At 72.2% G+C, this 56201-nt stretch carries 47 protein-coding genes, 1 tRNA gene and 5 pseudogenes (1 of these 53 running past the window's edge); 21 read left to right on the top strand and 32 right to left on the bottom strand.

Going from position 1 to position 56201, the window contains the following annotated elements:
- Positions 1-605 carry the 3' portion of a TetR/AcrR family transcriptional regulator gene (locus ACZ5CW_RS17270; RefSeq protein ID WP_468602000.1) on the top strand. It extends 61 nt beyond the left edge of the window, so only the last 605 of its 666 coding nucleotides appear in the window; its start codon lies off the left edge, out of view; it ends in the stop codon at positions 603-605.
- Between the two features lie 43 nt (positions 606-648).
- Here ACZ5CW_RS17270 and ACZ5CW_RS17265 read toward each other — a convergent pair whose 3' ends face one another.
- Entirely contained in the window at positions 649-1245 is a 597-nt protein-coding gene (locus ACZ5CW_RS17265) for a TetR/AcrR family transcriptional regulator (protein WP_468602086.1), read from the bottom strand.
- 99 nt (positions 1246-1344) lie between these two features.
- On the opposite strand from ACZ5CW_RS17265, the gene ACZ5CW_RS17260 reads away from it, so the two are divergent.
- Positions 1345-2223 (top strand): NAD(P)-dependent oxidoreductase, encoded by an 879-nt coding sequence (locus ACZ5CW_RS17260; protein ID WP_468602084.1) that lies wholly within the window; start codon positions 1345-1347, stop codon positions 2221-2223.
- A 19-nt stretch (positions 2224-2242) separates the two neighbouring features.
- On the opposite strand, the gene ACZ5CW_RS17255 is transcribed toward ACZ5CW_RS17260, so the two are convergent.
- Positions 2243-2680 (bottom strand): PPOX class F420-dependent oxidoreductase, encoded by a 438-nt coding sequence (locus ACZ5CW_RS17255; protein ID WP_468601998.1) that lies wholly within the window; start codon positions 2678-2680, stop codon positions 2243-2245.
- 90 nt (positions 2681-2770) lie between these two features.
- On the opposite strand from ACZ5CW_RS17255, the gene ACZ5CW_RS17250 reads away from it, so the two are divergent.
- The 3 genes from ACZ5CW_RS17250 to ACZ5CW_RS17240 all read left to right on the top strand — a co-directional run bounded on the left by ACZ5CW_RS17250 (position 2771) and on the right by ACZ5CW_RS17240 (position 5987).
- Complete coding sequence (locus ACZ5CW_RS17250; RefSeq protein WP_468601996.1) at positions 2771-3352, top strand: TetR/AcrR family transcriptional regulator; 582 nt, start codon at positions 2771-2773, stop codon at positions 3350-3352.
- A complete protein-coding gene (locus tag ACZ5CW_RS17245) occupies positions 3349-4698 on the top strand; it encodes an MFS transporter (RefSeq protein WP_468601994.1) in 1350 nt (449 codons plus the stop codon). The genes ACZ5CW_RS17250 and ACZ5CW_RS17245 overlap by 4 nt, the downstream gene beginning before the upstream one ends.
- A gap of 65 nt (positions 4699-4763) precedes the next feature.
- Positions 4764-5987, top strand: a complete 1224-nt coding sequence (locus ACZ5CW_RS17240; protein ID WP_468601992.1) for a serine hydrolase domain-containing protein — start codon at positions 4764-4766, stop codon at positions 5985-5987.
- Positions 5988-6412: 425 nt separating this feature from the next.
- Here the strand turns inward: ACZ5CW_RS17240 and ribA are convergent, their stop codons facing one another.
- On the bottom strand, positions 6413-7072 hold the full coding sequence (ribA, locus tag ACZ5CW_RS17235; protein WP_468601990.1) for a GTP cyclohydrolase II: 660 nt from the start codon (positions 7070-7072) through the stop codon (positions 6413-6415).
- A gap of 38 nt (positions 7073-7110) precedes the next feature.
- On the opposite strand from ribA, the pseudogene ACZ5CW_RS17230 reads away from it, so the two are divergent.
- Positions 7111-7857, top strand: a pseudogene (locus tag ACZ5CW_RS17230) (creatininase family protein); the annotation flags it as partial.
- On the opposite strand, the gene ACZ5CW_RS17225 reads toward ACZ5CW_RS17230, so the two are convergent.
- The 5 genes from ACZ5CW_RS17225 to ACZ5CW_RS17205 all read right to left on the bottom strand — a co-directional run bounded on the left by ACZ5CW_RS17225 (position 7743) and on the right by ACZ5CW_RS17205 (position 13149).
- A complete protein-coding gene (locus ACZ5CW_RS17225) occupies positions 7743-9080 on the bottom strand; it encodes a lysylphosphatidylglycerol synthase transmembrane domain-containing protein (RefSeq protein WP_468601988.1) in 1338 nt (445 codons plus the stop codon). The pseudogene ACZ5CW_RS17230 and the gene ACZ5CW_RS17225 overlap by 115 nt on opposite strands.
- 254 nt (positions 9081-9334) lie before the next feature.
- Positions 9335-10306 (bottom strand): class I SAM-dependent methyltransferase, encoded by a 972-nt coding sequence (locus ACZ5CW_RS17220; protein ID WP_468602082.1) that lies wholly within the window; start codon positions 10304-10306, stop codon positions 9335-9337.
- 143 nt (positions 10307-10449) lie between these two features.
- Complete coding sequence (locus ACZ5CW_RS17215) at positions 10450-11652, bottom strand: glycosyltransferase family 4 protein (protein ID WP_468601986.1); 1203 nt, start codon at positions 11650-11652, stop codon at positions 10450-10452.
- On the bottom strand, positions 11649-12047 hold the full coding sequence (locus tag ACZ5CW_RS17210) for a 6-pyruvoyl trahydropterin synthase family protein (protein ID WP_468601984.1): 399 nt from the start codon (positions 12045-12047) through the stop codon (positions 11649-11651). Before ACZ5CW_RS17210 ends, ACZ5CW_RS17215 begins: the two co-directional genes overlap by 4 nt.
- 112 nt (positions 12048-12159) lie before the next feature.
- Positions 12160-13149: a zinc-dependent alcohol dehydrogenase gene (locus ACZ5CW_RS17205; protein WP_468601982.1), complete on the bottom strand. Its 990-nt coding sequence runs from the start codon at positions 13147-13149 to the stop codon at positions 12160-12162.
- Positions 13150-13256: 107 nt separating this feature from the next.
- On the opposite strand from ACZ5CW_RS17205, the gene ACZ5CW_RS17200 reads away from it, so the two are divergent.
- The gene (locus tag ACZ5CW_RS17200; RefSeq protein WP_468601980.1) at positions 13257-14021 is read left to right on the top strand and encodes a CDP-alcohol phosphatidyltransferase family protein; all 765 of its coding nucleotides are present in this window, start codon (positions 13257-13259) and stop codon (positions 14019-14021) included.
- A gap of 76 nt (positions 14022-14097) precedes the next feature.
- Here the strand turns inward: ACZ5CW_RS17200 and ACZ5CW_RS17195 are convergent, their stop codons facing one another.
- On the bottom strand, positions 14098-14799 hold the full coding sequence (locus ACZ5CW_RS17195) for a YcnI family protein (RefSeq protein ID WP_468601978.1): 702 nt from the start codon (positions 14797-14799) through the stop codon (positions 14098-14100).
- A 40-nt stretch (positions 14800-14839) separates the two neighbouring features.
- Complete coding sequence (locus ACZ5CW_RS17190; protein ID WP_468601976.1) at positions 14840-15580, bottom strand: hypothetical protein; 741 nt, start codon at positions 15578-15580, stop codon at positions 14840-14842.
- A 264-nt stretch (positions 15581-15844) separates the two neighbouring features.
- Here ACZ5CW_RS17190 and ACZ5CW_RS17185 point away from each other — a divergent pair, with 264 nt between their 5' ends.
- Positions 15845-17428, top strand: coding sequence for an alpha/beta fold hydrolase (locus ACZ5CW_RS17185; protein ID WP_468601974.1), 1584 nt, complete (start codon positions 15845-15847; stop codon positions 17426-17428).
- Positions 17429-17697: 269 nt separating this feature from the next.
- On the opposite strand, the gene ACZ5CW_RS17180 is transcribed toward ACZ5CW_RS17185, so the two are convergent.
- From ACZ5CW_RS17180 to ACZ5CW_RS17145, 8 genes are all read right to left on the bottom strand, one after another.
- On the bottom strand, positions 17698-18255 hold the full coding sequence (locus ACZ5CW_RS17180; protein WP_468601972.1) for a hypothetical protein: 558 nt from the start codon (positions 18253-18255) through the stop codon (positions 17698-17700).
- 78 nt (positions 18256-18333) lie between these two features.
- Entirely contained in the window at positions 18334-20595 is a 2262-nt protein-coding gene (locus ACZ5CW_RS17175; RefSeq protein WP_468601970.1) for a hypothetical protein, read from the bottom strand.
- 11 nt (positions 20596-20606) lie between these two features.
- The gene (locus tag ACZ5CW_RS17170) at positions 20607-21083 is read right to left on the bottom strand and encodes a hypothetical protein (RefSeq protein ID WP_468601968.1); all 477 of its coding nucleotides are present in this window, start codon (positions 21081-21083) and stop codon (positions 20607-20609) included.
- Between the two features lie 228 nt (positions 21084-21311).
- Complete coding sequence (locus ACZ5CW_RS17165) at positions 21312-23192, bottom strand: discoidin domain-containing protein (RefSeq protein ID WP_468601966.1); 1881 nt, start codon at positions 23190-23192, stop codon at positions 21312-21314.
- A gap of 222 nt (positions 23193-23414) precedes the next feature.
- A complete protein-coding gene (locus ACZ5CW_RS17160; protein ID WP_468601964.1) occupies positions 23415-24779 on the bottom strand; it encodes a GH1 family beta-glucosidase in 1365 nt (454 codons plus the stop codon).
- 29 nt (positions 24780-24808) lie between these two features.
- A complete protein-coding gene (locus ACZ5CW_RS17155; RefSeq protein ID WP_468602080.1) occupies positions 24809-25648 on the bottom strand; it encodes a carbohydrate ABC transporter permease in 840 nt (279 codons plus the stop codon).
- Between the two features lie 13 nt (positions 25649-25661).
- The gene (locus tag ACZ5CW_RS17150) at positions 25662-26648 is read right to left on the bottom strand and encodes a carbohydrate ABC transporter permease (RefSeq protein WP_468601961.1); all 987 of its coding nucleotides are present in this window, start codon (positions 26646-26648) and stop codon (positions 25662-25664) included.
- Positions 26649-26656: 8 nt separating this feature from the next.
- A complete protein-coding gene (locus tag ACZ5CW_RS17145) occupies positions 26657-27973 on the bottom strand; it encodes an ABC transporter substrate-binding protein (RefSeq protein WP_468601959.1) in 1317 nt (438 codons plus the stop codon).
- A gap of 196 nt (positions 27974-28169) precedes the next feature.
- Here ACZ5CW_RS17145 and ACZ5CW_RS17140 point away from each other — a divergent pair, with 196 nt between their 5' ends.
- A complete protein-coding gene (locus ACZ5CW_RS17140; RefSeq protein ID WP_468601957.1) occupies positions 28170-29459 on the top strand; it encodes an ROK family transcriptional regulator in 1290 nt (429 codons plus the stop codon).
- A gap of 138 nt (positions 29460-29597) precedes the next feature.
- Positions 29598-30317: a leucine-rich repeat domain-containing protein gene (locus tag ACZ5CW_RS17135; protein ID WP_468601955.1), complete on the top strand. Its 720-nt coding sequence runs from the start codon at positions 29598-29600 to the stop codon at positions 30315-30317.
- 42 nt (positions 30318-30359) lie between these two features.
- Here the strand turns inward: ACZ5CW_RS17135 and ACZ5CW_RS17130 are convergent, their stop codons facing one another.
- From ACZ5CW_RS17130 to ACZ5CW_RS17100, 7 genes and pseudogenes are all read right to left on the bottom strand, one after another.
- Positions 30360-31004, bottom strand: a complete 645-nt coding sequence (locus ACZ5CW_RS17130) for a response regulator transcription factor (RefSeq protein WP_468601953.1) — start codon at positions 31002-31004, stop codon at positions 30360-30362.
- Complete coding sequence (locus ACZ5CW_RS17125; RefSeq protein WP_468601951.1) at positions 30956-32251, bottom strand: sensor histidine kinase; 1296 nt, start codon at positions 32249-32251, stop codon at positions 30956-30958. The genes ACZ5CW_RS17130 and ACZ5CW_RS17125 overlap by 49 nt, the downstream gene beginning before the upstream one ends.
- A gap of 101 nt (positions 32252-32352) precedes the next feature.
- Positions 32353-33126, bottom strand: a complete 774-nt coding sequence (locus ACZ5CW_RS17120; protein ID WP_468601949.1) for a CPBP family intramembrane glutamic endopeptidase — start codon at positions 33124-33126, stop codon at positions 32353-32355.
- Positions 33127-33292: 166 nt separating this feature from the next.
- Positions 33293-35359 carry an elongation factor G gene (gene fusA / locus ACZ5CW_RS17115; protein ID WP_468601947.1) on the bottom strand — a complete coding sequence of 689 codons (2067 nt, stop codon included), beginning with the start codon at positions 35357-35359 and terminating at the stop codon, positions 33293-33295.
- A gap of 419 nt (positions 35360-35778) precedes the next feature.
- Positions 35779-36801, bottom strand: coding sequence for a nucleotidyl transferase AbiEii/AbiGii toxin family protein (locus tag ACZ5CW_RS17110; RefSeq protein WP_468601945.1), 1023 nt, complete (start codon positions 36799-36801; stop codon positions 35779-35781).
- 93 nt (positions 36802-36894) lie between these two features.
- Positions 36895-36982, bottom strand: a tRNA-Leu gene (locus tag ACZ5CW_RS17105).
- 189 nt (positions 36983-37171) lie between these two features.
- Positions 37172-38374: pseudogene (locus ACZ5CW_RS17100) on the bottom strand (aldehyde dehydrogenase family protein); the annotation flags it as partial.
- Here ACZ5CW_RS17100 and ACZ5CW_RS17095 point away from each other — a divergent pair.
- Positions 38267-38584, top strand: a pseudogene (locus ACZ5CW_RS17095) (MFS transporter); the annotation flags it as partial. The pseudogenes ACZ5CW_RS17100 and ACZ5CW_RS17095 overlap by 108 nt on opposite strands.
- A 65-nt stretch (positions 38585-38649) precedes the next feature.
- Here ACZ5CW_RS17095 and ACZ5CW_RS17090 read toward each other — a convergent pair.
- The 4 genes from ACZ5CW_RS17090 to ACZ5CW_RS17075 all read right to left on the bottom strand — a co-directional run bounded on the left by ACZ5CW_RS17090 (position 38650) and on the right by ACZ5CW_RS17075 (position 42028).
- Complete coding sequence (locus ACZ5CW_RS17090) at positions 38650-39327, bottom strand: GntR family transcriptional regulator (protein ID WP_468601943.1); 678 nt, start codon at positions 39325-39327, stop codon at positions 38650-38652.
- A gap of 182 nt (positions 39328-39509) precedes the next feature.
- The gene (locus ACZ5CW_RS17085) at positions 39510-40457 is read right to left on the bottom strand and encodes a beta-ketoacyl-ACP synthase III (RefSeq protein WP_468601941.1); all 948 of its coding nucleotides are present in this window, start codon (positions 40455-40457) and stop codon (positions 39510-39512) included.
- Positions 40458-40596: 139 nt separating this feature from the next.
- Complete coding sequence (locus tag ACZ5CW_RS17080) at positions 40597-40725, bottom strand: MFS transporter small subunit (protein WP_468601939.1); 129 nt, start codon at positions 40723-40725, stop codon at positions 40597-40599.
- The gene (locus tag ACZ5CW_RS17075) at positions 40700-42028 is read right to left on the bottom strand and encodes an OFA family MFS transporter (RefSeq protein ID WP_468601937.1); all 1329 of its coding nucleotides are present in this window, start codon (positions 42026-42028) and stop codon (positions 40700-40702) included. Before ACZ5CW_RS17075 ends, ACZ5CW_RS17080 begins: the two co-directional genes overlap by 26 nt.
- 68 nt (positions 42029-42096) lie before the next feature.
- Between ACZ5CW_RS17075 and ACZ5CW_RS17070 the strand changes: the two are divergent.
- The 5 genes and pseudogenes from ACZ5CW_RS17070 to fdhD all read left to right on the top strand — a co-directional run.
- Positions 42097-42558 (top strand): annotated as a pseudogene (locus ACZ5CW_RS17070) (ketopantoate reductase family protein); the annotation flags it as partial.
- Positions 42555-43130 (top strand): annotated as a pseudogene (locus tag ACZ5CW_RS17065) (molybdopterin oxidoreductase family protein); the annotation flags it as partial. The pseudogenes ACZ5CW_RS17070 and ACZ5CW_RS17065, both read left to right, overlap by 4 nt.
- A 4-nt stretch (positions 43131-43134) precedes the next feature.
- The gene (locus ACZ5CW_RS17060; protein ID WP_468601935.1) at positions 43135-44958 is read left to right on the top strand and encodes an NADH-ubiquinone oxidoreductase-F iron-sulfur binding region domain-containing protein; all 1824 of its coding nucleotides are present in this window, start codon (positions 43135-43137) and stop codon (positions 44956-44958) included.
- The gene (locus ACZ5CW_RS17055; RefSeq protein WP_468601933.1) at positions 44955-45815 is read left to right on the top strand and encodes a 2Fe-2S iron-sulfur cluster-binding protein; all 861 of its coding nucleotides are present in this window, start codon (positions 44955-44957) and stop codon (positions 45813-45815) included. The genes ACZ5CW_RS17060 and ACZ5CW_RS17055 overlap by 4 nt, the downstream gene beginning before the upstream one ends.
- A gap of 7 nt (positions 45816-45822) precedes the next feature.
- Positions 45823-46671, top strand: coding sequence for a formate dehydrogenase accessory sulfurtransferase FdhD (gene fdhD, locus ACZ5CW_RS17050; RefSeq protein WP_468601931.1), 849 nt, complete (start codon positions 45823-45825; stop codon positions 46669-46671).
- 95 nt (positions 46672-46766) lie between these two features.
- Here fdhD and ACZ5CW_RS17045 read toward each other — a convergent pair whose 3' ends face one another.
- The gene (locus ACZ5CW_RS17045) at positions 46767-47204 is read right to left on the bottom strand and encodes a MarR family winged helix-turn-helix transcriptional regulator (RefSeq protein WP_468601929.1); all 438 of its coding nucleotides are present in this window, start codon (positions 47202-47204) and stop codon (positions 46767-46769) included.
- Between the two features lie 122 nt (positions 47205-47326).
- On the opposite strand from ACZ5CW_RS17045, the gene ACZ5CW_RS17040 reads away from it, so the two are divergent.
- Complete coding sequence (locus ACZ5CW_RS17040; protein WP_468601927.1) at positions 47327-48244, top strand: quinone oxidoreductase family protein; 918 nt, start codon at positions 47327-47329, stop codon at positions 48242-48244.
- 25 nt (positions 48245-48269) lie between these two features.
- Here the strand turns inward: ACZ5CW_RS17040 and ACZ5CW_RS17035 are convergent, their stop codons facing one another.
- Complete coding sequence (locus tag ACZ5CW_RS17035) at positions 48270-49310, bottom strand: bile acid:sodium symporter family protein (protein WP_468601924.1); 1041 nt, start codon at positions 49308-49310, stop codon at positions 48270-48272.
- A gap of 187 nt (positions 49311-49497) precedes the next feature.
- On the opposite strand from ACZ5CW_RS17035, the gene ACZ5CW_RS17030 reads away from it, so the two are divergent.
- Positions 49498-50412 (top strand): LysR substrate-binding domain-containing protein, encoded by a 915-nt coding sequence (locus ACZ5CW_RS17030; RefSeq protein ID WP_468601922.1) that lies wholly within the window; start codon positions 49498-49500, stop codon positions 50410-50412.
- On the opposite strand, the gene ACZ5CW_RS17025 is transcribed toward ACZ5CW_RS17030, so the two are convergent.
- Positions 50381-51349 (bottom strand): Lrp/AsnC family transcriptional regulator, encoded by a 969-nt coding sequence (locus ACZ5CW_RS17025; RefSeq protein WP_468601920.1) that lies wholly within the window; start codon positions 51347-51349, stop codon positions 50381-50383. The two genes, ACZ5CW_RS17030 and ACZ5CW_RS17025, sit on opposite strands and share 32 nt — an antisense overlap.
- Before the next feature lie 121 nt (positions 51350-51470).
- Between ACZ5CW_RS17025 and ACZ5CW_RS17020 the strand changes: the two genes are divergently transcribed.
- From ACZ5CW_RS17020 to ACZ5CW_RS17010, 3 genes are all read left to right on the top strand, one after another.
- Positions 51471-52973 carry an MFS transporter gene (locus ACZ5CW_RS17020; RefSeq protein ID WP_468601918.1) on the top strand — a complete coding sequence of 501 codons (1503 nt, stop codon included), beginning with the start codon at positions 51471-51473 and terminating at the stop codon, positions 52971-52973.
- A 312-nt stretch (positions 52974-53285) separates the two neighbouring features.
- Positions 53286-55112 carry an AMP-dependent synthetase/ligase gene (locus tag ACZ5CW_RS17015; protein ID WP_468601916.1) on the top strand — a complete coding sequence of 609 codons (1827 nt, stop codon included), beginning with the start codon at positions 53286-53288 and terminating at the stop codon, positions 55110-55112.
- 107 nt (positions 55113-55219) lie between these two features.
- A complete protein-coding gene (locus ACZ5CW_RS17010) occupies positions 55220-56056 on the top strand; it encodes an aldo/keto reductase (RefSeq protein WP_468601914.1) in 837 nt (278 codons plus the stop codon).
- Positions 56057-56201: the final 145 nt, after the last annotated feature.

Genomic DNA, 56201 nt, shown 5'->3' with positions numbered 1-56201 from the left:
AGGGCGAGATCCTCGATGTGGCCACCCAGGAGTTCGCGCGGGCCGGCTACGACGGCGCCCGGGTCGACGAGATCGCGGCCCGCACCCGCACCACGAAGCGGATGATCTACTACTACTTCGGCGGCAAGGAGCAGCTCTTCACGGCCGTGCTGGAGCGGGCGTACGGGGAGATCCGGGAGGCCGAGCGGCAGCTGGACGTGGAACACCTGGACCCGGTCGCGGCGATCCGGCGCCTCGCCGAGCTGGCCTTCGACCACCATGAGCGGCACCCGGACTTCATCCGTCTGGTCAGCATCGAGAACATCCACGGCGCCGAGCACATCGCCGCCTCCGAGAAGCTCGGCAGGATCGGCTCCCCGGCGCTGGAGGTGATCCGCCGGATCCTGGCCGCCGGGCGGGAGTCCGGGCTCTTCACGGCCGACGTGGACGCGGTCGACCTGCACGCGATGATCAGCTCGTTCTGCTTCTTCCGGGTCGCCAACCGGCACACTTTCGGCGCCCTGTTCGGCCGGGACCTGGTGGATCCCGCCCAGCGGGAGCGGTACCGGACCATGCTCGGGGACATGGTGATCGCCTACCTCACGGCGGAGCGGTCCGCGGTCTGACGGTCTCCCGCTCGGAGGGGGTCCCGGTCACGCACGTCCGCGGTCATTCCGCCGGGGCCACCGCCGCGTCGAGCAGAGGCCCGAGTTCCCGTACGACGGTCGTCAGGGGCCGTACGTCCCGTTCGGCGCGGGCGAGGATGATCGCTCCCTCCAGGGTGCTGATCATCAGCGTGGCCAGGGACCCGGCACGGGCCCCGGGGACGCCCATGCCGGTGAGGGCCTCGGCGAGCGGGGCCCGCCAGGTCGCGAACGCGGCGGCCACCGCCTCGCGGGTCGAGGTGCCGGCCGCGGCGCAGTCGATGGTGGCGGCGGCGACCGGGCAGCCGGCGGCGAATCCGTCCGCGGCGTACTCGTCGCTCCACTGCGCGACCATCGCCGCGAACAGCCCGCCGGGGCTCGGCTCGTCCAGCCCGGCCAGGAAGCGCGCGATCCGCCGGCCCGCGTACCGCCCGGCCCAGTCGACGGCCTCGTTGACCAGTTGCTCCTTGCCGCCCGGGAAGTAGTGCTGGAGGGAGCCCCGCGGTGCCCCGGCATGCGCCGCGACCTCGCGCATACCGGTCGCGGCGACCCCGTCACGGCGGATGAGCTGCGCCGCGCTGAACACCATCCGCTCCCGCGGTCCCCGCCGTACGTCGCCCATCGCCGACCTCCGATCCTCGCCCCACTCTATGACCGGCGTCATAACACCCGCTACTATGACCGCTGTCATAGTCGGCCCGTGGAGCGAAGGGCGGTCCCCGTGAACGTCGGTTTCATCGGCCTCGGAGTGATGGGCCGGCCCATGGCGCTGCGGCTGGCCCGCGCCGGAACGCCCCTCGTGGTGTGGAACCGGACCCCGGAACGCGCCGGACCACTGCGGGCGGCCGGGGCCACGGTCGCCGCCGACGCCGGCGAGGTGTTCGCGCGGGCGGACGTGGTGCTGCTGATGCTCGCCGACGAGGCCGCGACGGACGCCGTCCTGGGCCGCGGCACCCCCGCCCTGGCCGCACGCGTCGCGGGACGCACGGTCGTCCACATGGGCACGACCTCCCCCGAGTACTCCCGCGCCCTGGAGAGCGACGTCCGCGCCGCCGGCGGCCGGTACGTCGAGGCACCCGTCTCCGGATCACGGGTCCCGGCGGAACAGGGGCGGCTGGTGGCCATGCTCGCCGGCGAGGAGGCCGTCGTGGACGCCGTACGGCCGCTGCTCACCCCGATGTGCCGGGAGTCGTTCGCGTGCGGCCCGGTGCCCGGCGCCCTGCTGATGAAGCTGTCCGTGAACCTCTTCCTGATCACCCTGGTGACCGGACTGACGGAAGCGTTCCACTTCGCCGAGCGACAGGGCCTGGACCGGCGGCTCTTCCTGGACGTCCTCGAGGCGGGACCCATGGCCAGCGGGGTCTCCCGGATGAAGGCACCCAAGCTGCGCGAGCGGGACTTCGCGGTGCAGGCTGCCGCGCTGGACGTGCTGAAGAACAACCGGCTCATCGCCGAGGCGGCCCGCAAGGCCCGTCTCGCCTCACCACTGCTCGACGTCTGCCACGCCCTGTTCGAGGAGACGGTGGCACAGGGCCACGGCGGCGAGGACATGGTCGCCGTGCTGCGGGCGATCGAGGCGCGGACCGCCGAGGCACCGTGAACCCGCCGCCGCCCGGAGGTCAGCGCTTCGGGGCCCCGTAGACCCGCTCCACGCGCAGGCGCACCACGAGGCGGCGGTCGCGGACCATCGCGGCCCGGTAGTCGTCCCAGTCCGGGTGCTCGCCGAGCACGTCCCGGTAGAGCCGGATCAGCTCCTCGACGGTCTCGTCGTGCGGGTCCCGGGCCACCGGGGACAGCTCGGCCGTGCCCTCGGCGACGGCGTACGCCCAGCGGTCGCTGCTGGTGACGTGGTACGAGGCACGCGGATCGCGGCGCAGGTTGCGGGTCTTGGCGCGGTCGTCGGTGACCGAGATCCGGATGACCCGCTCGTCGGGGTAGTAGGCGTGGCTGACGTTGGACAGCTGGGGGCGGCCGTCGCGCTTGAGGGTGACCAGCACCCCGCCGTGGCCGTCGGAGAGCAGATCGAACAGTGCGTCCTGCGCGGAGTCCTGGGTCATGACTGGGTCAACCCGCCGCACCGGGCCGCGCATTCCCGTACGCGCAAGCAGCGGTAGACACTGTCTACGCGAGGCTGGTAGACAGTGTCTATGACTGAGTCCGACACCGGCCTGCGGGCCCGCCTGGTCGACGTGGGCGTGGAGCTGCTCGCCACCGAGGGGCTGCAGGCGCTCACCCTGCGGGAGATCGCCCGGCGTGCGGGGGTCTCGCACGGGGCGCCGCGCCGCTACTTCCCCACCCATCTGGAACTGCTGTCGGCCATCGCCCGGCGGGGCTTCGCCGACCTGGCCGACCGGGCGCGCGCGGCGCTCGGGCACGGCCCCGACGCTCCCCGGGCCCAAGTGGCCGCACTGGCACGGACGTACGTGGAGTTCGCACTGGACAACCCCGGCATGTACGAGCTGATGTTCCGTCACGACCTGCTGGAGAGCGGGCACCTGGGGCTGCGGGGGACCAGCTTGCCGTTGTTCTCCCTGCTCGCGGACCTGGTCGGCCGGGTCCGCCCCGAGGCCGACGCCCGGCAGGTGGCCGGCGCGCTGTGGGCGAACCTGCACGGCATCGCCCAGCTGTGGCGCTGGCGCAGCCTCCAACTCGCCCTCGGCGAGGAGGACTTCGGGCCGCTCCTCGACACGGTCCTGATCGCACACCTCGGCCCCGGGGACGGCCGGTGAACCAGCGGTGGACCCTGGCGAGCAGCGTCGCGGGCGCGGTGATCGTCGCGCTCGACGGTACGGTCCTCACGGTCGCGCAGCCCAGCCTGCAACGGGACATGCACGCGACCTTCGCCGAGGTGCAGTGGACCAGCACCGCCTATCTGATCGCGGTGGCGAGCCTGCTGGTGTTCGCGGGGCGGCTCGGCGACCGGTACGGACAGCGGCGGGTGTTCGCGCTCGGCATGCTGGGGTTCGGGGCGGCCTCGGCGGCCCTCGGCCTCGCCCCCGGGGTGGGCTGGGTGATCGGACTGCGGGCGGTGCAGGGCGTGTTCGGGGCGCTGCTGCAGCCGGCCACGCTCGGCATGCTGCGGGCCGCGTACCCGGCGGACGGGCTCGCGACACCCCTCGCCGTGCGGACCGGCGCGATCGGGCTGGCCGCGGCAGCGGGCCCGCTGGTGGGCGGGGCGCTGGTGTCGGGCCTGGGATGGCGGGCGGTGTTCTTCGTCAACGTGCTGCCCGCACTCGCCTTCGGCCTGCCGGCCCTGCTACGGCCGGACCGCGGCCCGGCGGGCTCCCGGACCCCGCTGGACCTGCCGGGCGCGGTGCTGCTCGCGGTGACGCTGGCCTGTCTGGTGCACACCCTGGCCGTCCGGCCCGCCTCCCCGGTCGGAGCCGTCGTCGCCCTGGTCGCGGCCGTCGCCCTGGTCCGGCACGAGCGGCGGACGGCAAGCCCTCTGCTGCCGCCCCGGGTGATCGGCTCGCGGGCGGTCGGGGCGGCCCTCGGCGTCCTGGTCGCCGTGTCCGCGTCCCTGTTCGGCACCCTGTTCGTCGCCACCTACGTGCTGCAGCGCCGCCTCGGCCTCGACCCGTTCCACAGCGCGCTGCGCAGCCTGCCGCTGGCGGTGCTGATGATCGTCGCCGCGGCCCTGTGTCCCGTGCTGCTGCGCCGGTTCGGGGCGCGCACCACCACGGGAGCCGCGACGGCCGTGCTCGCGCTCGGCGTCCTCCTGCTGTCCCGGGCCGCCGCCACGCCCGCCCTGGCGTGCGGGTTCGCCCTGCTGGGTGCCGGTTTCGGCACGGTGATGGTGGCGGCCACCCACGTGGTCGTACGACGGGCGGACGTGGCGGTGGCGGGGGTGGCCGGCGGGCTGCAGCAGACCGCGCTGAACATCGGCCCCGCCATGGGTGTGGCCGCGGCCACCGCGCTGCTGGGCGCGGGCACCGGCCCGGCGCTGCTCGTCCTGGCGGCCGTGGCCGCGCTCGGTGTGCCCCTGGCCGGGGCGCTGCCCGGGCCCGCGAGCGTCGCGTCGATCACACACTCCGCTGATGAGCGGGTCCCCGGCGGTGATCCTGCGCGACGATGAGAGAGGAGTGCGCAGCCGGCGGAGTGGCCGGAGCGCACCGCGTACGACGCGGGCGGAGGAGAGCAATGGGACAGCTGCGGCGGGAAGTCGACCCGGACGAGGCGGGGCTGGACGTCAGGGCGCTGGACCGTCTGGACCGGCACTTCGCCCGCCACGTCGACGAGGGAAGGCTGCCCGGCTACCTGGTGGCCCTGGCCCGCGGCGGCCGGGTCGCCCACCTCACCACGTACGGCCGGCGCGACGTCGCGGCGGGGCTGCCGGTCGAACCGGACACGCTGTGGCGGATCTACTCGATGACCAAGCCGGTGACCGCGGTCGCGGTGCTGACCCTGGTGGAGGAGGGCACGCTGTCCCTGGACGACCCGCTCGACCGCCATCTGCCCGCGTTCGCCGAACCCCGTGTGTACGAAGGCGGTTCGGGCGCCGACGTGCGCACGCGCCCGGCCTCGGGCCCCATCCTGATCCGGCATCTGCTCACCCACACCGCGGGCCTGACCTTCGGCTTCTACTACAGGCACCCGGTCGACGCCCTCTACCGCGAGGCGGGTCTGGAGTACTCGGTGCCGCCGGGTGCCGCTCTGGCCGAGACCGTCGAACTGTACGCGCGCATGCCGCTCCAGTTCGACCCGGGTACCCAGTGGAACTACTCGGTCGCCTCGAACGTGCTGGGCCGGGTCGTCGAGGTGGTCTCCGGGCAGCCGCTGGACGCGTTCTTCGCCGAGCGGATCCTCGGCCCGCTCGGGATGACCGACACCGGCTTCCACATCGCGCCCGAACAGGCCGGCCGCCTCGCCGAGTTGTACGGCGAGACCGAGGAGGGCGGGACGGAACCGGTGCCGGGGCTGCCGGTGCACGGCAGGCCACGGTTCCTGTCCGGCAGCGGCGGCCTGGTCTCCTCGGCCCACGACTACCACCGGTTCATGGAGATGCTCCGCCGGGGCGGCGAGCTGGACGGCACCCGGCTGCTGTCCGCGGACACCGTCGCCCTGATGACCCGCAACCAGCTGCCCGGCGACGCGGTCCTGCGGGACTTCGGCGCCCCCGTCCACCGGGACCCCGGCAACGACGGCCTCGGCTTCGGCTTCAACGTCTCCGTGGTGGTGGACCCGTCCCGCACCCTGGCCCCGTCGAGCCTGGGCACCTACGGCTGGACCGGTGTGGCCACCACCGCGTTCTGGGTCGACCCGCGCCACGACCTCACCGTGCAGTTCATGACCCAGGTCCGCCCGAAGACCCTGAAGGTCTTCCCGGAGCTACGGCGGCTGGTGCGCGAGGCACTGGCGGACTGACCCCGCCACCGGGCGGAACCGATGTCCCGCGCGGCGCGTTCGGCCGGCCACCGGTCGGAGCGGCCGGGGTCCCGGCCGCCCGGTGCAGGCCTGCCGGCAGGCTGCCGTCGACGACGTGACGGACACCCGGGCCGAGCGGCGGCGGACGCAACGGCCAATCACCGACTCGTCCGGACCACCGGCCAGGACCGCAGGAGAGCGCGCTGCCGCATCGCCTGGGCGAGCCCCGGGGGGGGCCGGCGGTCGTGGGTGCCGGTGGCGAGATCCGGCCGGTCGTCCGGGTCGGCCGTGCCGAGCAGCGGGCCGGGTCCTCGCGGGGCCGGAGAACTGCGCCCGCGCCCCGCCGGCCGCCTCGGAGGTCGAGCCGGCGGCGACGACATCGCGCAGCGCGCCCGGGCCGGAACCGCGCAACGGGGGCCGGCGGGTCAGGAGCCGTGGGCCACGGCGTCCAGGTGGGGCAGGATGTGGTCCATCCGCTCCCGCTTGGTCCGCAGGTAGGTGATGTTGCTCTCGCACGGCTCGATCAGCAGCGGCACCTGCTCGGCGACCTGGATGCCGTGCCGGACCAGGGCCTCCCGCTTGCGCGGGTTGTTGGACATCAGCCGTACCGAGCGCACCCCGAGGTCGTGCAGGATCTGGGCGGCGACGCCGTAGTCGCGGGCGTCGACGGGCAGCCCGAGCGCCAGGTTCGCCTCGACCGTGTCCAGGCCCTCCGCCTGCAGGGCCATCGCGCGCAGCTTGGCGAGCAGTCCGATACCGCGGCCCTCGTGGCCCCTCAAGTAGACGACGACGCCGCTGCCTTCGGCGACCACCGCCCGCATCGCCGAGGCCAGCTGGTCACCGCACTCGCAGTGCTGCGAGCCGAACGCGTCCCCGGTCAGGCACTCCGAGTGCAACCGGACCAGGACGTTCTCGGTGCCGATCTCGCCGTGGACGAGGGCGACCTGCTCGTCACCGCGGTCGTGGTCCAGGTAGCCGATCGCCTGGAATTTCCCGTACACGGTGGGCAACGGCGTATTCACGACGCGTTCCGCGCCCGAACGCCGCGGGGACTTCTTGCCGAGTACGCCGATGTTTTCTGTCATGATCTGATTCCTAAGCAGAGACGAAAGGCCGTGAAGAGATGAGTGATTCGGGCGCGCGAACGGCGGCATACGGAGTGGTGCCGACGGACACCACGGAAGAGGTACGGACGCGGGGGGCGGACGTTTCAGCACAGGTCGCCGTCCTTCCCGTCGGAAGCTTCGAACAGCACGGTCCGTTCCTTCCGCTCGCGACCGACACGCTGATCGCCTGTGCCGTGGCCCGGGAGATCGCCGCGGCGTATCCCGTGCACCTCCTTCCTCCGGTGACGATCTCCTGCTCGCACGAGCACGCGAACTGGCCGGGGACCGTCAGCATCTCCGCCGTGACCCTGCACGCGGTGGTCCGGGACATCGCCGAATCGCTGCGCCGCTCGGGCGTGCGGGCGCTCGTCGTGGTCAACGGGCACGGCGGAAACTACGTACTGGGCAACGTCGTTCAGGAGGCCTCCGCGCGTGGGGAGCGGATGGCACTGTTCCCGGCGGCCGAGGACTGGGAGACGGCGCGGGAACGGGCCGGAGTGCTGACCTCGCTGCTCACCGACATGCACGCGGGAGAAATCGAGACCTCGATTCTGCTGCACGCTCACCCCGAATTCGTCCGCCCTGGTTACGAGTCCGCCGATTTCACCGCCGACGACCGGCGGCAGCTGCTCACCGTGGGAATGTCCGCCTATACCGAATCGGGCGTCATCGGCCGTCCTTCCCTGGGTTCCGCGGAAAAGGGGAAGGCACTGCTGGCGAGCCTCGTCGAATCCTTCGAGCCGTACCTCGCGTTGCTCACCTCGCCCGGGGGGCGCGGGTAGTCCGGCACGGGAGCGTGGCCGGGGTCCGTCGCGGGCGCGCGATCGGGGGCCGTCGCGGGCGGGCCCCCGAGGGCCGTCGCGGCGGCTTTGGGCCGCGGGCCCGCCTGGCGGCGGGAGACGAGAACGACGGCGCCGGGCAGGCTCGCCACGAAGCTGAGCACGCCGTACACGACGCCGACGGCGACCCCGGTGCTCGCGCCGAGGCCCGCGGCGCCGAACGCCCAGGCGGTGACGCCCTCGCGGGGGCCGAAGCCGCCGACGTTCAGCGGCAGGCCCATCGCGACCAGGGCGAGGACCGCGAGGGGGATCAGCACCGCGACCGGAGCGGCGCAGCCGGACACCCGAGCGGCGACCACGAACATCGCGAGGTGGCCGGCGAGGACGACGGCGGAGGAGAACGCGATGCCCGGACCGCCCTGCCGGGACAGCAGGCTCTGCCGTGTCTCCCGCAGGACGGAGCGCAGAGCGCCCTCGCCACGCGCGGGGGCGCGGTTCATGCGGACGGCGAGGACGACGGCGAGCGCGCCGGCGGCCGCGAGGGCCACCAGCGGGGCGAAGCCGCGAGCCTGCGCACGCACCGGGGACGGCAGGGTCAGCAACGCCGCCGCACCGACGACGGTCAGCGCGAGCTGTCCCGCGACCCGCTCCAGTACGACCGCCTTCACGCCGCGCCGGAGGTCGCCGGCGCTCTGTCCGTGCCGCACCGCCCGGTGCACATCGCCCAGGATCCCGCCGGGCAGCGCCGCGTTCAGGAACAGCGCCCGGTAGTAGTCGGCGACGGCGGGCCCCAGCGGCAGCCGGATGCGCAGCCCCCGGGCCACCAACTGCCAGCGCCACGCGCTGAACACGGTGGTGACCACGCCGATGCCCAGCGCGGCCAGGACCGTCACGGTGTCGATACGCCGAAGCCCGTCGAGCAGCACCCCGGTGCCGAGCCGCCACAGCAGCGCGGCGAGGATGACCACACCCACGGCGGTGCCGAAGTGGGTGCGCAGGGCACGGGAGTCGAGGCGGCGGGGGGCACGGGCCTGCGCCGGACCGGACACGTCCGCCTGCACGGCCTCGGACGACGGCGGCTCCAGGAGCGCGGTGCCGGCATCGGGGGCACGGCGGCTACGAGCGGGGTCCGCCTCGGAGGCACGACCGGTACCGGCCGGAGGTGCCTGGGGCGTACGACGCGGACCGGCGGCGGCCGCCTCGGGCAAACGCCCCGAACCGGCAGCGGCTGACCCCGCGATACGGCCCGCGCCGGCGGCGGCTGACCCCTCGACACGACCCGTACCGACAGCGGCTGACCCCTCGACACGACCCGTACCGGTGGCAGCCGCCTCGCAGGCGTGGTCCGTTCCGGCGATCGCGGTGTCGGGCGCGGGGGCGGTGGCAGCGCATTTCGCGCGCGTGCCGGGCACGGCGGAGTTGCGCGCCCCGGTCCCCGCCCTCGTTGCCACCGCCCGCGCGCTCATGACGTGCCCCCGCTCGGCCGGGGCAGCGCCAGCAGGTCGCTGTGGTGGACGACGACCCGCAGCTCGCCGGCCGCGCAGGCGGCGAGCCGGTCGCGCAGGTAGCGGTCGGCGCGGTCGCGCAGGTCAGGCCGCTGTTCCACGGCCGCGCCCACCCAGCCGCGCAGCCACTGCTCGGTGAGCGCCGCCTCGTCCGGGCCGAGCCGCCACGGGCTCGGGGACACCCGTACCGTCGCCCCGCGCTCGGAGAACACCTCGCAGGTCACGGTGACCGCGTCCGGGCCGAGCAGTCCCGTGCGCCGCTGATGGGCGTTGAACGCCTCCGCGATCTCGGCGTCCAGCGGGTCGGCCGGGGCGAGTTCGACGCGTCCGGCGACGGACAGCGTGAGCAGCGCGGGGCAGCCGGCTCCGGTACAGGCGTCGGCGAGGGTGACGACCTCCTCGTGGGTGAGTACGTCGAGCAGCGCGGACGCGGTCACCAGCGAGGCCCCGGCGAGCGCGTCGGGGGTCAGGCGGGCCACGTCGCCGCGGCGGGTCTCGACCGTGATGCGGCTGCCGTCGGCGGCGGAGCGCGGGGAGGCCACGGCGGCGAAGTGCAGCAGGTACGGGTCGCGGTCGTGGAGGATCCAGTGCTGCGCACCGTCCAGGCGGGGCGCCAGCCAACGGCCCATCGACCCGGTGCCGCAGCCCAGGTCGTGCACGACCAGGCCGCCGGTCCGGGCAACCAGGTCGGCCAGCCGGATCCGCAAGGGGTCCAGCAGCTCCTCCGCCCGGCCGGCCGCGTCGGCGCCCTCCCGCAGCTGCAGCCACTCGGGCGCGTACCGCGGCGGTTCCTCGGCGTCACCGTCCCGCAGCCGTACGGTGGCCCGCTCGCCGGGCCGGGCGACGGGACCGGCGCCGGCGATGACGGGAGCCGGGGTGGAGTCGTCGGCACCGGCGGCCCCGGCGGGAGCGGTCTCGGCCCCCCGCACCGCCTCGGATTCCTTGCCGTCCGCTGTCACGGACTCCTCCTCGGCCGGGCCGGGACGGGACGGGATCGGCCCCCTCGGTCCCGGCTGGGCCGGAATCGCTGCGGTCGACGCGGTAGCTGCGGTCGATGCGGTCTTCGGGGTGCTCATGCCGCCCTCCTCGGTGCTTCGGGGAGTCGCTGCAGGACTCCGGCCAGGCTGCGGGCGGTGGTCGCCCAGCCGTCGAGCGCGGCGCGACGGCCGCGGGCGGCGGCCTTGAGCCGGCGGCGTACGTCGGGCTCGCCGAACCAGCCGCGCAGTTCGGATGCGAGCGCCGCGGGGTCCTCCGGCGGGACGAGGATGCCGGGCACCCCTCCGTCGGGGGCGCGGCCGACCGCCTCGGGCAGGCCGCCGACGTCGGTGGCGAGGACGGGAATGCCGCGGGCGAGGGCTTCGGTGACCGCCATGCCGTAGGTCTCGGCGTAGGAGGTGAGGACCATCAGATCGGCGGCCGCGTAGGCGGCGTCGAGGTCGGCGCCGGAGCGCGGCCCGGCCAGCCGCAGCCGGTCGGCGAGGCCGTACCGGTCGATGAGGGTGCGCAGATGGGTGACGTACTCGGGGTCGTGGCCGAGGCCGCCGACGCACTCGCAGGTCCACGGCAGGTCCCGTACCGCCGCGAGCGCCTCCACGAGCCGGTGCTGCCCCTTGCGGGGGGTCACCGCGGCCACGCACAGCAGGCGGGAGACGCCGTCGGTGCCTGCCGCCAGGGGTGCGATGTCGGCGCCCGGCGCCGCCACGTGCACCCGGTCGGGGGCGAGCCCGTGGTGGGAGACGAGCCGGCGCACCGCCCAGTCACTGGTCGCGATCACCGCCGGCACGGCCCGCAGCACCGTCCGCTCACGGGTGTCGAGATCGGCCGCGACGGTCGCGTCGAGGCCGGTCTCGTCACCGAGCGGCAGATGGACGAGCACCGCGAGCCGCAGGCGTTCCGCCGCGGGCGCGATGATGTCCGGGACGCCGCAGGCGACGAGTCCGTCGAGCAGGACGACCGCGTCGTCCGGCAGGTCACGAAGGGTGCGGGCGAGCCCGTCCCGGGCGGCCCGGTCGGGGCGCGGCCAGGTGCCGTGCGCGGCGTGCCGGGTGACCTGCCAGCCGAAGCCGGGCAGGTCCAGGCAGACGCGGCGGTCGTAGGCGTTGCCGCCGCTGGGCGCGGCCGGGTCGTCGACGCCGCCCGGCATGACGAAGTGGACGGTGCGCAGGGACATGGGGATGATTCCGGCGTTCTCGGCGGCGGTGGACTGCGCGGGCACGTAGGCGAGGCGTGCCCTCTCCACGGTGCCCTGCGCGGACTCCACGGTCAGGTCGGTCACAGGCCACGCTCGTAACTCGCCCAGGCGATGTGCGACTCGTGCAGGGTGACCGTGATCCCCGCCAGGCCCTTGGCTCCCTCGCCGAGGGCGCCCTTGTGGACGCGTTCGGCGAGCCGGTCGGCGATGACCTTGGCGAGGAACTCGGTGGAGGTGTTGATGCCCGCGAAGTCGGGTTCGTCGTCGAGGTTGCGGTAGTTCAGCTCGGCGACGACGGCGCGCAGTTCCTGCGTGGCCAGGCCGATGTCGACCACGATGTTGTCCTCGTCCAGCTGCTCGCGGCGGAACGTCGCGTCCACGAGGAACGTGGCGCCGTGCAGTCGCTGCGCGGGCCCGAACACCTCGCCGTGGAAGCTGTGGGCGATCATGATGTGATCGCGGACGGTGATGCTGAACAACGGACGACCCTCCAGGTGCGGCGCGTCTGGTCCCCCCTGCCCTTGCCTGCCGGGGGATGCCGTGTAGTACGGCTCTTCGCTTCCCCGTGTTCAGCCCTCTCTCACTCTTTTCTCAGGTCAGGCCCGTCTCGGCGTACCGCACCCGGTGGCACAGGGCGGGGACCTCGCCGGAGGCGAGCTTCGGCATGACGTCGGGGAGTTCCTCGAAAGCGCTCTCCCCCGTGATGAGCGCGTCCAGCGCCGGGTCGGCGAGCAGGTCGAGGGCGAGGGCCATACGGTCGCCGTAGCCACGGCCGGCGCGGGCAGCCGGGGAGACGGTGCCGACCTGGCTGCTGCGCAGGCTGAGCCGGCGGGAGTGGAAAGCCTCGCCGAGCGGCAGGCTGACCCGCCGGTCGCCGTACCAGCTCAGTTCCACCACCGTGCCCTCGGGGGCGAGGAGTTGGAGGGCCCCGGTGAGGCCGGCCTCGGTGGCGCTGGCGTGCACGACGAGGTCGCAGTCGCCGAGGGCGTCGGCGGGTGCGGCGAAGTCGACGCCGAGCGCCTCGGCTGTCCTGGCGCGGGCCGGATCGGCGTCGACGAGCTGCAGCCGGACGCCGGGGAAGCGGGCGAGCAGCGCGGCCACCGAGCAGCCGACCATGCCGCCGCCGACCACCGCGATCCGGTCGCCGATCAGTGGCGCCGCGTCCCACAGGGCGTTCACGGCGGTCTCCACGGTCCCGGCGAGCACGGCCCGCGCGGCGGGCACCCGCTCGGGCACCACGGTCACGGCGCTCACCGGAACGACGTAACGGCTCTGGTGCGGGTACAGGCAGAAGACCGTTCGACCGATCAGCTCAGCCGGGCCCTCCTCGACGATGCCGACGCTCAGGTAGCCGTACTTCACCGGGCCCGGGAAGTCGCCCTCCTGGAACGGAGCCCGCATCGCGGCGTGTTGGCTCTCGGGAACCCCTCCGCGGAACACGAGCGTCTCCGTGCCCCGGCTGACCCCGGAGTACAGCGCGCGCACCACGACCTCGTCCGCGGCGGGCTCCGGGAGGGTGACGTCGCGAAGCTCGCCGTGGCCCGGTGAGCGCAGCCAGAACGAGCGGGCCGAGCGGTTCATCGGCATCCTCCTGAACGATCGGGAAGTTGTTCACGTACCGAGAAGTGCACAGGCCGCGCACAGTACGCGGCGTTGATCGACTCTGTCACTCGGCCGGAGGGTGTGCGGTGGCCCTGAACAACACGTATGACGCGAGGCTCCAGCAGGAGACCGCTGTGGGAGCGGGCGTGCAGATCCTGCTGCTGGCCCTGCTCGGCTCGGCGATCGGCCTGGGGCCGGTCGGCTGGCTGACCGGGCTCGCCTTCGCGTTCGCCACCTGGGCGGTTCTCGCCCGGGCGCTGCACCGCTCCCGGCTCAGCTCCTTCGGGCCCGCGAACCGGGTCACGCTCGGCCGGGCGACCCTGGTCGGCGGGGTGACCGCGCTGGTCGCGGACTCCTTCCAGAGCGCGCCGCCGGTGACGCTGCTGGTCGGCCTGACCGCCGTGGCCCTGCTCCTGGACGGTGTGGACGGCAAGGTGGCCCGCCGGACCGGCACCTCGAGCGCGCTGGGCGCCCGCTTCGACATGGAGGTCGACGCGTTCCTGATCCTGGTGCTGAGTGTGTATGTGTCCATGCAGCTCGGCCCGTGGGTGCTGCTGATCGGCGGCATGCGGTACGCGTTCGTCGCCGCCGCCCGCCTCGCCCCCTGGCTGAACGCCCCGCTGCCGCCGTCCTTCGCCCGCAAGACCGTCGCCGCCGTCCAGGGCATCTGCCTGCTGGTGGCGGGCTCCGAGCTGCTGCCGCACCTGGCGAGTCTCGGGGTGGTCCTGCTGTCTCTCGGCTCATTGATGTGGTCCTTCGGCCGGGACGTGCTGTGGCTGTGGCGCACCTTCCGCACACCGGCCGTGGCGCCGGTCACCGAGCCGAAGCTGCTGGAGCTGGCCGCGCGCTGAGCGGCCACAGGGAAGGGCCCGGACCGCCGCCGATCGGTCCGGGCCCTTCCGCCTGTCTGCCGTACCGCGTCGGCGGTTACGAGCGTGCGCCCCTGCTCCGTACGATCGCGAAGGCGGCGGCCGCGAGACCGAGGACGCCGGCGACCAGGCCGGCGACGCCGAGCCCGCGGGCCGTGGTGTCGCTCGCGCCGGCCGCCCTGGTGGTGGCGGTGGCAGGGGCCGGGGCGGTGGCCGGGTCGCCGGCCGTCAGCTTCAGCACGGGCGCCGGGTTCTCCGGTTCGTCGCCGCCCGAGGGCTCCTCGATCCAGCGGACGACCTTGCCGTCGGAGTAGGTCTGCAGGGTCTTGAACGTCAGCTCGCCGATGCCTTCGGGCAGTTGCCCGAAGGCGACGTCGAAGTCCTCGTACCGACCGGCGCCGATCCTCCCTCCGGTGAAGGTGATCTCGGAGGCCGCCTCGGTGATCGTGCCGTCGTCGGTCTTCACCGGCGTCCTGAGCCTGGTGGTGGTGACCTTGGCGGTCCAGCCGTCCTGCGGATGGACCAGGACGCCGAGGACGGGATGGTCGGTGGGCAGGAAGACCTGGACCTTGGTGGTGGAGGCGGCGTCCTCCTCGTTCGGGACCCGGAAGGTCAGCACGCCGTCGGTGGCACCCGCGGCGTAGCTCTCCGGGTGGACGGTGACGTGCGCGGAGGCGGCGCCGGCGGCGAGGAGGACCGAGGCGGCGGCGACGGCCGTGACGGCGACGGCGCGGCGCGTGGGGCTGCATGACGTGGACATGCGTGAGTCGATCTCCGTACGGGTGACGTGTGAAGAACGGTCAGCTGGAGTACGGGACCGGGGCCGGCGGTCCGCGCCGGTTCACCGCGTGCCGCAGCAGGGCGCGGCGGGGCGGCTCGGGGTCGGCCGTGACGCTCGTGGCGTGACCGGCGGGCGCGGGCAGCGGGGAGCCCCGCCACCAGGCGACGAGACCGGGCACCAGCGCGGCAGCCCGGCGCAGCAGCGACCACAGCGCGGCCTCGCCCCGCCACAGCCACCAGGAGGCGGCCAGCGCGGCGAGCAGGTGGGCGACGGTGGCGTGGGCGGTGGCCGGGTGTGCCACGGCGTGCGCGTGCATCGCGTGCGCGTGGGTCATGGGGGCGTGGGTCGTGTACGCGTGCGCCGTGTGCGCGTATGCCGAGTGGGCGTGAACCGGCTGCGCGTGAACCGGCTGCGTGCGCGTCGCCGCCATGGTGTGCCCCGATGTGGCCGATCTGCGCGGCATGGCCGCCCCGCGCCGCATGACCGCCCGGGCGGAATCCGGGCCGCGCCGGTGCGCCGCGCCGAAGGCCAGGTGCAGTCCCGCCTGGGTGGGCAGCATGGCCGCGCCGATGCCGGGCAACGACCGCTCGCGTCCGCCGAGTGCCCAGCCGGACGCGAACACAGCGAGGAAGCCGGCCGCGTCGGCCCGCGGCGACGGCATGCCGCCGACGGCCAGGGCGTGCCCGGCGGCGGCGAGCAGCACGCACACCGCGGCGAACACCGCGGCCCGCAGGCTTCGCACCGCCGGGGACGCGCTCATGGTGAGGGATCCTGCCACGCTCGGGCGCCTCACGGAGGCGACTGTGCCGTAGGGCGGCTTGCCGCCTTCGGGACGCCACGACCATCACCATCACCATCACCTGTGGGCGCGGACGGAGATCGGCCCGGCCGGGTTCTCCTCCGCAAGTCTCTTTCTCTGTCCGCCTGGAGTAGCAGCAGGACCGATCCGCAGGTGGATTCGCCTTGATGAGCAGATGCGAAATCGTCGTTCCCTCCGACAAGTTGATCGAAAGGAACGGCAATCGTGCGGATAGGACGCATGGCGCCCTTGCTCGCGGTGGGGATCATGTCGACGCTGGTCCCCGCTCTCGCTCCGGCGCAGGCATCCGCGGCAGAGCCGATGAAGAGATTCGAGCACCAGAAGCCCGCGTGGCACCGGTGCGACACGTCCCTGCCCGCCACCTACCAGTGCGCCACGATCAAGGTCCCGCTCGACTACAGCCGCCCCGCCGCCAAGACGATCGAGCTGGCCGTCTCACGCATGAAGACCAGCACTCCCGGCAAGCGGCACGGCGTGCTCCTCTTCAACCCCGGCGGCCCGGGCGGCGAAGGCCTCGACATGCCGGTCATGATGCGGGACGTGCTGCCCGCCAAGGTCCGCGAACAGTACGACCTCGTCGGATTCGACCCACGCGGCGTAGGGCGCAGCAGCCCGGTCAGCTGCGGGCTGACGACCGGCGAGCAGAACATCGAACATCCCTACCGGGCGCAGAAGTTCAACCATGTCGTCAAGTGGGCCAGGACCGTCGCCGAGAAGTGCCGCGCCAAGAACGGCGACAAGCTCGCGCACATCACCACCCGCAACACCGCCCGGGACATGGACGTCATCCGCGCCGTGCTGGGCGAGAAGAAGATCTCCTACCTGGGCTACTCGTACGGCACCTACCTGGGCGCCGTCTACACGCAGATGTTCCCCGCACGGGCCGATCGCTTCGTGCTGGACAGCGCGGTCGATCCCGCCCGGGTCTGGCGCGGCATGATCCAGGTATGGGCGGAGGGCACCGAACCGGCCTTCACCCGCTGGACGAAGTGGACCGCCCAGCGCCACCGCACCTACAAGCTCGGCGACACACCGGCCGAGGTGAAGACCACGTTCTGGGACCTGATCGCCCGGGCCGACCGCAAGCCGATCACGTACGACGGCGGGAAGCTCACCGGGGACGACATCCGTGCCGCGCTGCGCCCCGAGTTCTTCAGCCCCGAGAGCGCGGCGGACACCGTCGTCGAGTTGAAGAAGGCCGCTGACGGCAGGCGACCGGCCTCGCCGCGCTCGGCCGCCCCGGATTCCGGGCAGCGACAGCGCCGCTCCGCGGCTCCCGGCGCACGAGTGCCGGCGGACAACGGCTCCGCCGCCTTCTGGAGCGTGGTCTGCGGCGACACGGCGGCCTGGCCGCGCGACCCGGAGCAGTACCGGAGGGAGGCGATCCGGGACAAGGCCACGTACCCGGTGTACGGCGACTTCGGCTCCAACATCACGCCCTGCGCGTTCTGGTCCGAGGCGGTCGAGCCCGTCACGACGGTGGACAACAAGGTCGGACTGCTCACCGTCCAGAACCAGTGGGATTCGCAGACACCGCTGACCAGCGGCCTCGGCATGCATCACGCTCTGAAGGGCTCCCGCATGGTCTATGTCGCGGGCGGCGAGGGCCACGGCGTCTACTCCGGCGACCCGCGCTCGTGCGCCGATCGCACGGTCAACGCCTACCTGGGCACTGGAAGGCTTCCGGCCAAGGACGTCACCTGCAGGACATCCGGCCGCCGGAACCCGAGCGTGACCCACCCCGCCATCCCCACGCCGCAGCCGGTACCGGGAGCGCCTCGCTTCTGATTCCACCACGGGCTCCGGGCCCGCCTCGCCCGGAGCCCGTGCACCACCCATCTCGGTGCCGGTGCGCACGACCCGCCGTTTGGAGCGGTCGAGCCCGGCGCCGGTGAAGTCGTCGAAGAACTCAGCCCTCACCCCAGCGCTCACCGACACAGCGGCCGGGACCCGCCTGCCGGTGACCCGCAGCCCACGCGCAGGAAGGCCCCGGATTCCACGCCGCCCCGCACTCGGTGGGGCCGGTGATACCTGCCGGCCCCTCTCGCCTTGTCCGCTCAGCCGAGCTGCGGAGTGCCGTCAGGCAGGCTGTCCGCGCCGTCGCAATCCCACAGTTTCCGGGCCTCCAGTCGCAGGGTGTCGGCGGCGAGCGAAGCCATCCTCTGGATCACCGCTCGGTCGGACGTCTTCTGATACGTGACATCGACCTCCACCACTGCCTTGCCTTGCTCCTGCCCGGGGGAACAGTCGGCGAAGAGGGAGGTGGTGTCCCCCTTGTGGAATCCCTCGGCCGCACCGAGCGTGATCCGAGTGGCGCCTGCCGCACGCGCATCGCGAGCTACGTCCTTCATGGTGTAATCCGCGCCGGAGTAGAGGCTGTGTTCGATCCTCACCGCCTTGCCGCCGCCGTACACCTTGCAGGTACCGGGCGCCTTCCTGGTGTACGGCTCCTCCGGGTTGAAGACACCGGTGCGCCACTGCGAGAACTGCTTTCCCTTTTCCGGCAGGAGAGCCTTCACATCAGCGCCGGGAAGGGCGTTGTCGCAGACACGCGCCGGTACTGCGACATCGGAGTCTTCGGACGGCCACACCTGCCATGCCACCACACCGACCACGGCGAGGACTCCGACGGCGGCCAGAGCGATCCACAGGCCGAACCGGCGGCTCCGTACTTCAGTCGCATTCATGAGCGGCTATTTCCCTGCTCTCTGTCGTCCCAGGCCATAGGAGTCCAAGATCTCCCGCCTGGCCGCCGTGGCCTGACTCTGCGCATTGACGTCGTCGTAGCCGGCTTCCTTGGCCGCGGTGTACGTGGCGTCGTAGATGGCCTGCGCCGAGCTGGTCTGCTGCTGTTCGAGGAACGCATCCCGGTCCTTCAGGGCTTCTTCGCTCGAATCCCGGGTGAAGTTCTCGACGACCGATTCCTGGATGTCCTCCACGACCCAGCCGGCCACTTCGCCGCCCACCGGAATCTTGCCGATGCCCATTCCGATGATACGTCCGGCCCATTTGTCTGCCGTCGCGACGCCTTCGTTGAACTTGGCGTCGTCGGCGAGCTTCTCGTCAACGACCGCCTGTGTACGAGATTCCGCCATGATGCCGGCGATCTCGCCGCCTGGGTTGACACGGTTGGCGATCTCCGGAGCCAGCTCTTTGTACTTGTCCGCGTTGTGGAACGCGTCGTTGACGAGGTCCGTCGTCACTGATTCCTGGGAGGTGACGATGGCACCGTAGGCGTCCGGATCCTTCCCGACCGCGCCGAGGAAGTTTTTGAGTGCACCGGGCGAGAGTCCCTCAGGATTGTCCGCGACATCGAAGTCCCCCAGATGTGCGCTGGCCCCGTGAGTCCCCACCACGGTCCCCCCGTCCCCCATGAACGCCCCCTGAACATCGCGCATATAGTCCGCGGTGATGTTTCCAAGGCTGTCCCGCAGGGGCGAATCGTCCAGGTCCTTGGGGTCGGCGCCGTAGCGCTCGACGAGTTGGTGGAAGATGTCAGCCGCCTCCTTGGAGTGCGGCGGCGACACGGCGTCGCTTCCATAAGGCAGACTGGTGGTCGCCGCCTCCAAGGCGTGGCCGAGGGCGTCAGGGCCGTAGCCCATGATCGTCTTGGTCTTGTCCTCGTCAGCCAGAATGTTCGCGCTGTTCGTATCCGCCGTCCACTCGAAGTCCTTGTCGGTGAACAGGTCGACGTACGAGTCGAAGCCCAGCTTGCCGTCCTTCTTGACCGTGCCGTCCTCGTTGTACGCGGTAGGCGGCTGGCTGAAGAACTTCTCCGCCGCCTCGGGGCTGTGCCCCAGCGCCTCGAGAACGCTGTTGAGCGGTTCGTTGCCTGTGCCGAGCCGGCCGGAGGGGTTGAAACCGTACGTGTCCGGATTACCCGTCGGCTTGTTCGACAGGAAGAAATAAGGGTCCTTCTTGTGGAGCTGGGTGATGTGCTCCGCGATGGGGTTGAGAAACCGGGAGTCGTAGTTGCCATAGCGCAGCAGACCGCCGAGTACCTGGTAGCCGTACGGCTTGTTCCACTGCCCCCGTTCCCACCCGATCTGCTGGGTGCCCAGATGCCGGAACTGCGCGCCCCAGTCGTTGGACAGATGGTGCTTGTGGTCCGGATCCGTGGCGTTGGCGAGCGTGTACCCCATGTACTTCTGCAGGTCCTGCACTGCGTCGAGCCGGGTGTTGCTCGCGTCACCGCCGGTGCCGTCGATCGACATCGCGGCGTAGAACTGGAGGGTCTTCTCCGGCCCGCCGAGTCCCTGATAGAACTCGGTCGCGAACTCCCCGTCCTTCTCAGCGGAGTTGAATCGCAGGAGTTCGTTGAGTTCGCGCAGCTCCGCGTCGGACATCTTGTCGCCCCGCCGTGCCAGTTCGACGGCGCGCTCGACCTCGGCGTCGTTGAGGGATTCGTACTTGCTGTGGCCCGCGTTGTAGGGATCGTTGCCATGGCTCTTGGCGAGTGCGCGAGCGACCGAGGCATCAATCTCGGCGGCATGGGCGAGGATCCGGTTGATCCGGTCCTCCAACTCCTGCCTCTTGTGCAGCTGATCCTGCGTGCGCTCGTCGGTGTCCCCGCGCACGTGGGGGAAGAAGCACCGGACCCTGCCGCCGCCGATGTCCTCGACACGAATGCCGAGATTCGCGGCATCGTCGTGGACGGCGGTCTTCATCTGCTTCTGCGGCAACTCGAGTTCGGCGTGTCCGTCCTCGAGAACCTGGAAGATGCTGTTGGCCTCGGTGTGGAGGTCGGAGATCTCCTTGGCCGTCTTTGCCACGAACTCCCTTGTCACCGTGGCGTTCACGCCGGTCCACCGCGCGGAGTCCGACTTGGCCTGTAATCCCGTACGAGCACTCTCCGCCGACTTCTTCAGGCCGTCGACGGCCTTCTTCCAGTCCGACACGGCGTTCGCGAGCTTGCCGAGGTCGACCTCGACCAGGTCCGTGAAAGTGAGAGCCATCAGCGGTTCTCCTACTTGAAGTACTCGTTGAGCTGCGACACGGACGTGGCTGAGCCGTCACGGCCACGGAGCACGGCACCGATCTTGGCGTCGTCCTCCGCGTGCCGCTTCTGGGTGTAGTCCAGATGGTCGGAGATGTGCGCACATGCCTGAAGGACGGCTTTGACCTGCAAGGTCCACGTGTCGACGGTCGTCTCCAAAGCGCTGCCGGTCTGAAAGCCGTGTGACTTCAAAGTAGCGGCGGCCTGCATGGTCGAGCCGGTCGAACCGTTGCCGGACCCGGCAGCGGCGATGTCGGCCTGGCTCTTCACATCGTCGTAGATGATGTGGGCCTCGTGGCCCACGGCGCCCAGATCGTCCTGGTGCACCACCAGGTCCCCGGAACCTCCGCCGCCCCCGCCGTCCGGCGGCACGTGGTTGAGGCGCATGCGGGTCTCCCCCCGCCCGGCCGCCTGGGCCTTGAGCTGTTCCCACTCGTCCCATGCCATGGCAGGATCCCTTCCCCCGCGCGGATGATCCGGTGCTTCGCCAAGGTAGCAACCCGCTGACGGAAAACTTATACCGCTTCCGTTGTGCACCGCTTACCTGCTGTGAAGATTCAGGGAAAGGCGCATGGCCATGTGACGGGCACGCAGTGCGCCGTCCTCCGGGGTACGGCCCGAACGGGAGGGCTACTCATGAGGTGCCGGTCCGTTCGGGCCTCGCGGGAGGTCGGGTCAGCCCTTCTGTTCCACCCGCACCCAGTCCACCTCCGCCTGCACTCCCCCGCCCGCGATCCGGTCGACGCTGGACTGCGGCAGGCCCCAGTAGGGGCTCGTGACCTTGTTCCAGCCGGCCGGGTAGGCACCACCGAGGGCGAGGTTGAGGATGACGTACTGGTTGTGGTCGTAGACCCACTGGCCACGGGTCGATTCCAGCTTGTTGCGGGTCGTCTCCTGGACCAGGCGGTCGTCGACGTAGAAGCGCATGGCCGTCGGGGTCCACTCGACCGCGTAGGTGTGCCATTGGTCGGCCGTGCCGCCGCCCGCGTACGTCTGGCGTGCGCCGATGTTGCCGTCCGCCGAGTAGCCGGGGCCGTGCAGGGCCGAGCTGGTCCAGTCGCCGTAGCCGATGTTCTCCATGATGTCGGTCTCGCCGGAGGCCGGCCAGGACACGGAGGGGTCGTCGACGTTGCTGCCCAGCAGCCAGAAGGCGGGCCAGAAGCCGTCGCCCACCGGCAGCTTCATGCGGGCACTGACCTTGCCGTACGTGAAGTCGAACTTCGTGTTCGTGTCGATGCGGCCCGACGTGAAGTCGTAGGTTCCGCCGCCCGCCCGGGTGCAGCTTTTGCAGTACTTCGCCTTCAGGACCAGGCTGCCGTTCTGCGTGCGGATGTTGTCCGTGGAGTCGACGTACGCCTGCGATTCGCCGTTGACCGGTCCCATCTCGGTGCCGGTGCGCACGACGCGCCACTTGGAGCGGTCGAGCCCGGCGCCGGTGAAGTCGTCGAAGAACGTGGTGCGGTAGGCGCCCGGCTGGTCGGCGGGGAGGGACGGATAGGCGGCCGCGGCGCTGCCGCCGGTGCCCCAGACCTGGAACTCGTAGAGGGAGTAGCCGAACTGGGCGGTGGCCGGGGCCGGGTTGTAGAAGGAACGGCGTTCCTTGCCGAGCATGCGGACGTAGCGGCCGGTCGCCGGAGAGGGCAGCCTGACGGTGTCGTGCAGGCCGGTGGCCTCGCCGGGTGCCTTGACGTTGGCGCGGCGGGCGGCGATGTCGGCGGCCGACGGCTGGTAGACCGTGCGCCAGGTGCGGTTGTCGTCCGACACCTGGAGGAGGTAGTCGACGGCGTAGGCGGCCTCCCAGTACAGGTCCACCGTGTCGATCGTCGAGGGTGCGCCGAGGTCGACGGAGACCCAGCGGTCCGCGTTCCAGTCGCTGGACCAGCGGGTCGCGTCGCCCTTGAGGTCGGCGGGCCAGCCGCCGTCCGTCACGAACGCCGGTGAGTTCCCCGCGTGCTGGTAGAGGTTGGAGTACGCCGGGTGGTTGAGGGCCAGGTTGGTGCGGGCCGTCGACGCCGGCGCGGGTTCGCCGCCGTAGACCTTGATGTTCCACAGCGAGTAGCCGTAGGGCGTGGCGCGTTCCAGGCCGCGCAGGCGGACGTAGCGGCCGGTGACCTCCTGGGGGTAGGTGTGCGCCGTGACCGAGCCGCCCGTGCCGGCGGTCTCGGTGTAGAAGGGCGTCCAGTCGGTGCCGTTCTTCGAGGCCTCCAGGACGTAGCGCTTGCCGTAGGCGGCCTCCCAGTCGAGGACGACGCGGTCGACGCGGATCACGGAGCCGAGGTCGACGCGGATCCAGGCGTCGTCGGCGAAGTTGCTGGACCACCGGGTGGCGCCGTTGCCGTCGAAGGCGAGGCCCGGGCCGGTGCCGGGGTTCTCGCTGCCGGACGCGGTGACGGCGGCCGGGTCCACCGCGTAGGCGGCGGCCGCCCGGTCGGTGTCCCAGGCAACGGCGGCGGGGGCCGCGGAGGCGGGGGCGGCCAGGAGCGGGCCGGAGCACAGCAGGGCTGTGGCGGCCAGGGCGGCGAGCAGGGTGCGGGAGGTACGGGTGCGGGCGGGCATGCGGCTCTCCTTGTGGGGTGGAGGTGCACTTCCTGATCTGTGGCGCGCCGGTCGGTCGCGCACCGACGGCGCGCAAGCATGTGTCACGTACATGACATACAGAGGGGCGCGTGCGGCCGGTGGGCACGGGCTCCCCCGCTCGTGCCCACCGGCGTTCCGGGCCGGCTCAGGCGGCCCGGAGTGTGCGGCCGGGCCCGGCCGGCCCGGCGTGATCGGCCGGCCTCAGGCCGCCCGGCGGTTCTGGCCGCGGTGGACGCGGACGATGTCCGCGTACCGGTGCCCGCTGCCCTTGATCGTGCGCACCTGGGTGCGGTAGTCGACGTGGACCAGGCCGAAACGCTTGTCGTAGCCGTAGGCCCACTCGAAGTTGTCCAGCAGGGACCAGGCGAAGTAGCCGGCCAGCGGGGCCCCCTTGCGGGTGGCGGAGGCGCAGGCGGCGAGGTGGCGCTCCAGGTAGTCCTGGCGCTCGGGGTCGTCGATGCTGCCGTCGGGGCGTACCACGTCCGGGAAGGCGGAGCCGTTCTCGGTGACGTAGATCTTCCGGGCGCCGTACTCCTCGGTGAGCCGCAGCAGCAGCGTCTCGATGCCGGAGGCGTCGATCTCCCAGTCCATGCCGGTGCGCGCGACGCCCTCGCGGCGGACCGAGCGGACGTACGGCGCCGGGCCGTCGGGGTCGTCGGCGACATAGGCCGGGAAGTAGTAGTTCAGTCCCAGCCAGTCCAGCGGGGCGGCGATCGTCTCCAGGTCGCCGGGCTGTTCGGGGAGTTCGACGCCGTAGACCTCACGCATGTCGACGGGGAAACCGCGGCCGTGCACCGGGTCGAGCCACCAGCGATTGACGTGGCCGTCGTGCCGGCGGGCGGCCGCCAGGTCCTCGGGGCGGCCGGTGGCCGCGTGCACGGTGGAGAGGTTGTTGACGATGCCGACCTGCGCGTCGGGGGCGGCGGCGCGGATCGCCCGGGTGGCGAGGCCGTGGCCGAGGAGCAGGTGGTAGGAGGAGCGCACGGCGGCGGTCAGGTCGGTCCAGCCGGGGGCCATCGTGCCCTCCAGGTGGCCGATCCAGGCCGAGCACGAGGGTTCGTTGAGGGTCGCCCAGAGCTTCACGCGGTCACCGAGGCGGTCGGCGACGGCGGAGGCGTACTCGGCGAACGCGAGGGCGGTGTCCCGCTCGGGCCAGCCGCCGCGGTCCTGGAGCACCTGCGGCAGGTCCCAGTGGTAGAGGGTGGCGGAGGGGGTGATCTCCGCCTCGAGCAGGGTGTCCACCAACTCGTCGTAGAAGGCGAGCCCCTTGGGGTTCACCGGGCCCGTCCCGCCGGGCATCACGCGCGGCCAGGCCACCGACAACCGGTAGGCGTTGACGCCGAGTTGCCGCATCAGGCCGATGTCCTCGCGCCAGCGGTGGTAGTGGTCGCAGGCGACGTCGCCGTTGTCGTCGTTCGCGATCTTCCCCGGGGTGTGGGAGAAGGTGTCCCAGATCGAGGGGGTACGGCCGTCCTCGGCGACGGCGCCCTCGATCTGGTACGCCGCTGTGGCCGTGCCCCACAGGAAGTCGTGCGGGAGTGCGGCGAGGTCGATGCGTTCGGACACGGAAGTCCTCTCGGAGTGCGGGGTGTTGTTCACTTGACGGCGCCTGCCGTCAGACCGGCGACGAGATAGCGCTGCAGGAGCAGGAAGCCCGCGACCACGGGCACGCTCACGACGAGCGAGGCGGCCATGATCTGGTTCCAGTAGACGTCGTTGAGGGTGGAGTAGCCCTGCAGGCCGACGGCGAGCGTGCGGGTGGTGTCATTGGTCATGACGGACGCGAAGAGCACTTCTCCCCACGCGGTCATGAAGGCGTAGACGGCGACCGCGACGATGCCGGGGATCGCGGCCGGCACGACGATCCGCAGCAGGGCGCCGAGCGGGCCGCAGCCGTCCACCAGTGCCGCCTCGTCCAGGTCGCGCGGCACCGAGTCGAAGTAGCCGATCAGCATCCAGATGGAGAACGGCAGCGAGAACGTCAGGTACGTCAGGATCAGGCCGCCGCGGGAGCCGAACAGGGCGATGCCGGTGGCGTTGCCGATGTTGACGTAGATCAGGAACAGCGGCAGGAGGAAGAGGATGCCGGGAAACATCTGCGTGGACAGCACGGTGACGGTGAAGACCCGCTTGCCGCGGAACTCGTAGCGGCTGACGGCGTACGCGGCGAACACGGCGATGACGACCGAGCAGACGGTCGCCGCGCCGGCCACGATCAGCGAGTTCATGAAGTACTCGGCGAGCGGGACCGTCGACCAGATGTCGATGTACGGACGGATCGTCAGGCCGCTGGGCAGCCAGCGGAACTTGCCGGTGACGTCCGCGAGCGGCTTCAGCGAGCTGGAGACCATCACGTACACCGGGATCAGCACGAAACCGGTGAGCAGGGTGAGGAAGATCCGCCGCGACCACTGGAACGAACGGGGCGGCGCCATCGGCGAGTGGGGGCTAGACATCGACGGCCTTCCGTCCGCGGGAGGTGAACAGCAGGTACACACCGGTCACGACCAGCAGGAAGAGCAGCAGCAGCACGGACATCGCCGAGCCGGTGCCGAAGTTCCAGGTGACGAAGGAGGCTTGGTAGATGTGCACCGAGATGAGGTCGGCGGCCTCCGGGGCGGCCTTGCCGAACAGGACGTACGGGGTGTTGAAGTCGTTGAACGTCCACAGGAACAGCACCAGGACCAGGACCTGGTTGACGGGGCGCAGCGACGGCAGGGTGATGCGGCGGATCTGCTGCCATATCCCGGCGCCGTCCAGCGCGGCGGCCTCGTACAGCTCCTTCGGGATGTTCTGCAGTCCGGCCATCACGATGAGGAAGGCGAACGGCCAGCCCTTCCAGACCGACACGGTCAGCAGGGCGTAGAAGCTGTTGTCGCCGATGAGCCAGAAGGAGGGCTTGTCGGTGAGGTGCAGCTGGTCGTGCAGGACGTGGTTCACCAGACCGTTGTCGTGCTGGAACATGAACACCCAGGTGATGACGGCCGCGTAGACGGGCAGCGCGTACGGCACCAGGAACAGCGCGCGCAGCAGTCCGCGGCCGCGGAAGGTGTCCTGCATGCAGATCGCGGCGGCCGTGCCGATGAGCCAGCACAGGCCGACCGACAGCAGGGTGAAGCCGACGGTGACGAAGAAGGAGTGCAGCAGGGCCTCGCCGACGGGGGCGTCGAAGTCCACCGACACCTTGTAGTTGTCGAGACCCGACCAGGGGGCGGTCCCCCAGTCGCGGATGTAGAACTGGGTGAGTTCCTTGAAGCTCATCACGATGCCGATGACCATCGGCACCAGGTGGACGAGGAGTTCGAGGAACAGGGCGGGCAGGAGCAGCAGGTACGGCAGTCCGATGCGGCGGATCCGCCCGGTGCGGCGGCGGTTGTCGCGCGCCGCACCGGGGGACGTCTGACGCACCGGCTCCTTCAGAGCGGTGGTGGTCATGGTCCTGGTCACGCCTTCGGCATCTGCTGCTGGGCCTTCTCCAGCTTGGCCTTGACCGAGTCGGCGGAGATCGCGCGTCCGGCGGCGGCGTCGGCGAACAGCTCCTTGACGGCCGTGCCGACCGCCGTCTCGAACTGCGACTCGGCGGCCACCTGGGGCAGCGCGGCGGCGCTGGTGGCGAGGGTGTTCTTCAGCACCGAGGTGGCGGGGGCGTTGAACGCGGCGTCGCTCTGCGCGGCCTTGACCGGCGGGATGGAGGTGTAGGCCTTGTTGAGGATCTTCTGTTCCTCGTCGCTGGTCATGAACTTCACGAACTTCGTGGCGCCGTCCAGGTTGTGGCTGTTCTTGAAGACGGCGATGTTGATGCCGGCGACCATCGAGTTGGTCTGGGCGCCGGTGCCGGGGGTGCCGGACTGTACGGGCACGGGGGCGACGCCGTAGTCGTCCTCGCTCATCCCCTGGGACTTGAGGTTGGCGGCGGCGGACTGCCACAGCAGCATGGCCTGCTTGCCCTTGGCGAAGTCGCTGACGGACTGGTTCTGCGCGTACTCGGCGTCGCCGGTCGGGATGACCTTGTCCTTGGCCATGAGGTCGACGTACTGCTTGACCGCCTCGACCACCTTGGGGTTGGTGAAGTCGGGCTTGCCGTCGGCGGTGAAGAAGTCGGCGCCGTGCTGCTTGGCGAAGACGAAGACGTGGTGGATGTTCTCCGACACGTTCGCGCCCTCGGCGCCGAGCACCGACTTGCCCTCGACCTTGATCTTCTTGCCGTCGGCGATCAGCTCGTCCCAGGTGGCGGGCGGCCTGGAGATCCCGGCCTCGGCGAAGATCTTCTTGTTGTAGTAGAGCGCGTACGACATCGAGTACAGCGGCACGGCGGCCGGGTCCTTGCCCGAGGCGCCGGTGGAGCCCAGCGCCGACTGCACGAACCGGTCCTTGCCGCCGATCTTCGCGAAGTTCTTCGCGTCCCACGCCTCGAGCGCGCCGGTCGCCTGCAGCGAGGCGCTCCAGGTGTTGCCGATGTTCAGCACGTCCGGGCCCTGACCGGAGGTGGTCGCCGTGAGGATGCGGTTGAGCAGGTCGGACCAGGGCACGACCTCCAGCTTCACCTTGATCCCGGTCTGCTTCTCGAACTTGTCGAGTTCGGGCTGGAGGACCTGCTTGTCGACGGCGATGCTGGCGCCCTGGTTGGAGGCCCAGTACGTGAGCGTCTTCGGTGAGTCGTTGGACCCGCTGCCGTTGGACGAACCGCCTCCGCAGGCCGTGGCCGCGAGGGCGAGAGACAAGGTCACGGCGCCTACGGCCGCGGCTCGGATGCTGCGCATGGCTCCTGGTGTCCCTTTCCGGGAGTCGAGAAGGCCGGGGGCCGCTGACGTGAGCCGACACCCCGTTCGGCCCACGCGACCCCCTCATGGCTTAATTTAGGACGTGAGTTAAACCTCAAGAGAAACGGACGTCAAGGGATACGGCAGCGGCAAACGGTCCGCAGGGCCGGAAAACCGCGGAAAAATGGGAGGCCAGGTGGCAGGGCTGAGCGGCCGCACGGTGCGTGACCTGCGGCGGGAGAGCCGGAGCGCCGTTCTGCAACGGTTGTATGTCGATGGGCCGATGAGCCGGCACGCGCTGGGCCCGGCGACCGGTCTGAGTTCGGGTTCCGTCAGCAACGTCGTCGCCGAGCTGCTCGCCGACGGCCTGGTGGAGGAGGCGGGGGTGGTCGGCGCGGACGTCGGCAGGCCGCGCCGGCTGCTGCGGGTCCGCCGGGAGAGCGGCCGGCTGATCGGGGTGGACATCGGCGAGACCCGGGTACGGGTGGAGCTGTTCGACCTTGGTCTGAGTGAACTGGCCCGCGCCGAACGCCCGTTGGGGCCGCGCGGGTACGAGGTGGACGCCGTCGTCGGCCATGTCGCGGACGGCGTCGCCGAGGTCCTGCGCGCGGCCGGCCTCGCCCCCGCCGATCTGCTCGGCGTCGGCATCGGCGTACCCGGCATCATCGAGACCACCGCAGAGGACGGGGCCGTCGTCCACGGGCAGACCATCGGCTGGGACGCGGTCCCCCTGGAACGGCTGCTGCGCTCCTCGGTCCGGCTGCCCGCGTACGTCCCGTACTTCGTCGACAACGGCGCCAAGGCGCTGGGACAGGCCGAGATGTGGTTCGGTGCGGGGCGCGGCGCGCGCAACGCCGTCGTGGTGCTCTTCGGTTCGGGCGTGGGCGCCTGTGTGGTCACCGAGGAGGCGGCCGAGGGGCGGGCGGTGGAATGGGGACACCTGACCGTGCGGGTCGGGGGGCGCCGGTGCCGGTGCGGGGCGCGCGGCTGCCTGGAGGCGTACGCGGGCGCGGAGGCGCTCGTGGCGCGCTGGCGGGAGGCGGGTGGACGGCCGTCGGCCGGGGCCGGCGAGGAGCGTGCGCTGACCGAGTTGCTCGCCGCGGCCCGCCCCGCCGACGGCGGGGCGCCCGACCCGGTGGCCGAGGCCGTCCTCACCGAGACCGCCGCGTATCTCGGCGCGGGCCTGTCCGACCTGATCAACCTCTTCCAGCCCGAACGGGTCCTGATCGGCGGCTGGGCGGGTCTGCAGCTCGGCGGCGGCTTCCTGGACCGGGTCCGCGAGCACGCCCTGGCGCAGGCGCTGCGCCACCCCGCGTCCCGGGTGGGCATCGAGCTGGGCCGGCTCGGCCCGGACGCGGTGACGGTGGGCGCCGCGGTCCTTCCGCTGGCCGCGTTCTTCGCCACGGGCGGCCGCCGCCCCCGCCCGGCGCCGGATCAGGCGCCGTCGCCCGCATGGCGGGCAGCGGTGCAGGGGCGGTTGGCGTGACCGGGGCGTACACGGGCCTGTCGCCCGGCTCGGCAGACAGTGTCCGTCAGTCCGGTCGGGCACGGAACTCCGGTACCGATCGGGCCCGGACATCAGTGGGGACTGGCATCGCCGCCCCACCGAGGAAAGGATGGGGCCATGCGGCACGTACTGAACCTATGGCGTCAACAGCTGGGCGACGTGCCCGAGTCGGTCTGGCGGCGGACGGAACTCCAGGTGCTGATCCTCGCGGACAACGGGCTCACGGATCTCCCGTCCGGGATCGGGCGGCTGCGCCGGCTGACCACCCTGGACCTCGGCCACAACCGTCTCACCGCGGTACCCGACGAGCTGGGCGACCTGACCCGGCTCAGCGGCTGCCTCTACCTGCACGACAACGAGTTGTCCGAGATCCCGGCCGCCCTCGGCGGCCTGACGCGGCTGCGCTACCTCAACGTCGGCGAGAACGCCCTCACCGCCCTTCCCGACGCGATCGGCCGCATGACCGCGCTGATCGAACTCCGGGCGCAGCACAACCGGCTGACCACGCTGCCCGACGCCATCGGAGGCCTCGGCGCCCTGCGCGAACTCTGGCTCCGGGGCAACGCGGTCGAGAGCCTGCCGCCGTCCACGGCCCGCCTGCACGAACTGCGCCACCTGGACCTGCGGGAGAACGCCCTCGCCGAACTCCCGGAAGCGCTGGCCGGCCTGCCCCGGCTGCGGCAACTCGACGTGCGGAGCAACCGTCTCGTCTCGCTGCCGGAATGGGTCGTCGACATGGCCTCGCTGGAGAAGCTGGACCTGCGCTGGAATCCCTGCGAACCCTCCCCGCGGACGCTGGCCGAACTGGAGCGGCGGGGATGCGTCGTCCTGACGTGAGGAGGGAGAACACGGCGGTGCGGGCGAGGCCGCGTTGCGTTCCTACCCCTTCAAGAACGCCAGGACCGCCAGCACGCGCCGGTTGGCCTCCGGCGACTGCGCTATGCCCAGTTTGCCGAAGATCGACGCGATGTGTTTCGCCACCGCGCTCTCGCTGACGTGCAGAGCCTGGGCGATCGCCGTGTTGGAGCGGCCCTCGGCCATCAGGGCGAGGACGTCGTGCTCGCGCGGAGTCAGGGAGCCGATGCGGCCTCGCTTCTCGCTGCGGGTCAGGAGCTTGGCGATGACCTGGGGATCCATCACCGTGCCGCCGGAGGCGACCGTGCGCAGGGCGTCGATGAACTGGGCGGTGTGGGTGACACGCTCCTTGAGCAGGTAGCCGACGGCGCCCTCGCCGGAGGCGAGCAGCTCGTGTGCGTAGAGCTGCTCGACGTACTGGGAGAGGATCAGCACGGGCAGGGCGGGCCGGGCACGGCGGGCGGCGAGCGCCGCCTTCAGGCCCTCGTCGGTATGGGTCGGTGGCAGGCGGATGTCGACGACCGCCACGTCGAGGTCGGTCACCTCCAGGGCCCGTGCCAGCGCGGGGCCGTTGTCGACCGAGGCGACGACCTCGCAGCCGTGTTCGCGCAGGGTGCGGGTCAGGCCGTCGCGGAGGAGGAAGAGGTCTTCGGCGAGGACGACGCGCACGGGATCTCCAGGGTCACGGTGGTCGGTCCGCCCGGCGGGCTGTGCAGGGCGAGCGTGCCGTCGAAGGTACCCAACCGGCGCCGGACGCCCAGCAGTCCGGTCCCGGCGGCCGGGTCCGCGCCGCCGTGGCCGTCGTCGGTGAGGTCGACGCGCAGGGTCTCGTCAGCGTGCGCGAGTGAGATGTCCACCCGGCTCGCGCCCGCGTGCTTGGCCGCGTTGGCGAGGAGTTCACCGACCGCGAAGTAGGCGGCCGACTCGACGGGGGCGGGCAGCCGGGCCGCCGGCAGGCTAACGTCCACCTCGACGTCCAGGTGGCTGTCCAGGGCCAGGGAGCGGACCGCGTCGGCCAGGCCCCGGTCGGCCAGGACCGGGGGGTGGACACCGTGGGCGAGGTCGCGCAGATCCTGCAGGGCGCGTTCGGAGGTGGCGCGGACGTCGCCGAGGAGGGCGCGAGCGCCGTCGAGGTCGGTGTGCAGCAGGCGGATCGCCTCGTCCAGGGCGAGCCCCAGAGCCACCAGCCGTGCCTGGGCGCCGTCGTGCAGATCCCGTCCGATGCGGGTGAGTTCGGCCGCGTGCACGTCCAGGGCGGCGGCCCGGGTGTCGGTCAGCCGGGCCACCCGCCGGGCCAGTTCGGTGGAGCGCGGCGCGGACAGCAGACGGCGGGTGACGCGGGCGTGCAGCAGGGTCACGCCCGGTGCCAGGCGCAGGCCCGCCGCCATGAAGACCAGCCCCAGCAGCAGGGCCGCCACCATCGTGGGCACCGAGGTGACGGGAACGAAGGCGTACCAGTTGCCCTCGCCCAGCCGGCGCCACACGAACGGCTGGACGAACACGCCGAACGCCCCGTACTCGACCAGCGCGAGCGGCACCGACGCCAGCAGCCCGCCCGTGCACGGCTCCAGCCAGGCCCAGCGCAGGTCGTGCCGGAAACCGTCGTCTCCGAGGAGCGCGGCGCCGCGCCGACGGGCCGTGGTGCCCGTGGGGAGTGGGTCGGGCGGGCTGAGGGGGCGGCCGGTGCGGCGGGCCGCGCGGGCACGGTGGCGGTCGGCCACGCGGCGCAGGACCGACGCCGCCGGAGGCAGCAGCCGCAGGCCGGGCCCCAGGGGCAGCAGCACCAGGGCCGCGCCCACCAGCAACCCGGCACCGGACGCCAGGAAGGCCGTCAGCCAGATGACCTGGCACTGGCCCAGGGCGGCCCAGTCACCGCGCCAAAAGCGCTGGGCCGCGTCCGTCCCGGCCGGCGTCATGATCCGCCGTCGCTCGGTCGCGGCGAGCGACCACGGCCGGGCGCCGGCCCCTCACCGCCGGCACGGCCACCGAACAACCCCGCCCCGTACACCTGTCTCACTCACCCCGCAGTCGCCGGGATCGTAACAACCGACCGCCGCCCGGACCGCCACACCCACGGCACCGCCGCCACGGCGCAGGCGAGCCCGAACAGCACCATGGGCGCCGCCCTGCCGGTCTCCTCGTCCATGAACAGCAGCATTCCGAGGTTGACCAGGGCGTGGAAGCCACCGGCGAGCAGCAGGCGGCGGCCTCCCGTCTCCTCCTCCAGGGCCAGGCCCAGGACGACGGACATGGCGACCGTGGCCAGCAGGAAGCCGGCCGCGTAGGCCGGGCTCCGCGTCAGTACCTGGACGTGCCACAGCCCCCACACCGTCCCGACGGCCGCCGACGCGGTGAGCGGACCGAAGCGGAGGCGCAGCACAGGCTGCAGCAGGCAGCGCCAGCCGATCTCCTCACCGCAGGCGCCGAGGAGCTGGGCGAGCACGATCAGGAGGAAGGAGTGGTGCAGGGTGCGTGGGTCGGTGGTGTGGGCGGTACCGGTGAGGAGGGCGTAGGAGACCGCCGACACAAGGATCGGCACCGGTGCAGTGAGGAGCAGCGGCCACCACCGGCGGACCGCACGTCCTGGCGTCCCGGCGAGCAGCCGCCTGGTCCGGGACGGCCACAGCAGGGCCACCGCGGCCACGCCCAGCGCCGGCCCGAACTGGGTCAACTGCAGGACCTCATCAGGGATTCCGGTGGCCGGCTGCACGGCTCCCAGCACTCCGGCCGCGACGAAGGCGACCACCGAGTAGATCCCTGCCTGTGCTGCGCACCGCTGTCTCTTCCGCATGGCTACGACGATGCCGGGGGACCGGCGCACGCGGACTGCACCTGATTGCCGAAGGGACCTGTACCTGGCACCACCCTGTGGGCGGGCGGGGACGACGGGCGGTCCGTGCCGCGAACCCGTGGGCTCGTGGCACGGACCGCCGGCGCCGCGCCGGTCGCCGCCTCGCTCACCGGCCCCGTACCGGTCCTGGCGCCGGGGCCAGGGCGTAGCCGGCGGGCCGGGTCGTGAAGGTGCCCCGGCCCCTGGTCCGGCTGCGCAGCCGGGTCGCGTAGCCGAACAGTTCCGCCAGCGGCACCGTCGCGGTCACCGCCGCCGCGCCGCCGCGCGTCCCGGAGCCGCCGACGCGCCCGCGCCGGGCGGCCAGGTCCCCGAGCACACCGCCGAGCGCGTCCTCCGGCACGGTCACCGTGACCTCGGCGACCGGTTCGAGCAGGGCCGTCGCGCAGGCGCGCAGGGCCTCGCGGAGACCGAGCCGGCCCGCGGTGCGGAAGGCCGTGTCGGAGGAGTCCTTCACGTGCGTGGAGCCGTCGGTGAGCGTGACCCGCAGGCCGGTCACCGGGTGCCCGCCGAGCGGACCCTCGGCGAGGGCGTCCCGGCATCCGGTCTCGACCGCGCGCACGTACTCCTGCGGCACCCGCCCGCCGACGACGGCGGAACGGAACTCGAAGCCGGTGCCGCCCGGTTCCGGGCCGAGCGGTTCCACGTCGAGCACGACATGGGCGAACTGCCCGGCCCCGCCGTCCTGTTTGACATGCCGGAACACGAACCCGGTCACCGAGCCGACGACGGTCTCGCGGTAGGCGACCCGGGGACGGCCCACGGTGACCTCCGGTCCCCCGTCGCGGCGGATCTTCTCCACCGCGACCTCCAGGTGGAGTTCGCCCATCCCGGACAGCACGGTCTGCCCGGTCTCGGCGTCGGTGCGCACGAGCAGCGAGGGGTCCTCCTCCGCGAGCCGCGCCAGCGCCGTCGCCAGCCGGCCGGTGTCCGTGGCGCGCCGCGCCTTGACCGCCACGGACACCACGGGCTCGGCGGACACGGGCGGCTCCAGGAGCAGCGGGGCGGCGGGGTCGCACAGCGTGGAGCCGGTCCGGGCCGACTTCACGCCCGCCAGCGCGACGATGTCACCGGCGACCGCCCGGTCGAGCCGGGCGTGCCGGTCCGCCGTGACACGCAGGATCCGCGCCACGCGCTCGGTACGTCCGGTGCCCGGGTCCCACACGGTGTCCCCCTTCTCGATCGTGCCCGAATAGACGCGCACGTAGGTCAGCCGTCCGGTGGCGCTCGCGTTCACCTTGAACACCAGTGCCGCGAACGGTGCTTCGGGATCGGCGGCCCGCGGCTGCCCGGTGCCCTCGTGGACACCGCGCACGGCGGGCACGTCGAGCGGCGACGGCAGGTAGGCCACCACCGCGTCCAGCAGTGGTTCGATGCCGCGGTTGCGGTAGGCGGAGCCGCACAGGACGACCACGCCGTCTCCGCTGCGGGTGAGGTCGCGCAGGGTGGCGGCGAGGGTCGCGGCGGAGAGCGTCTCCCGGTCGCAGAACTCCTCCAGGGCGGCCGGATGCAGTGCGGCCACCGCTTCCTCCAGTGCCCTGCGCCGCCGTGCCGCCTCCTCCCGCAGTTCCTGCGGCACCGGCCCTTCGACGGCCGTACCGTCGCCGTCCGCCCAGATGAGGGAGCGCATGCCGACCAGGTCCACCACTCCCCTGAACCCGTCCTCGGCCCCGATCGGCAACTGGACGACGAGCGGGGCCGGGTGGAGGCGTTCCCTGATCGAGTCGACGGCCCGGTCGAGGTCGGCGCCGGCGCGGTCCAGCTTGTTGACGAACGCGATCCTCGGTACGCCGTGCCGGTCGGCCTGCCGCCACACCGACTCGCTCTGCGGCTCGACCCCGGCGACGGCGTCGAACACGGCGATCGCCCCGTCGAGGACGCGCAGCGACCGCTCGACCTCGTCGGCGAAGTCGACATGGCCGGGGGTGTCGATGAGGTTGACGCGGTGTCCGTCCCAGGCGCAGCTCACCGCGGCGGCGAAGATCGTGATGCCGCGGTCGCGTTCCTGCGGGTCGAAGTCGGTGACGGTGGTGCCGTCGTGCACCTCGCCCCGCTTGTGGGTGGTGCCCGTCGCGTACAGGATCCGCTCGGTGACGGTGGTCTTGCCGGCGTCGACGTGGGCGAGGATGCCGAGGTTGCGGACGGTGGCGAGAGGGGTGGTGAGGTCGGTGCGCACGGCCCGGTGCCTTTCGGAAGATGTCGTTCACAAGGGCAGCGCGATGTCCCGTACGCCGAGGGGACAGCAGGGTGCGGCGGCGGCCGGGCACATGTGCCGGGCGGGCGGCCGGGGTGTCAGCGGGGCGTCACGGGCATCCGGTGCCGGCCGCGCAGCGGGCACCGGAGGGACGAGGACACGAGGATCACCTCGGTCCGCGAAGGGGGAACGACGACGGCGGTACGGTCACGCACGGCCCGGCTCCCCTCATGTCCCACACCTCATGGAGCGCGCCGCGGTGGTGTCCGTGCGGCGCGCGATGCATGAGCGAGTCTAGGAAGAGGATCAGTCGGCGCGTACCGATTTTCCTGCCGGGCACAGCGCGCCGACGGCGTCCGGCCGCAGACCTCTCGGTGACGGCCGCACCCGGCGGCCCGGTGTCACCCGACGAGCGGTCGCAGTGCCCGGGAGAGCCGGCGAAGCCACTCCCGTTCCGTCCCCCGCACCCAGGGATGCTCCTGCCGGAAGCCGTCCCAGTCCACGTCCCAGCGCAGGGGCGCGGCCGGGCACAGCGCGTCCTCCGCCACGGCCGCCGTGCCTCGGAACACGGCCCGCAGCAGCCGGGGCGGCAGCTTCGTGCCCTCCGACTCGGCGAGGAGCACCGCGTCGTACAGGTCCTTGCCCCGCGCCCGGCCGCCGTCCCGGCTGTCGGTGTGCAGCCACAGCAGCTTCCAGGCCAGGGACAGTTCCCGGCTCGCGGTCCGTACCGCCGTGGGACGTCCGCCGTCGGCGCGGGGTATCGGCGTCCACACCGGCGGTTCGGGGAGCCGTTCGTCCCCGGCGAAGTCCAGCTGTACCTCGCCGGGACTCAGGCCGTCCGCGTGCCAGGGGACGAGCAGCCGTACACCGGGCGTGTCGTCGTACGCGTACGTCCACGCGCCGTCCACGCGCGCGTTCGCCGCGTCGAGGAGCACACCGGGGGCGGCCCGCGGGCGCTCGGCGATCCGCTCGAGGAGGTCCAGGTACGGGAGGCCGGTGTCCCTGGCGTCCTCGTCGTACAGCCAGGACAGTCCTTCGGGCGGAAGGACCGGTCGCCGGCCGTCGGTGTCGAACTCCTCGTCCGTCCACATCTCGTACCGGGCGGCACCGTCGGCGGCCTCGGGCCACTGCTGCACGGTGTCGAGCCGGTCGACGTAGGGGTACGGGTCCAGCGGATCCACCCCGACGGCGTCCTTCAGGACCACCCAGTCGAGGTCGGCGGGCTCGCGCGCGGCGTCGCCCACCCATGCCGGCATGACCATGCTGCCGCGCAGCATCAGACTCCCGCTCCAGGGAGCGTCCGCGACGAGGGCCAGCACATGGTCCAGGGCCGCGCGCCGGACCGTCGCCGAGTCCTCGGTGCGCGTGCCGGCCCCCGTGCGGACCGTTGCGTCCGGCTCGCTGTCGCCCCCTGTTGTGTCCACGGGGCAGACCGTAGCGGTCCCCACCGACAACGACGGGGCGGGGCGGCCGCGTACGACGAAAGAACCCCATGGCCGCGGCCATGGGGTTCTCGCTGGTGTCCGAGGGGGGACTTGAACCCCCACGCCCGATAAAGGGCACTAGCACCTCAAGCTAGCGCGTCTGCCATTCCGCCACCCGGACAAGGTGTCTGTCGCCCGACGGGGTCTTCCCCGCGGCGACGAGACAACAATACCAAGGTTTCGGAGTGCGTTTCACCTGCGTATCCGTCCGCGGGGCAGCGGCCCGGGCGCCCCCGGCCGCCGGATCGCCGACTGTATGCAGTTGGCGAGATCCCGCCTACGGTACGTAAGGATCACGGCGGGACGGGGCTCACGGCATGAGGCGGTACTCGGGAAAGTTCCCGGGCAGCCGCTCCCCCGCCGGGCCCCGGGTGACGGCTCGCACCAGCAGGTCGCCGCCGACGAAGGCGCCGCGCCAGGAGGCCCCGGACCCGCCGAACAGCTCGTCCCGGTCGCCTCGGGAGCGCGGCACGCCGTGACCGGTCTTGAAGGCGCGGATCTGCGGGGCGAGCCGGTCGTAAGCGGCCCGCTCGTCCGTGGCGAGGGTGGCCACCAGCGCGCCGTTGGAGACGTTCATGGCGACCAGCAGCTCGGCCTCGGTGTCGACCAGGACGATCGTGTCGACGGGACCGAAGGGTTCCGCGTGGTGCAGCGGGGAGGAGGGTGGCGGGTTGAGAAGGGTCACGGGGTGGACGTACGCGGAGGTGCCCTGCCCGGGCAGGAAGCGCGCGGCGTCGGGCCGCCCGCGGTGCAGGGGTACGGCGCCCCGGTCGACCGCCTCGGCGACCTGGTCGGCCGCGTTGATCAGCGGTCCGAAGTCCGGATCGGGGAGCGGGTCGCAGGGGTCGGTGACGGCGAGCGGGTGGCCGACCCGGACGGCCCGGACCGCCGGCAGGTAGGCGGCCAGGAACGCGTCGAACAGGGAGCGCTGCACGACGAAGCGCGGATAGGCGGTGCACCGCTGCTTGCCGTAGTCGAAGAGCTTGGGGATCAGGGCGGCCGGCCGCGGCCAGTCGGAGAAGTCCCAGACGCCCCAGGTGTTGAGTCCCTCCTGTCCCAGGATGTGCCGTTTGCCGAGGTCGGCCACGGCGGTGGCGACGGCGGCGCCGGTGTCGCGGCCGCCGACGAAGGACACGCAGCCGATCTCCGGTGCCCGGACCAGCGCCTGGTTCAGCTCGCGGCCGCTGCCGCCGACCAGGGTGACGGGCACCCCCTCGCGGGCCGCCAGCGCGGCCGCGAGGGTGAGACACGCCACGCCACCGTCGGTCGGGGTCTTGGCGATGACCGCGTTGCCCGCCAGGGCCTGCACGAGAACGGCGTGCGCGAGGAGGCTCATCGGGTAGTTCCAGCTGGCGATGTTGGAGACGGGTCCGTCCAGCGGGGCGCGGCCGGCGAGCATGGGCGGCTGTTCCTGTTCTTCGCCTTCCTCTCCGGCTTCGGCGGCGGCGCGTTCTACCCGATGTTCGCGGCACTGACCCCGGACTACTTCGGCGAGAACTACAACGCCACCAACTACAGCCTGGTGTACAGCGGCAAGCTGGTCAGCGGCCTGTTCGGCGGCGGCCTCGGCTCGATGGTGGTCGGCGCCTGGGGATACGACGGCGCCTACGCGCTGGCCGGCGGGGTCTCGATGGTGGCGGCGGCGCTCGCCCTGCTGCTGCGGCAGCCGGGCCGGGCCGGCGGAGAGGCGGTGCCGGTCGGGGAGCCGCGGCCGGCCTCCTGACGCCCTGTCCGCCCTTCCGTCCCCCGTCCGGTGATCCGCTCACCGGAGGGGGGACGTCGCGCTGCTCAGCTCGCGTTCCGTTCGTGGTACGACCGCCTGGTGTGCTCGGTGTGCTCGCGCATCAGGTGGGTGGCGCGCTGCTCGTCACGGGCGGTGATCGCGGTGATCAGTTCGCGGTGCTCGATCCATGACTGCCGGCCGCGCTGCCGGGCCACCGGCGTGTAGTACCAGCGCACCCGCCGGTCGACCTGGGCGGCCAGTTCGCCGAGGACGGCGTTGCCGGCCAGCTCCATCACCTTGGCGTGGAAGGCCGCGTTGAGGGCGACCGCGCGGTCCACGTCCTCGGCCGCCACCGCCTTCTCGCCCTCGGCGCACAGCTCCTCGAGGACGGCGATGCCGGGGCCGTCCGCATGCGCGGCGGCCAGCCGGGCCGCCTCCGCCTCCAGCAGCGTGCGGACCGTCAGGAGCTGGTCGGCCTCCTCCTCGGTCGGCTCGTGCACGAACGCACCCTGGGCGGGCCGCAGATCGACCCAGCCCTCGGTGTTCAGCCGCTGCAGCGCCTCGCGCACCGGCTGCCGGGAGACGCCCAGGTGTCCGGCGAGTTCACTCTCCACGAGGTGCTGGCCGGGCTGCAGGGCGCGGGTGGTGATCAGCTCCAGCAGCGCCTCGTAGACACGGTCGCGCAACGGGCCGGGCCGTTCCAGCTTGGGCACGGCTCCCTGCGGCAGGCCGGTCGACAACATCGCGGTCCCCCTCCTGAGCTGGCTGCCGTGCACAGCGAACTGCCGTACACGGCGGGCTGTGCGCGGTCCACGGTGGACTGCCCACTATGAATTGTCTTTCGTCTACAGTCTACGGTGCACAAAAGCCAGAGGGAGCGGGAGTCGGGTGCGTCACGCCCTCCGGCGCGCCCCCGCGTGCGGTGTCACGGGCAGCGCACGACCTGCCCGGCGTACGACAGGTTGCCGCCGAAGCCGAACAGCAGGGCCGCGTCGCCGCTGCGGACCGCGCCCCGCTCGATCAGCTTGGACAGCGCGAGGGGGATGCTGGCCGCGGACGTGTTGCCCGACTCGGTGACGTCGCGTGCGATCACCGCGTCGACCGCGCCGATCTTGTGGGCGAGCGGCTCGATGATGCGCAGGTTGGCCTGGTGCAGGACGATCGCGGCGAGGTCGGCGGGCTCGACGCCGGCCCGCTCGCAGACGCGCCGGGCGATCGGCGGCAGCTGGGTGGTGGCCCAGCGGTAGACGCTCTGCCCCTCCTGGGCGAACCGGGGCGGCGTGCCCTCGATGCGCACCGCGTTGCCCATCTCCGGCACCGATCCCCACAGCACCGGCCCGATCCCGGGCTCCTGCCCCGGCCGGCACGCCTCGACCACCGCGGCCCCGGCCCCGTCGCCGACCAGGACGCAGGTGCTGCGGTCGCTCCAGTCGGTGACCTCGGACATCTTGTCGGCGCCGATGACCAGCGCCCGGGTCGCCGCGCCCGCCCGGACGGCGTGGTCGGCGGTGGCGAGGGCGTGGGTGAAGCCGGCGCAGACGACGTTGACGTCCATCGCGGCGGGCTGCGGGATGCCGAGGCGGGCGGCCACCCGGGCGGCGGTGTTCGGGGAGCGGTCGATCGCGGTCGAGGTCGCGACGAGGACCAGGTCGATGTCGCCCGGTGTGAGCCCCGCGGCGGCGAGCGCCTTGGCGGCGGCGTGCGCCGCGAGTTCGTCGACCGGTTCGTCCGGGCCCGCGATGTGCCGGGTCCGGATCCCCACCCGGCTGCGGATCCATGCGTCGCTGGTGTCGACCATGCCGGCCAGGTCGTCGTTGGTGAGCACCCTGGCGGGCTGGTAGTGGCCGACGGCGGCGATGCGCGAGCCGTTCATGTGGTGGGTTCCCCTCGGTGCCGTGGGTAGCGGGATCCACCAGTCTGATCAGTGACTCGCGGGTACGAGGGCAGGTGAAGCCACAGGAAACGGGCGCCCGGGTTGTCGGCTTCACTCAGACCCACGGACGCCCGCGTATTCATCCCGTGAACAACTGCGTCGCCTTCCGCACGAGTTCGTACACCCCGTAGGCGAGGGGCGCCGCCACCCACAGCCAGGCGAGCGCGATCAGGCCCCGTCGGCTAGGCGGACTGCTGTCGCTGGACATCGGCGGCCTCCCTCGGGGCGGGGATGTGGTGGCGGGCATGGACGGGGCGGACCAGTTCGTTGGCGGCGAAGCCGACCACGAGCAGGCCGATCATGATGCCGAAGGACAGCCCGTACAGCGCCGAGCCGTGTTTTCCGGCCGCCTCCTGCCGGTCGGCGATCCAGTTGACGATCAGCGGGCCCAGCACCCCGGCCGTGGACCATGCGGTGAGCAGGCGGCCGTGGATGGCACCGACCTGGTACGTGCCGAAGAGGTCTTTGAGATAGGCGGGGACGGTGGCGAAACCACCGCCGTAGAAGGAGAGGATCACCAGCGCGCACAGCACGAACAGCGGCTTGGCCGAGTCCCCGAACAGGGCGATGAGCAGGTACATCAGCGCGCCGACGCCGAGGTAGACGCGGTAGACGTTCTTGCGTCCGATGAGGTCGGAGGCGGACGACCAGCCGATCCGGCCGGCCATGTTCGCGGCCGACAGCAGCGCGACGAAGCCGGCGGCCGCCGAGGCCGACACCGGGGTGGAGCCGTCCGCGAAGAAGTCCGTGATCATGGGGGCGGCCTTCTCCAGGATGCCGATGCCGGCGGTGACGTTCGTGCACAGGACGACCCACAGGCACCAGAACTGGGGGGTGCGCACGGCCCTGCGGGCGGACACCTGGACGCCGTCGAGGGCGCTCGGCGCGCCGTCGGCCGGTTTCCCGGTGCGCGGCACGCGTACGAGGAGAACGCCGAGCGACATGAAGACCGCGTACGACAGGCCGTGCACGAGGAAGGCGAGCGCGATGCCGGAGTGGTCCGTGCCGAAGGACTGGAGCATCTGCGCCGACCAGGGCGAGGCGATCAGCGCGCCGCCGCCGAAGCCCATGATGGCGATGCCGGTGGCCATGCCGGGGCGGTCCGGGAACCACTTGATCAGGGTGGAGACGGGCGAGATGTACCCGATGCCGAGGCCGATCCCGCCGACGAAGCCGTAGCCGAGGACGATCAGCCAGTACTGCCGCGTCTGGGCGCCGAGTGCGGCGATCAGGAAGCCGGAGGAGAAGCAGACGAGGGCGACGGTCATGGCCCAGCGCGGGCCGTTGCGCTCGACGAGCGTGCCACCGAACGCGGCCGACAGCCCGAGCATCACGATCGCCAGCTGGAAGGGCAGCGCGCTGCGGGTGCCGTCGAGGTGCAGCGCGGACTCGAGGGAGGGTTTGAAGACGCTCCAGGCGTAGGCCTGGCCGATGGACAGGTGGACGGAGAGGGCGGCGGGCGGGACGAGCCAACGACTCCAGCCCGGGGGTGCGAGAGGGGGGCTGCTCATGGGGCCGGACGGTAGGGCGGCGCGAGGGAGTTGAGAAGGCGGGGCGTCGACCGTATGCGGTGAACGGTATGCGGCATGCGCTCAACGGTCACCTCGGTGGGGATCCTTGCGTCGCAGTCCTCGGCGCCGGTGCGACCGGCGCCTACGTGGGTGCCGCGCTCCACCGCGCCGGCGCCGATGTGCATCTCATCGCCCGTGGACCCCATCTCGCGGCCATGACGCGGCACGGGGTACGGGTGCTCAGCCCGCGCGGCGACTTCACCGCGCACCCCCACGCCACCGGCGACCCGGCCGAGATCGGCCCGGTGGACCACGTCTTCCTGGGCCTGAAGGCCCACGCGTACGCGGCGTGCGGGCCGCTGATCGCGCCGCTGCTGCACGAGCGCACCACCGTGGTGGCCGCGCAGAACGGCATCCCCTGGTGGTACTTCCACCGGCACGGCGGCCCCCACGACGGCCACCGCATCGAGAGCGTGGACCCGGGCGGCGCCGTCAGCGCGGTCCTCGCCCCCGAACGGGCCGTCGGCTGCGGTCGGTCTCCCCGGACCACCACGGGATGACGTACGCGCGACTGGCGGAGCACCGGGGCATCCAGTGGCCCTGTCCGGACCCCGACCGGCTCGAACCGACCTATCTGCACGGCCGGTTGTGGGAGAGCGACCCTGTCAGGCGCGGGGCCCCGGCACCGTTCGGGCTGGTCCGGCACGATCCGCCGGTCGACCTCACCGACGAGGAGTACCCGATCCGGCTCACCACCGGAAGGCGCCTGGACTCCTACAACACCGGTGTGCAGAGCGGTGGTTACGCCTCTCCGCTCAGGCGCGGCGAGTACGTCGAGCTGTGTCCGGAGGACGCCGAGCGGTACGGGGTCGCGGTCGGCGAGGAGGTCCGGGTGTCCTCGCGGCGCGGGACGGTGGTGGCACCGGTGTGGGTGGACACCGCGCTCCGGCCGGTCCTGGCCTTCATGACGATGCACTTTCCCGACGAGGTGGACACCAACCGGCTGACGATCGAGGCCAACTGCCCGATCGCGGGGACGGCGGAGTTCAAGGCGTCGGCGATCCGGATCGAGAAGCTCCCGGCCACGACGTACGCGAGGTGAGGGCGTGGACCTGCGCTTCGGCGACAGCTTGCCGACCGACGAGGAACGTGACGCCGTGGACGCCCTGCTGGGGCCGCCGGAGTCCTCCCGGGAGGGCGCCGAGCGCACCGACGCCGACCTGAGGTGGGCCCGCGGCGGCCGGGAGGCGCGCGACCGGCGCGATCTGCTGCTGCCGGGACTGCACGCCCTCAACGACCGGGTCGGCTGGATCAGCGAAGACGGCCTCGGCTACCTGTGCCGCAGGCTGACCGTCCCGCCGGCCGAGGCGTACGGCGTCGCCACCTTCTACGCCATGTTCTCGCTCCGGCCGCGTCCCGCGACGGTGCTGCACGTCTGCACCGACCTGGCCTGCACGGCGGCCGGGGCCGGCGAACTGTGCGCCGGGATCGAGGCGCGGCTCGGGCCCGGCAGCGGGGTGAGCGTCGAACGCGGACCCTGCCTGGGGCTGTGCGAACGCGCGCCGGCCGCGCTCGCGATCCGGGCGGGAGAGCAGGTGCGTACGGCGGTGTCCGCGCCCGCTTCCGTGACGGCGGCCGTCCGTGCGGCGAGCGCACCGGACGCGGCGGCCGGGGAGCCCCCGGCAGTGGCGGCGGTGCCCCAGGCGGGGGACCCCTCGCTGGTGCTGCTGCGCCGGGTCGGCGCGGTCGACCCGTCCTCGCCGGACGACTATCGCGCGCACGGCGGCTACGCGGCCCTGCGCCGGGCCTTCGAGCTGGGGCCCGCCGGGGTGATCCGCGAGGTGACCGACTCCGGCCTGGCCGGGCGCGGCGGCGCCGCCTTCCCCACCGGCCGCAAGTGGCAGGCCACCGCGTCCCGGCCCGACCGTCCGCACTATCTGGTGTGCAACGCCGACGAGTCCGAGCCGGGCACCTTCAAGGACCGGGTGCTGATGGAGGGCGACCCGTTCGCGCTCGTGGAGGCGATCACGATCGCGGCGTACGCGATCTCCGCGCACCGGGCCTTCGTGTACATCCGCGGCGAGTACCCGCGCGCCGTGCACCGCGTACAGCACGCGATCGACCAGGCCCGCGCCCGTGGCCTGCTCGGCGACGACATCCTCGGCCAGGGCTACCGCCTGGACATCGAGATCCGGCGGGGCGCCGGCGCCTACGTCTGCGGCGAGGAGACGGCCCTGTTCAACTCCCTGGAGGGCTACCGGGGTGAGCCGCGCTCCAAGCCGCCGTTCCCGGTGGAGAAGGGCCTGTTCGGCAGGCCGACGGCCGAGAACAACGTCGAGACGCTGGTCAACGTCCTGCCGGTGCTGACGATGGGCGCCCCCGCGTACGCGGCGATCGGCACGGCTCAGTCCACCGGTCCGAAGCTGTTCTGCGTCTCCGGCAGCGTGGCGCGGCCGGGCGTGTACGAGCTGCCCTTCGGGGCGACGCTCGGCGAGCTGCTGAACCTGGCGGGGGTGCGCCCGGGTCTGCGGGCGGTGCTGCTGGGCGGGGCGGCCGGCGGGTTCGTCCGGCCCGACGAGCTGGACATCCCGCTCACCCTCGAAGGCGCCCGCCGGGCGGGCACCACGCTCGGCTCCGGGGTGGTGATGGCGTTCGACGACACCGTGCCGCTCCCCCGGCTGCTGCTGCGCATCGCCGAGTTCTTCCGCGAGGAGTCGTGCGGGCAGTGCGTGCCGTGCCGGGTCGGGACCGTGCGGCAGGAGGAGGCGCTGCGCAGGATCGCGGACCGCACGGGCGCGGGCGCCGCGACGGACATCGCCCTGCTGCGGGAGGTCGGGCGGGCGATGCGGGACGCCTCGATCTGCGGTCTGGGGCAGACCGCCTGGAACGCCGTGGAATCCGCCATCGACCGTCTGGGGGCGTACGAATGACCGTCACACCGCTGGGGATCCCGCGCCGTCTGCTTCAGTTCACGCTCGACGGCGCACCGGCCCGCGTCCCGGAGGGCTCGACGGTCCTGGACGCGTGCCGGGCGGCCGGGAAGGACGTGCCGACCCTGTGCCAGGGCGACACGCTGCGGCCGAAGAACGCGTGCCGGGTGTGCGTGGTCGAGGTCGAGGGGTCGTGGACGCTCGTGCCGGCCTGCTCGCGCCGGGCGGAACCCGGGATGGAGGTCCGGACGGACACCGAACGCGTTCGGCGCAGCCGGAAGATCGTCCTGGAGCTGCTCGCGTCCTCTGTCGATCTGTCGACCACTCCGCAGGTCGCCGGGTGGATCAAGGAGTACGAGGCGAAGCCGGAGCGGTTCGGCCCGGACGCGGCCCGGCTGAACGAGGAGCCGAGGGTCGACAACGAGCTGTACGTGCGCGACTACGGCAAGTGCATCCTGTGCTACAAGTGCGTCGACGCCTGCGGCGACCAGTGGCAGAACAGCTTCGCGATCTCCGTCGCCGGGCGCGGTTTCGGCGCGCGGATCGCCGTCGAGCACGACGCCCCGCTGACCGACTCGGCGTGCGTGTACTGCGGGAACTGCGTCGAGGTGTGCCCCACGGGGGCACTGGTGTCCAAGCCGGAGTTCGACATGCGGGCGGCGGGTACCTGGGACGAGTCCCGGCAGACGGAGACGACCACGGTGTGCGCGTACTGCGGAGTGGGCTGCACCCTCACGCTCCATGTGCAGGACAATGAGATCGTCAAGGTCACCTCGCCGCACGACAACCCGGTGACCCGCGGCAACCTCTGCATCAAGGGCCGTTTCGGCTACCAGCACGTACAGAACCGGGGCTGATCAGGACATGGGACGAGTCACGGAACGACGCAAGGTCCTCCGGATCCGCGACGGGGCGGTCTCCACCCGGCCGGACACGCTCGTCGCCGAGGAACCCCTGGAGATCCGGCTGAACGGCAAGCCGCTCGCGATCACCATGCGCACACCGGGCGACGACTTCGCGCTGGCGGCGGGATTCCTGGTGAGCGAGGGCGTCCTGGCCGCCGCGTCCGATCTGCAGAACATCGTCTACTGCGCCGGGGCCACGGCCGACGGTTCGAACACCTACAACGTCGTCGACGTGCGGACCGCGCCCGGCGTCAGCCTGCCGGACTTCACTCTGGAGCGGAACGTGTACACGTCCTCCTCCTGCGGGCTGTGCGGCAAGGCCAGCCTGGACGGCGTCCGCACCACCGCCCGCTGGCCGATCGCCGACGATCCCGCGGTCCGCGTCACCCCCGCGCTGCTGGCGAGCCTGCCCGAGCGGCTGCGGGCGGCCCAGCGGGTGTTCGACCGGACCGGCGGCCTGCACGCGGCGGCCCTGTTCACCGAGGACGGGGAGCTGCTGGACATACGGGAGGACGTGGGCCGGCACAACGCCGTCGACAAGCTGGTCGGGCGGGCGCTGCAGAACGGTGACCTGCCGTTGTCCCGCACGGTCCTCCTCGTCTCCGGCCGGGCCTCGTTCGAGTTGGCGCAGAAGGCGGTGATGGCGGGCATCCCGGTGCTGGCGGCGGTGTCGGCGCCGTCGTCGCTGGCGGTGGACCTGGCGGCGGAGACGGGCCTGACCCTGGTGGGTTTCCTGCGGGGCAGCTCGATGAACGTGTACGCGGGCGAGGACCGGATCACCCTGCGGGAGGCGGCCGCCCAGGGCTGAGGCGGTCCCCCGCGGCACGGCGGCGGGGCCCGTCGGCGGGGAGCGCCCCCTGCGCCGCGGGGCCCCGCCTCAGCCCTGCCCGGACGCCGGCCCGGTCAGCCCCCGGTGCCGGAGATCCGCAGCAGCAGGTCCATGAACCGGTCGCGTTCGGCGACCGACAGCGGCGCGAGGAGTTCGTCGTTGGCGTCGCGGGCCGCCTGCTCGCAGCGGGTCAGGAGGCGGGCGCCCTCGTCGGTGAGGGACACGGCGTTCTTGCGCCGGTCCCGGGGGTCGGGGGCGCGGACCACGAGGCCGGCGGTCTGCAGGTCGTTCAGGACGCCGACGACGTCCTTGGGGTCCAGGCCCACGCTGCGGCCGAGGTCGGCCTGGGCGACCGGGGCGAGGTCGCGGACGGCGGAGAGGACCACGTGGTGCCACATCTTCAGGCCTTCGGCCGCGAGGGCGTCGGCGACCAGGGCGCGGCCCCGTGCGGCGGCCCGGCCCAGCAGCCAGCTGGGGAGGGAGCGGATCGCGGGCAGGGGTGCTTCGGCCATGGCGCCAGCCTATCCGGAAACCATTGGACTTCCCAACGAACCGGCATTACCGTTGGAACTCCCAACGACTTCATGGGTGTTCCCCACGACTGGCCGCCGGTGTCCCGGCCTGGAGGTTGCACATGCGTCGCGTCCGCTACGAGTCCGCCGGCGGGCCGCTGTTCCTGGAGGAGGCCCCCGTCCCCGAGCCCGGCCCCGGCGAGGTGCTGGTGCGCGTCCAGGCCGTCGGCGTCACCCTGCCCGTCGTGCGCAAGGTCACCGAGGCCGCCGAGCCGATCCGGCTGGGCGGTGAGATCGCCGGTGAGGTGGTCGCGGCCGGCGAGGGGGTGACCCGCTTCCGCCCGGGCGACCGGGTGACCGGGCTCTGCTTCGGCCACGGATACGCCGACTTCGCCCTGCTGCACGAGGCCATGGCCACGCCGATACCGGAGGCGGCCACCGCCGTGGACGCGGTCGCGCTGGTGCGCAGCGGTCTGGTGGCGCTCGGGGCGCTTGAGGCCGCGCGGCCCGCACCGGGCGAGACGGTGCTCGTCACGGCGGCGGCGAGCGGGGTGGGGCACCTCGCGGTGCAGCTGGCGCGGGCACGGGGTGCGGGCCGGGTGGTCGGCGCCGTGTCCGGTCCGGGCAAGGCGGACTTCGTCCGCTCGCTCGGCGCGGACGACTGTGTTCTCTATGGTGACGACAGCTGGGGGGAGCCGGTCGACTGCGTCCTGGACGCCGTGGGCGGCGCTCTGCTCACCCCCGCCCTCGCCGCGCTCGCCCCGCACGGCCGTCTGGTCGCCTACAGCTCGGGAGGCGGCACGATCCAGGCGTACGACCTGCTGGTGGGCGCCAGGTCGGTGATCGGCTTCCAGATGGCCCTGATCGCCCGCGGCAGGCCGGAGCTGTACGAACAGTGGCGCCGGGAGCTGTGGCGCATGTTCGCCGAAGGCACCGTGAGGCCCACCGTGCACGGGGAGTTCGCGCTGGAGGACGCCGCGAAGGCGCACGAGGCGATCGAGACACGGGCCAACCTCGGCAAGGTCGTCCTGCGCCCGTGAGGGCCCGCGCGCTCGGGGACTGCGGTCACCGAAGGACACGGTCCTGCGGCTGCCCCTGGACCACGTCGGCGGCCGACTCCTTCGCCGGGCCCGGGGTCTCCTGCGGATCGCGGTCCGGCGCCGCCTCCGGGTCACGGGCCCGGCGCTTGGCGATGACCGCGCACACCATCAGCTGCATCTGGTGGAAGAGCATCAGCGGCAGCACGGCCAGGGAGGCGTGGGCGCCGAACAGGACGCTCGCCATGGGCAGTCCCGAGGCGAGGGATTTCTTCGAGCCGGCGAACTGGATGGCGATCCGGTCCTCCCGGCCGAAGCCGAGCGCCCTGCCGCCGTACCAGGTGAGCACGAGCATCACGGCCAGCAGCACCGCCTCGACGGCCAGCAGCCCGGCCAGCCGGACCGGGCTGACCTGGTGCCAGATGCCCTGGTTCATGCCCTCGCTGAAGGCGGTGTAGACGACGAGCAGGATCGAGCCGCGGTCGACCAGTCCGAGCACCTTCTTGTGCCGGGCGACGAAGCCGCCGATCCAGCGCCGCAGCAGCTGCCCGGCGAGGAACGGCACCAGCAGCTGGAGCACGATCTTCACCAGCGAGTCGGCGGAGAACCCGGCCTCGCCGTTGCCGAGCAGGGCCGCCGCGAGCAGCGGGGTGAGCACGATGCCGGCGAGGGAGGAGAAGGAGCCGGCGCAGATCGCGGCAGGCACGTTTCCGCGAGCGATCGACGTGAACGCGATGGACGACTGGATCGTGGACGGCACCAGGGTCAGGAACAGCAGGCCCTGGTAGAGGGGCTGGGTCAGCAGGACCGGCACCGCACCGCGCAGGGCGAGCCCCAACACCGGGAAGACGACGAACGTACAGGCCAGCACGGTGATGTGGAGCCGCCAGTGCTTGAGCCCGTCCAGGGCCTCCCGGGTGGAGAGCCGGGCGCCGTAGAGGAAGAAGAGGAAGGCGATCGCGGCCGTGGAGGCACCCGAGGCCACGTCGGCGGCGGTGCCTCGGGCCGGGAGAAGCGCCGCGAGGCCCACCGTCGCGAGCAGCAGCACGATGTACGGGTCGATCGGCATCCAAGCCGGCCAGCGCAGGCGTTTCACGGTGCTCCGATTGCTGTGCGTGTCTGTGCGTGTCAGTGGGTGCTCCCGCGCACGGGCGCGCAGGACCCCTCTCCATCGTCCTCTTCACCCCGCCGATCGGGAATCCCGCATACCACTCTCACTGTCATCATGTTCCGCGATTACCGATAGGCTGCGAGTCGTGTACGACCCGACGCATCTGCGCACCTTCCTGGCGGTGGCCCAGACGCTCAGCTTCACGCAGGCCGCCCGGCGGCTGGGGCTGCGCCAGTCCACGGTGAGCCAGCATGTGCGCCGGCTGGAGGACGCGGCGGGCCGGCAGCTGTTCTCCCGGGACACCCATTCGGTGGAGCTGACCGAGGACGGCGAGGCGATGCTGGGCTTCGCCCGCCGGATCCTGGAGGTGCACGAGCAGGCGACGGCGTTCTTCACCGGCACGCGTGTGCGTGGCCGGCTGCGCTTCGGTGCCTCGGAGGACTTCGTCCTCACCCGGCTGCCGGAGATCCTGGAGGGCTTCCGCCACGACCACCCGGAGGTCGACCTGGAGCTGACGGTGGAGCTGTCCGGGACCCTGCACGAACAGCTCGCCGCCGGGAAGCTCGACCTGGTGCTGGCCAAGCGGCGCCCGGAGGACCCCCGCGGTGAACTGGTCTGGCGCGACGACCTGGTGTGGATCGGGGCCGAACGGCTGCGCCTGGACGCCGACCGGCCCGTACCGCTGATCGTGTATCCGCCGCCCGGCATCACCCGGGCCCGCGCCCTGGAGGTCCTCGAGCGGCAGGGCCGGGACTGGCGGATCGCGTGCACCAGCGGCAGTCTCAACGGGCTGATCGCCGCGGCCCGCGCCGGCCTCGGTGTGATGGCGCACTCCCGGCGTCTGATCCCGCCCGGCCTCTTCCGGCTGCCCGACCGGGCCGGCCTGCCCGACCTGGGCAGGATCGACTTCGTCCTCGTCCACGGCCGGCGCCGGTCCACGGCGGAGGGCGCCGCGAACGCCCTGGCGGCGGCGATCCTGACGGGCGGCGAGCGCCTCCGTCACCACAGCGACCGGCCCGCCGGCGGCGTCAGCGGGTCGCGCGGTACGTCAGTTGTTTGACCCGGCGCAGGAAGGGGGTCGCCTCCACGTGCTGCACGCCGTCCAGGTGGCCGAGGGGGCCGCTCAGGTAGGCGTACAGGGCCGCCGTGTCGCGGACGACGGCGGTGACGGCGATGTGCGAGGGGCCGGCGGTGGCGGCGGCGAAGGCGACCTCGTCGTGGGTGGCCAGGGTCCGCCCGACGGAGTGCAGGGCGCCCGGTGAGGTGGTGATCCACAGGACGGCGGCCTTGGGGTGGCCGAGGATCTCGGAGTTGTACTCGACGTCGACGTACACCGCCCCGGAGGCGATCAGAGCGGACAGGCGGCGTTTGACGGCGGACTCGGAGCGGCCGGTGGCGCGCTGCAGTTCCGGGTAGGTGGCGCGTCCGTCGCGTTCCAGGGCGGCGAGCAGCGGCGCGTCCTCGGGCTCCAGACGGGCCGGACCGGGCGCGGGCAGCTCGGGGCGCAGGGCGGCGATCTGCCCGTCGTCGAGCGCCCGGAACTTGCGCAGCCAGCCGACGGGGCCACCGTAGAAGCGGTGCAGGAGTTGCAGGGCCCGGATCTCCACGACGCTCGGGGTGCGCGGCAGCTTGCCGAGGAGGAGGTCGTCGTGCTCGCCCGGGCTGCGCGGCCGGGTGAGGCAGGCGATCTCGGTGCCGCCGGAGGCCAGCCCGATCCAGTAGGTGTCGGGGCGTTTGGCGAGGGCGTCGGCGATGACGGCGGCGCCGTCGGGCGCGCAGCGCAGGCGGAGCATCCACTGGTCCTGGCCGAGGCGGTCGGCGTCCCGGAGGACGACGACCTTGAGGCCGCCCTCGGCGCGCAGGCGCCGGTAGCGGCGCGCGACGGTCTGGTCGGATACGCCGAGGACGGCGGCGATCCGGCTGAAGGGGGCCCGGCCGTCGATCTCCAGCGCGGACAGCAGCTGCAGGTCCAGCAGGTCGAAGGTGTCGGATTCCATCTGAAGCACGGTCTCCCCCGTCGGATTCCGTAGGACATGGCCATTGCGGACGTCCGATCGGCCGCCGTGGGGTCATCGTACGCAGCGATACGCAGCCCGTTCGTACAGGGGAGTTGAGGAGATGCGTACATGGGGGACGCTCACGGCCGTGTGCCTGGGCACGTTCATGTTGCTGCTGGACGTGACGATCGTGGTGGTGGCACTGCCCGACATGGCGGGTTCGCTGCACGCGTCGCTGGGTGATCTGCAGTGGGTGGTGGACGGGTACGCCCTCGCGCTGGCCGCGCTGCTGCTGGGGGTGGGGGCCGCCGCCGACATCCTGGGGCGGCGCCGGGTGCATGTGGTGGGTGTGGTGCTGTTCGCGGCGGCGAGCCTGCTGTGCGGCCTGGCGTCGGGTCCGGGAATGCTGGTGGCGGCGCGGGCCCTGCAAGGCATCGGCGGGGCGGCGATGTTCGCCACGACCCTGCCCCTGCTGGGCTCGGTCTACCAGGGGCGGCAGCGCTCCGCGGCGCTCGGCGTGTGGGGTGCGGTCAGCGCCGGGGCGGCCGCGGTCGGGCCGGTGCTGGGCGGACTGATCGCCGAGGGCCCGGGCTGGCAGTGGATCTTCTTCGTCAACCTGCCGGTGAGCGTCGTGGCGGTGTGGCTGACGCTGCGGATGGTCCCCGAGTCGCGCGGCCCGCGCGGGATACGTGTCGACTGGGCGGGTACGGCGGCCTTCGCGCTGTTCGCCGGCGGTGCGACGTACGCGGTGGTGCGGGCCGGGGAGGACGGCTGGAGCGCGCCCGTGACGCTGGCGGCGTTCGCCGTGGCCGCGCTGGCACTGGCGGCGTTCGTGCTGGTGGAGCGGCGGGTGGCGCATCCGCTGCTGGATCTGTCGCTGCTGCGCCGGCCGGCGTTCGTCGGGACGATGCTGGCCTCGTTCGCCTTCAACGGGGTGGCGTTCGGCGGGATCGCGTACCTCTCCATCTGGATGCAGACGCTGCTCGGTATGTCGCCGGTGCGGGGCGGGCTGACGCTGCTGCCGCTGACCGCGGTCTCGATGGTGGTGGCGGTACTGGTGGGGAAGCTGCTGCACGGGGCGCCGGCCTGGCTGACCGTCGGCGGCGGACTGCTGCTGATCGCTTCGGGCACCCTGTGCCAGGCGGTGCTGGACGCGGGTTCCGACTGGACGGTGCTGGTGCCCGGATTCGTGCTGGTCGGCGTCGGCACCGGGTTCGTGGCGCCGACGGTGGCCGGGGCGGCGCTGGCGGCGGTGCCGCCCGAGCGGTCCGGGATGGCGGGCGGCGCGGTGAACACGGTCCGGCAGCTCGGGTACGCGCTCGGGGTGGCCGTCTTCGGCACCGTGCTCAGCTCCCGGATGACCGGCACGCTGCCCGGCGACGCGGCGCACACGCTGGCCGGCGGCGGCGCCGGGACGCTGCGCGGCGGCTTCTCCGAGCACACCCTGCGCGCCGCGTTCGCCTCCGGCCTGAACGGAGCGCTGGTGGTGGCCGGTCTCGCCGGCACGGTCGCGGGCGCCGCGGTGCTGCTGCTCGTGCGCAGGGGCGGGCCCGCGCCGCGCAAGGCCTCGGGCGGGGGGCCGGAAGAAGCGGTGACGGGGGAAGCGGTGGCGGCCCGCGGGTGAGCGGAACGCGCCGGTGACGACGGGCGAGGGCGGCCCCGGGAGCTTGTTTCCCAGGGGCCGCCCTCGGCCGCGCGAGGCGGTAATCGGCACGTACAGATTCGGTGGAGATTACGGCACCGAAACTTACTGACCCGTCAGTATTGTGTCCGGCCCTTCCCCATGTGAGGGCATTTTCCAGCCGCCGTCCAGGAAAAACGTGAGGTTTGCTCGGTTTCCTACCCCCTCCCGCCCGCTGACCGCGTGGGGTAGCTTTCACCGCGCTGTGCCGAGCATCACGGGCGTGACCAAGCAGCGAGGATCGGGGAGCGAGGTTTGCGCGAGTTCACCAACCCGCCGTTGGCATCGGCGCCGCCGGTGGGCGGTCTGGCCGACATCGTCTTCGAGCATGCCCTCACGGACCCCCTGCACGTCGCCCTCGGCCGCAAGGACGCCTCCGGGCAGTGGCGGGACGTGACCGCCGCCGAGTTCCGGGACGAGGTCCTCGCCCTCGCCAAGGGCCTCCTCGCGCGCGGCATCCGCTTCGGCGACCGCGTCGCCATCATGTCCCGCACCCGCTACGAGTGGACCCTGTTCGACTTCGCCCTGTGGACCGTCGGCGCCCAGGTGGTGCCCGTCTACCCCACGTCGTCGGCCGAGCAGTGTTTCTGGATGCTGTACGACGCCGAGGTGTCGGCGGCGATCGTGGAGCACGAGGACCACGCCATGACCATCGCCACCGTCATCGACCGGCTGCCGCAGCTGCGTCAGCTGTGGCAGCTGGACGCGGGCTGTGTGCAGGAGCTGTACGACGCCGGCGCGCATCTGGACGACGAGGTGGTGCACCGGCACCGGGAGGCGGTCACCCCGGACTCGGTCGCCACGATCATCTACACCTCCGGCACCACCGGCCGCCCCAAGGGCTGTGTGATCTCGCACGGCAACTTCATGTACGAGGCGGACACGGTCATCCAGCGCTGGGAGCCGGTGTTCCACTCCAAGAAGGGCGACGAGGCGTCCACGCTGCTGTTCCTGCCGCTGGCGCACGTCTTCGGGCGGATGGTGGAGGTCGCGGCGATCCGCGGCCGGGTCCGCTTCGGGCACCAGCCGCAGCTGCACGCCGCCGCCCTGCTGCCCGATCTGGCCGCGTTCCGTCCGACCTTCATCCTCGCGGTGCCGTACATCTTCGAGAAGGTGTTCAACGCGGCCCGCCGCAAGGCGGAGAAGGAGGGCAGATCCGGGCCGTTCGAGAAGGCGGTCGACATCGCGGTGAAGTACGCGGAGGCCGTGGAGGCGAAGGCCTGGGGCATCGGGCCCGGCCCGTCGGCGGGGCTGCGCATGCAGCACCAGCTCTTCGACAAGCTGGTCTACTCCAAGGTGCGGGCCGCGATGGGCGGCCGGATACGGAACGCGATGTCCGGCGGTTCCGGGATGGACCGCCGGCTCGGGCTGTTCTTCGCGGGCGCGGGCGTGCAGATCTACGAGGGCTACGGCCTGACCGAGTCGACGGCCGCGGCCACCGCCAACCCGCCCGAGCGCACCCGCTACGGCACGGTCGGCCAGGCCATCCCGGGCGTGACCGTGCACATCGCCGACGACGGGGAGATCTGGCTGCACGGCGGCAACGTCTTCCAGGGCTACCTGAACAACCAGAAGGCCACCGACGAGACCCTGCACGACGGCTGGCTGGCCACCGGCGATCTCGGCTCCCTGGACGAGGACGGCTATCTGACGATCACCGGCCGCAAGAAGGAGATCCTGGTGACCTCGGGCGGAAAGAGCGTCTCCCCGGGCGTGCTGGAGGAACGGGTGCGCGAGCATCCGCTGGTCAACCAGTGCATCGTCGTCGGCAACGACCGCCCCTACGTCGCCGCCCTGGTCACCCTCGACCAGGAGGCCGTCGAGCACTGGCTGCAGATGCGCGGGAAGCCGGGGATGGTCCCGGCCCAGCTGGTGCACGACGCTGACCTCGAGACGGAGGTGCGGCGTGCGGTGGTCGCCGCGAACACCCTCGTCTCCCAGGCCGAGTCGATCCGCACCTTCCGCATCCTGGCCCAGCCGTTCACCGAGGAACACGGCCTGCTGACCCCGTCGTTGAAGCTGAAGCGGAAAGCGATCGAGAAGGCGTACGCGAACGAGGTCGACGCCCTCTACCGGACCTGACGCACCTGACTCGCACCGGTCGATTGCGCCATCAGGAATGCGTCGCGGCGTGTGATCGTTGACGATGGGAGTACCACCTGTCGACAACCGTAAGGATCAAGAAGCTCGTGAGCAGCAAGGTCCCCCCGATCATCCTCAACAACGGCGTCGAGATGCCCCAGCTGGGCTTCGGCGTATGGCAGGTGCCGGACGACGAGGCCGAGCGGGCCGTCGCCACGGCACTGGAGGCCGGGTACCGCAGCATCGACACAGCGGCGATCTACGGCAACGAAGAGGGCACCGGCAAGGCCATCGCCGCCTCCGGCCTGCCCCGTGAGGACATTTTCGTCACCACCAAGCTCTGGAACAGCGACCAGGGGTACGACTCCACGCTGCGCGCCTTCGACGTGTCGCTGGAGAAGCTGGGTCTGGACTACCTCGACCTGTACCTGATCCACTGGCCGCTGCCGTCCCGGAACACGTACACCGACACCTACAAGGCGTTCGAGAAGCTGCACTCCGACGGCCGGATCCGTGCCATCGGCGTGTCCAACTTCCTGCCGGAGCACCTTCAGCAGCTGATCTCGCGGACCTCGGTCGTCCCGGCGGTCAACCAGATCGAGCTGCATCCGCATCTGCAGCAGCACGCCACCCGCGAGTACCACGCGGAGCAGGGCATCGCCACGGAGGCCTGGTCGCCGCTCGGTCAGGGCAAGGGCCTGCTGGAGGTCCCGGCGATCGTCGCGATCGCGCGGAAGCACGGCCGCACCCCGGCCCAGGTCGTGCTGCGCTGGCACGTCCAGCTCGGCAACGTCGTGATCCCGAAGTCCGTGACGCCGTCCCGGATCAAGGAGAACATCGAGGTCTTCGACTTCAGCCTGGACGAGGAGGACCTCGCGGCGATCAGCGCGCTCAACGAGGACCGTCGCCTCGGCCCCGACCCGGCCACCTTCGACATGGGCTGACACCCGTCGGACAGCACCGTGGGGGCGGGCGGGGGGGGGGGGGGGGGGGGGGGGGGGGGGGTGTGTGGGTCCCCAGGGAAGGGGGAAAAAACAAACGTCGTGGGGGTGTGGGGTGGAGTCGGCGGAAGAGACGGGGACACCTTGG

The sequence above is a fragment of the Streptomyces sp. NPDC031379 genome (assembly GCF_055569615.1).
Note: the sequence above shows the minus strand (reverse complement) of the source record. Positions and strands in the feature narration are given on the sequence as shown.

Bases quoted from the DNA above. Each gene is read 5' to 3' on its own strand.
- ACZ5CW_RS17120 (WP_468601949.1), bottom strand. From the start codon at position 33,126: ATGCGGAAGAGACAGCGGTGCGCAGCACAGGCAGGGATCTACTCGGTG.
- ACZ5CW_RS17155 (WP_468602080.1), bottom strand. From the start codon at position 25,648: ATGGCGCCGCCCCGTTCGTTCCAGTGGTCGCGGCGGATCTTCCTCACC.
- ACZ5CW_RS17040 (WP_468601927.1), top strand. From the start codon at position 47,327: ATGCGTCGCGTCCGCTACGAGTCCGCCGGCGGGCCGCTGTTCCTGGAG.
- ribA (WP_468601990.1), bottom strand. From the start codon at position 7,072: ATGACAGAAAACATCGGCGTACTCGGCAAGAAGTCCCCGCGGCGTTCG.
- ACZ5CW_RS17255 (WP_468601998.1), bottom strand. From the start codon at position 2,680: ATGACCCAGGACTCCGCGCAGGACGCACTGTTCGATCTGCTCTCCGAC.
- ACZ5CW_RS17175 (WP_468601970.1), bottom strand. From the start codon at position 20,595: ATGGCTCTCACTTTCACGGACCTGGTCGAGGTCGACCTCGGCAAGCTC.
- ACZ5CW_RS17075 (WP_468601937.1), bottom strand. From the start codon at position 42,028: ATGAGCAGCCCCCCTCTCGCACCCCCGGGCTGGAGTCGTTGGCTCGTC.
- ACZ5CW_RS17190 (WP_468601976.1), bottom strand. From the start codon at position 15,580: ATGAGCGCGTCCCCGGCGGTGCGAAGCCTGCGGGCCGCGGTGTTCGCC.
- ACZ5CW_RS17055 (WP_468601933.1), top strand. From the start codon at position 44,955: ATGACCGTCACACCGCTGGGGATCCCGCGCCGTCTGCTTCAGTTCACG.
- ACZ5CW_RS17150 (WP_468601961.1), bottom strand. From the start codon at position 26,648: ATGACCACCACCGCTCTGAAGGAGCCGGTGCGTCAGACGTCCCCCGGT.
- ACZ5CW_RS17170 (WP_468601968.1), bottom strand. From the start codon at position 21,083: ATGGCATGGGACGAGTGGGAACAGCTCAAGGCCCAGGCGGCCGGGCGG.
- ACZ5CW_RS17165 (WP_468601966.1), bottom strand. From the start codon at position 23,192: ATGCCCGCCCGCACCCGTACCTCCCGCACCCTGCTCGCCGCCCTGGCC.
- ACZ5CW_RS17265 (WP_468602086.1), bottom strand. From the start codon at position 1,245: ATGGGCGACGTACGGCGGGGACCGCGGGAGCGGATGGTGTTCAGCGCG.
- fdhD (WP_468601931.1), top strand. From the start codon at position 45,823: ATGGGACGAGTCACGGAACGACGCAAGGTCCTCCGGATCCGCGACGGG.
- ACZ5CW_RS17090 (WP_468601943.1), bottom strand. From the start codon at position 39,327: ATGTTGTCGACCGGCCTGCCGCAGGGAGCCGTGCCCAAGCTGGAACGG.
- ACZ5CW_RS17045 (WP_468601929.1), bottom strand. From the start codon at position 47,204: ATGGCCGAAGCACCCCTGCCCGCGATCCGCTCCCTCCCCAGCTGGCTG.
- ACZ5CW_RS17025 (WP_468601920.1), bottom strand. From the start codon at position 51,349: ATGGAATCCGACACCTTCGACCTGCTGGACCTGCAGCTGCTGTCCGCG.
- ACZ5CW_RS17195 (WP_468601978.1), bottom strand. From the start codon at position 14,799: ATGTCCACGTCATGCAGCCCCACGCGCCGCGCCGTCGCCGTCACGGCC.
- ACZ5CW_RS17020 (WP_468601918.1), top strand. From the start codon at position 51,471: ATGCGTACATGGGGGACGCTCACGGCCGTGTGCCTGGGCACGTTCATG.
- ACZ5CW_RS17125 (WP_468601951.1), bottom strand. From the start codon at position 32,251: ATGACGCCGGCCGGGACGGACGCGGCCCAGCGCTTTTGGCGCGGTGAC.
- ACZ5CW_RS17240 (WP_468601992.1), top strand. From the start codon at position 4,764: ATGGGACAGCTGCGGCGGGAAGTCGACCCGGACGAGGCGGGGCTGGAC.
- ACZ5CW_RS17085 (WP_468601941.1), bottom strand. From the start codon at position 40,457: ATGAACGGCTCGCGCATCGCCGCCGTCGGCCACTACCAGCCCGCCAGG.
- ACZ5CW_RS17080 (WP_468601939.1), bottom strand. From the start codon at position 40,725: ATGTCCAGCGACAGCAGTCCGCCTAGCCGACGGGGCCTGATCGCGCTC.
- ACZ5CW_RS17035 (WP_468601924.1), bottom strand. From the start codon at position 49,310: ATGCCGATCGACCCGTACATCGTGCTGCTGCTCGCGACGGTGGGCCTC.
- ACZ5CW_RS17145 (WP_468601959.1), bottom strand. From the start codon at position 27,973: ATGCGCAGCATCCGAGCCGCGGCCGTAGGCGCCGTGACCTTGTCTCTC.
- ACZ5CW_RS17250 (WP_468601996.1), top strand. From the start codon at position 2,771: ATGACTGAGTCCGACACCGGCCTGCGGGCCCGCCTGGTCGACGTGGGC.
- ACZ5CW_RS17135 (WP_468601955.1), top strand. From the start codon at position 29,598: ATGCGGCACGTACTGAACCTATGGCGTCAACAGCTGGGCGACGTGCCC.
- ACZ5CW_RS17205 (WP_468601982.1), bottom strand. From the start codon at position 13,149: ATGAACCGCTCGGCCCGCTCGTTCTGGCTGCGCTCACCGGGCCACGGC.